This is a genomic window from Bradyrhizobium sp. USDA 4474, assembly GCF_054057515.1.
Genome location: NZ_JBSRZJ010000002.1, coordinates 1128674 through 1186344 on the forward strand (window position 1 = coordinate 1128674; position 57671 = coordinate 1186344).

Annotated in this window: 49 protein-coding genes (2 of these 49 running past the window's edge); 27 read left to right on the forward strand and 22 right to left on the reverse strand. The window is 63.2% G+C overall.

Annotated features, from left to right (window positions below; translation table 11 throughout):
- The 4 genes from ACVW16_RS07140 to ACVW16_RS07155 form a co-directional block, all read right to left on the reverse strand.
- Positions 1-187, reverse strand: partial view of a flavin-containing monooxygenase gene (locus ACVW16_RS07140; protein WP_456738717.1) — the 5' portion only. It extends 1274 nt beyond the left edge of the window; the window shows 187 of its 1461 coding nt (coding positions 1-187); the start codon lies at positions 185-187; the stop codon falls past the left edge of the window.
- A 158-nt stretch (positions 188-345) separates the two neighbouring features.
- Positions 346-1767 (reverse strand): adenosylhomocysteinase, encoded by a 1422-nt coding sequence (gene ahcY, locus ACVW16_RS07145; RefSeq protein ID WP_456738718.1) that lies wholly within the window; start codon positions 1765-1767, stop codon positions 346-348.
- Between the two features lie 149 nt (positions 1768-1916).
- The gene (metK, locus tag ACVW16_RS07150; protein ID WP_456735724.1) at positions 1917-3113 is read right to left on the reverse strand and encodes a methionine adenosyltransferase; all 1197 of its coding nucleotides are present in this window, start codon (positions 3111-3113) and stop codon (positions 1917-1919) included.
- 61 nt (positions 3114-3174) lie between these two features.
- Complete coding sequence (locus ACVW16_RS07155; protein WP_456704613.1) at positions 3175-4530, reverse strand: hypothetical protein; 1356 nt, start codon at positions 4528-4530, stop codon at positions 3175-3177.
- A gap of 164 nt (positions 4531-4694) precedes the next feature.
- On the opposite strand from ACVW16_RS07155, the gene ACVW16_RS07160 reads away from it, so the two are divergent.
- The 3 genes from ACVW16_RS07160 to ACVW16_RS07170 all read left to right on the forward strand — a co-directional run bounded on the left by ACVW16_RS07160 (position 4695) and on the right by ACVW16_RS07170 (position 8236).
- Positions 4695-6410 (forward strand): caspase family protein, encoded by a 1716-nt coding sequence (locus tag ACVW16_RS07160; protein ID WP_456802322.1) that lies wholly within the window; start codon positions 4695-4697, stop codon positions 6408-6410.
- Positions 6411-6575: 165 nt separating this feature from the next.
- The gene (locus tag ACVW16_RS07165) at positions 6576-6773 is read left to right on the forward strand and encodes a DUF3311 domain-containing protein (RefSeq protein WP_456704615.1); all 198 of its coding nucleotides are present in this window, start codon (positions 6576-6578) and stop codon (positions 6771-6773) included.
- Complete coding sequence (locus ACVW16_RS07170; RefSeq protein WP_456735726.1) at positions 6770-8236, forward strand: sodium:solute symporter family protein; 1467 nt, start codon at positions 6770-6772, stop codon at positions 8234-8236. Before ACVW16_RS07165 ends, ACVW16_RS07170 begins: the two co-directional genes overlap by 4 nt.
- Before the next feature lie 192 nt (positions 8237-8428).
- Here the strand turns inward: ACVW16_RS07170 and ACVW16_RS07175 are convergent, their stop codons facing one another.
- The 6 genes from ACVW16_RS07175 to ACVW16_RS07200 all read right to left on the reverse strand — a co-directional run bounded on the left by ACVW16_RS07175 (position 8429) and on the right by ACVW16_RS07200 (position 14280).
- On the reverse strand, positions 8429-9547 hold the full coding sequence (locus tag ACVW16_RS07175) for a cobalamin-independent methionine synthase II family protein (RefSeq protein WP_456704617.1): 1119 nt from the start codon (positions 9545-9547) through the stop codon (positions 8429-8431).
- Between the two features lie 22 nt (positions 9548-9569).
- Positions 9570-10286: an ABC transporter ATP-binding protein gene (locus ACVW16_RS07180; protein WP_456704618.1), complete on the reverse strand. Its 717-nt coding sequence runs from the start codon at positions 10284-10286 to the stop codon at positions 9570-9572.
- Positions 10279-11034, reverse strand: a complete 756-nt coding sequence (locus tag ACVW16_RS07185; protein ID WP_456735727.1) for an ABC transporter ATP-binding protein — start codon at positions 11032-11034, stop codon at positions 10279-10281. The genes ACVW16_RS07180 and ACVW16_RS07185 overlap by 8 nt, the downstream gene beginning before the upstream one ends.
- Positions 11031-12059, reverse strand: a complete 1029-nt coding sequence (locus tag ACVW16_RS07190) for a branched-chain amino acid ABC transporter permease (protein ID WP_456735728.1) — start codon at positions 12057-12059, stop codon at positions 11031-11033. The genes ACVW16_RS07185 and ACVW16_RS07190 overlap by 4 nt, the downstream gene beginning before the upstream one ends.
- Positions 12060-12067: 8 nt before the next feature.
- Positions 12068-12937 carry a branched-chain amino acid ABC transporter permease gene (locus ACVW16_RS07195; protein WP_456704621.1) on the reverse strand — a complete coding sequence of 290 codons (870 nt, stop codon included), beginning with the start codon at positions 12935-12937 and terminating at the stop codon, positions 12068-12070.
- A 164-nt stretch (positions 12938-13101) separates the two neighbouring features.
- Complete coding sequence (locus tag ACVW16_RS07200) at positions 13102-14280, reverse strand: ABC transporter substrate-binding protein (protein WP_456704622.1); 1179 nt, start codon at positions 14278-14280, stop codon at positions 13102-13104.
- Positions 14281-14899: 619 nt separating this feature from the next.
- Between ACVW16_RS07200 and ACVW16_RS07205 the strand changes: the two genes are divergently transcribed.
- Positions 14900-15193 carry a hypothetical protein gene (locus tag ACVW16_RS07205; protein ID WP_456704623.1) on the forward strand — a complete coding sequence of 98 codons (294 nt, stop codon included), beginning with the start codon at positions 14900-14902 and terminating at the stop codon, positions 15191-15193.
- 64 nt (positions 15194-15257) lie between these two features.
- Here the strand turns inward: ACVW16_RS07205 and purU are convergent, their stop codons facing one another.
- The gene (gene purU / locus ACVW16_RS07210) at positions 15258-16121 is read right to left on the reverse strand and encodes a formyltetrahydrofolate deformylase (protein ID WP_456704624.1); all 864 of its coding nucleotides are present in this window, start codon (positions 16119-16121) and stop codon (positions 15258-15260) included.
- 163 nt (positions 16122-16284) lie between these two features.
- Here purU and ACVW16_RS07215 point away from each other — a divergent pair, with 163 nt between their 5' ends.
- Entirely contained in the window at positions 16285-17121 is an 837-nt protein-coding gene (locus ACVW16_RS07215) for a uroporphyrinogen-III synthase (RefSeq protein WP_456704625.1), read from the forward strand.
- Positions 17122-17126: 5 nt separating this feature from the next.
- Here the strand turns inward: ACVW16_RS07215 and ACVW16_RS07220 are convergent, their stop codons facing one another.
- From ACVW16_RS07220 to ACVW16_RS07230, 3 genes are all read right to left on the reverse strand, one after another.
- Positions 17127-18572, reverse strand: a complete 1446-nt coding sequence (locus tag ACVW16_RS07220; protein WP_456735729.1) for a DUF5939 domain-containing protein — start codon at positions 18570-18572, stop codon at positions 17127-17129.
- Between the two features lie 114 nt (positions 18573-18686).
- Entirely contained in the window at positions 18687-19367 is a 681-nt protein-coding gene (locus tag ACVW16_RS07225; RefSeq protein WP_456704626.1) for a peroxiredoxin-like family protein, read from the reverse strand.
- Between the two features lie 21 nt (positions 19368-19388).
- Positions 19389-22706 (reverse strand): adenylate/guanylate cyclase domain-containing protein, encoded by a 3318-nt coding sequence (locus tag ACVW16_RS07230; protein WP_456735730.1) that lies wholly within the window; start codon positions 22704-22706, stop codon positions 19389-19391.
- A gap of 284 nt (positions 22707-22990) precedes the next feature.
- On the opposite strand from ACVW16_RS07230, the gene ACVW16_RS07235 reads away from it, so the two are divergent.
- Positions 22991-24247: an MFS transporter gene (locus ACVW16_RS07235; RefSeq protein WP_456704628.1), complete on the forward strand. Its 1257-nt coding sequence runs from the start codon at positions 22991-22993 to the stop codon at positions 24245-24247.
- Here ACVW16_RS07235 and ACVW16_RS07240 read toward each other — a convergent pair.
- Entirely contained in the window at positions 24244-24918 is a 675-nt protein-coding gene (locus ACVW16_RS07240) for a Crp/Fnr family transcriptional regulator (protein WP_456735731.1), read from the reverse strand. The genes ACVW16_RS07235 and ACVW16_RS07240 overlap by 4 nt on opposite strands.
- Positions 24919-25252: 334 nt before the next feature.
- Between ACVW16_RS07240 and ACVW16_RS07245 the strand changes: the two genes are divergently transcribed.
- The 6 genes from ACVW16_RS07245 (at position 25253) to ACVW16_RS07270 (ending at position 32462) form a co-directional block, all read left to right on the forward strand.
- A complete protein-coding gene (locus ACVW16_RS07245) occupies positions 25253-26074 on the forward strand; it encodes an ABC transporter ATP-binding protein (protein ID WP_456735732.1) in 822 nt (273 codons plus the stop codon).
- Complete coding sequence (locus ACVW16_RS07250; RefSeq protein WP_456735733.1) at positions 26071-28002, forward strand: AMP-binding protein; 1932 nt, start codon at positions 26071-26073, stop codon at positions 28000-28002. Before ACVW16_RS07245 ends, ACVW16_RS07250 begins: the two co-directional genes overlap by 4 nt.
- A gap of 178 nt (positions 28003-28180) precedes the next feature.
- Positions 28181-29074, forward strand: coding sequence for a branched-chain amino acid ABC transporter permease (locus ACVW16_RS07255; RefSeq protein ID WP_456704632.1), 894 nt, complete (start codon positions 28181-28183; stop codon positions 29072-29074).
- A gap of 3 nt (positions 29075-29077) precedes the next feature.
- Positions 29078-30151, forward strand: a complete 1074-nt coding sequence (locus tag ACVW16_RS07260; protein WP_456704633.1) for a branched-chain amino acid ABC transporter permease — start codon at positions 29078-29080, stop codon at positions 30149-30151.
- A gap of 45 nt (positions 30152-30196) precedes the next feature.
- Complete coding sequence (locus ACVW16_RS07265; RefSeq protein ID WP_456704634.1) at positions 30197-31480, forward strand: ABC transporter substrate-binding protein; 1284 nt, start codon at positions 30197-30199, stop codon at positions 31478-31480.
- Between the two features lie 142 nt (positions 31481-31622).
- A complete protein-coding gene (locus ACVW16_RS07270) occupies positions 31623-32462 on the forward strand; it encodes an ABC transporter ATP-binding protein (protein WP_456704635.1) in 840 nt (279 codons plus the stop codon).
- A gap of 65 nt (positions 32463-32527) precedes the next feature.
- Here the strand turns inward: ACVW16_RS07270 and ACVW16_RS07275 are convergent, their stop codons facing one another.
- Positions 32528-33679 (reverse strand): AGE family epimerase/isomerase, encoded by a 1152-nt coding sequence (locus tag ACVW16_RS07275; RefSeq protein WP_456704636.1) that lies wholly within the window; start codon positions 33677-33679, stop codon positions 32528-32530.
- Positions 33680-33765: 86 nt separating this feature from the next.
- Here ACVW16_RS07275 and ACVW16_RS07280 point away from each other — a divergent pair, with 86 nt between their 5' ends.
- The gene (locus ACVW16_RS07280) at positions 33766-34989 is read left to right on the forward strand and encodes a phenylacetate--CoA ligase family protein (protein ID WP_456738719.1); all 1224 of its coding nucleotides are present in this window, start codon (positions 33766-33768) and stop codon (positions 34987-34989) included.
- Between the two features lie 2 nt (positions 34990-34991).
- On the opposite strand, the gene ACVW16_RS07285 is transcribed toward ACVW16_RS07280, so the two are convergent.
- Positions 34992-36629: a carbamoyltransferase family protein gene (locus ACVW16_RS07285; protein ID WP_456738720.1), complete on the reverse strand. Its 1638-nt coding sequence runs from the start codon at positions 36627-36629 to the stop codon at positions 34992-34994.
- Complete coding sequence (locus ACVW16_RS07290; RefSeq protein ID WP_456738721.1) at positions 36620-37093, reverse strand: hypothetical protein; 474 nt, start codon at positions 37091-37093, stop codon at positions 36620-36622. The genes ACVW16_RS07285 and ACVW16_RS07290 overlap by 10 nt, the downstream gene beginning before the upstream one ends.
- A 170-nt stretch (positions 37094-37263) precedes the next feature.
- Here ACVW16_RS07290 and ACVW16_RS07295 point away from each other — a divergent pair, with 170 nt between their 5' ends.
- The 11 genes from ACVW16_RS07295 to ACVW16_RS07345 all read left to right on the forward strand — a co-directional run bounded on the left by ACVW16_RS07295 (position 37264) and on the right by ACVW16_RS07345 (position 50102).
- A complete protein-coding gene (locus ACVW16_RS07295; protein ID WP_456802323.1) occupies positions 37264-38583 on the forward strand; it encodes an MBOAT family O-acyltransferase in 1320 nt (439 codons plus the stop codon).
- 3 nt (positions 38584-38586) lie between these two features.
- Positions 38587-39561: a hypothetical protein gene (locus tag ACVW16_RS07300; protein ID WP_456770128.1), complete on the forward strand. Its 975-nt coding sequence runs from the start codon at positions 38587-38589 to the stop codon at positions 39559-39561.
- A 141-nt stretch (positions 39562-39702) separates the two neighbouring features.
- Positions 39703-41085 carry a GHMP family kinase ATP-binding protein gene (locus ACVW16_RS07305; protein WP_456738725.1) on the forward strand — a complete coding sequence of 461 codons (1383 nt, stop codon included), beginning with the start codon at positions 39703-39705 and terminating at the stop codon, positions 41083-41085.
- Between the two features lie 13 nt (positions 41086-41098).
- A complete protein-coding gene (locus ACVW16_RS07310) occupies positions 41099-43018 on the forward strand; it encodes an N-acetylneuraminate synthase family protein (RefSeq protein WP_456738726.1) in 1920 nt (639 codons plus the stop codon).
- Complete coding sequence (locus ACVW16_RS07315) at positions 43018-43707, forward strand: acylneuraminate cytidylyltransferase family protein (RefSeq protein ID WP_456738727.1); 690 nt, start codon at positions 43018-43020, stop codon at positions 43705-43707. The genes ACVW16_RS07310 and ACVW16_RS07315 overlap by 1 nt, the downstream gene beginning before the upstream one ends.
- Entirely contained in the window at positions 43700-44464 is a 765-nt protein-coding gene (locus ACVW16_RS07320; protein WP_456738728.1) for an SDR family oxidoreductase, read from the forward strand. Before ACVW16_RS07315 ends, ACVW16_RS07320 begins: the two co-directional genes overlap by 8 nt.
- Positions 44461-45309: a sugar phosphate isomerase/epimerase family protein gene (locus ACVW16_RS07325; protein ID WP_456738729.1), complete on the forward strand. Its 849-nt coding sequence runs from the start codon at positions 44461-44463 to the stop codon at positions 45307-45309. Before ACVW16_RS07320 ends, ACVW16_RS07325 begins: the two co-directional genes overlap by 4 nt.
- Positions 45306-46067, forward strand: a complete 762-nt coding sequence (locus ACVW16_RS07330) for an SDR family NAD(P)-dependent oxidoreductase (protein WP_456770129.1) — start codon at positions 45306-45308, stop codon at positions 46065-46067. Before ACVW16_RS07325 ends, ACVW16_RS07330 begins: the two co-directional genes overlap by 4 nt.
- 13 nt (positions 46068-46080) lie before the next feature.
- Entirely contained in the window at positions 46081-46920 is an 840-nt protein-coding gene (locus tag ACVW16_RS07335; protein ID WP_456738731.1) for an SDR family oxidoreductase, read from the forward strand.
- A complete protein-coding gene (locus ACVW16_RS07340) occupies positions 46914-48647 on the forward strand; it encodes a hypothetical protein (RefSeq protein ID WP_456802324.1) in 1734 nt (577 codons plus the stop codon). Before ACVW16_RS07335 ends, ACVW16_RS07340 begins: the two co-directional genes overlap by 7 nt.
- Positions 48648-48767: 120 nt before the next feature.
- On the forward strand, positions 48768-50102 hold the full coding sequence (locus ACVW16_RS07345) for a hypothetical protein (protein WP_456802325.1): 1335 nt from the start codon (positions 48768-48770) through the stop codon (positions 50100-50102).
- Between the two features lie 105 nt (positions 50103-50207).
- Here the strand turns inward: ACVW16_RS07345 and ACVW16_RS07350 are convergent, their stop codons facing one another.
- The 4 genes from ACVW16_RS07350 to rfbF are packed head-to-tail and all read right to left on the reverse strand — an operon-like array spanning position 50208 to position 54249.
- Complete coding sequence (locus ACVW16_RS07350) at positions 50208-51140, reverse strand: hypothetical protein (protein WP_456738734.1); 933 nt, start codon at positions 51138-51140, stop codon at positions 50208-50210.
- Positions 51133-52374 carry a class I SAM-dependent methyltransferase gene (locus ACVW16_RS07355; RefSeq protein ID WP_456738735.1) on the reverse strand — a complete coding sequence of 414 codons (1242 nt, stop codon included), beginning with the start codon at positions 52372-52374 and terminating at the stop codon, positions 51133-51135. The genes ACVW16_RS07350 and ACVW16_RS07355 overlap by 8 nt, the downstream gene beginning before the upstream one ends.
- Positions 52375-52420: 46 nt before the next feature.
- The gene (gene rfbG, locus ACVW16_RS07360; protein WP_456738736.1) at positions 52421-53482 is read right to left on the reverse strand and encodes a CDP-glucose 4,6-dehydratase; all 1062 of its coding nucleotides are present in this window, start codon (positions 53480-53482) and stop codon (positions 52421-52423) included.
- Positions 53479-54249 (reverse strand): glucose-1-phosphate cytidylyltransferase, encoded by a 771-nt coding sequence (rfbF, locus tag ACVW16_RS07365; protein ID WP_456738737.1) that lies wholly within the window; start codon positions 54247-54249, stop codon positions 53479-53481. The genes rfbG and rfbF overlap by 4 nt, the downstream gene beginning before the upstream one ends.
- 227 nt (positions 54250-54476) lie before the next feature.
- On the opposite strand from rfbF, the gene ACVW16_RS07370 reads away from it, so the two are divergent.
- From ACVW16_RS07370 to ACVW16_RS07380, 3 genes are all read left to right on the forward strand, one after another.
- A complete protein-coding gene (locus ACVW16_RS07370; protein WP_456738738.1) occupies positions 54477-55418 on the forward strand; it encodes a glycosyltransferase family 2 protein in 942 nt (313 codons plus the stop codon).
- 78 nt (positions 55419-55496) lie between these two features.
- Positions 55497-57194: a hypothetical protein gene (locus ACVW16_RS07375; protein ID WP_456738739.1), complete on the forward strand. Its 1698-nt coding sequence runs from the start codon at positions 55497-55499 to the stop codon at positions 57192-57194.
- 275 nt (positions 57195-57469) lie between these two features.
- Positions 57470-57671 carry the beginning of a hypothetical protein gene (locus ACVW16_RS07380; protein WP_456802326.1) on the forward strand. The gene runs 1067 nt beyond the window's last position, so 202 of the gene's 1269 nt are visible here — the first part of the coding sequence; its start codon is at positions 57470-57472; its stop codon lies beyond the right edge, outside the window.

The following is a 57671-nucleotide window of genomic DNA, read 5'->3' on the forward strand; positions in this document are numbered from 1 at the left end:
GCGTGAACATGTCGCTGTCGGAGCGGATGCCGGGATAGCGAAACAGGTCCCACGTGCCGCCGATGCAGTCGCGCCCCTCCAGGATGACGTAGCTCTTGCCCGGGCACCTGGTCTGGAGATGATAGCCCGCGCCGATGCCTGATAGCCCGGCACCGACGATGAGCACGTCGAAATGTTCTTGCTGCATGGTTACCTCCGCCGGACGTGGATTGTCAGACCATCGCTGACGCCCGTCAATCGGCAATCGGCCGCCGGCACCACCGGGGGCAGCGCCCGTCGTCTCCAGCCCACAAACAGAAAAGCCCCGGATCGCTCCGGGGCTTCTGATGTCTTGAGGCGATCGGCTCAGTAGCGATAGTGATCGCTCTTGTACGGCCCTTCCTGCTTGACGCCGATGTAGTCCGCCTGGTCCTTGCGCAGCTCGGTCAGCTTGACGCCGATCTTGGCGAGATGCAGGCGCGCGACCTTCTCGTCGAGCGTCTTCGGCAGCACATAGACTTCCTTCTTGTACTTGCCGTCCTTGTTGTTGGCGAACAGCTCGATCTGCGCCAGCGTCTGGTTGGTGAAGGAGGCCGACATCACGAAGGACGGATGGCCCATCGCATTGCCGAGGTTCACCAGACGCCCCTCCGACAGCAGGATGATGCGGTGCTTGTCGGGGAATTCGATCTCGTCGACCTGAGGCTTGATGTTGGTCCACTTCAGATTGCGCAGGGACGCGATCTGGATCTCGTTGTCGAAGTGACCGATGTTGCAGACGATGGCGCGATCCTTCATCGCGCGCATGTGCTCGATGGTGATGATGTCCTTGTTGCCGGTCGCGGTGACGAAGATGTCGGCGCGGGGCGCGGCATCTTCCATGGTCGTGACCTCATAGCCCTCCATCGAAGCCTGCAGCGCGCAGATCGGATCGACTTCTGACACCATGACGCGACAGCCGGCCTGGCGCAGCGAAGCCGCCGAGCCCTTGCCGACGTCGCCGAAGCCCGCGACCATCGCGATCTTGCCCGACATCATCACGTCGGTGCCGCGGCGGATGCCGTCGACCAGCGATTCACGGCAGCCATAGAGATTGTCGAACTTCGACTTGGTCACGCTGTCGTTGACGTTGATCGCCGGCCACAGCAGCGTGCCGGCTTTCTGCATGTCATAAAGCCGATGCACGCCCGTGGTGGTCTCTTCGGAAACGCCCTTGATGCTCTCGGCGATACCCGCGAAGTAGCCCTTCGGCTTTTCCTTGAGCTGCTTCTTCAGCAGCGCGAAGAAGACTTCCTCTTCTTCCGAGCCCGGCTTGTCCAGGAACGCCGTGTCGCCCTTCTCGGCGCGCAGACCGAGATGGACGTACATGGTGGCGTCGCCGCCGTCGTCGAGGATCATGTTCGGGTGACCGCCGCCGTGCCAGTCGAACAGCTTGGCGGTGTAGTCCCAGTAATCCTTCAGCGTCTCACCCTTGACGGCGAACACCGGAATGCCGGCGGCCGCGATCGCGGCAGCAGCGTGGTCCTGTGTCGAATAGATGTTGCATGAGACCCAGCGGATGTCGGCGCCGAGCGCTGCCAGCGTCTCGATCAGCACGCCGGTCTGAATGGTCATGTGCAGGGAGCCTGCGATGCGCGCCCCCTTCAGCGGCTGCTTCGGGCCGTACTCCTCGCGGGTGGCCATCAGGCCGGGCATCTCGGTCTCGGCGAGCGAGAGTTCCTTGCGGCCGAAATCGGCGAGCGAAATGTCCTTGACGATGTAATCGGTAAAGCCGGGCTTCGCGTTCATTGCGAGTGTCCTGTTGTTGTATTGGTCATTCCGGGCGCCTCGACGAGGCGAACTACGGTGCGCAGTTGCGCACCTGAGATTCTCGATTTGATGATGGGAATCCCGGGTTCGTTTGCCTGTCGCGAGCGAACCCGGGAGGACGCACAAAATCAGACAGCGCGCTTGAGCGCTTCGACGAGATCGGTCTTCTCCCAGGAGAAGCCGCCCTCGTTGTCGGGCGTGCGGCCGAAATGGCCATAAGCCGACGTGCGCGCGTAGATCGGGCGGTTGAGATCGAGATGGCTGCGGATGCCGCGCGGGGTGAGGTCCATCGCCTTCGCGGCGGCCTTCTCGAGCTGATCCTCGGACACTTTACCGGTGCCGTGGGTGTCGATGTAGATCGACAGGGGACGCGCCACGCCGATGGCATAAGCCAGCTGCAGCGTGCAGCGGTCGGCGAGACCAGCCGCGACGATGTTCTTGGCGACGTAACGCGCAGCATAGGCCGCCGAACGGTCGACCTTGGTCGGATCCTTGCCGGAGAACGCGCCGCCGCCGTGCGGAGCCGCGCCACCGTAAGTGTCGACGATGATCTTGCGGCCGGTCAGACCGGAGTCGCCGTCGGGGCCGCCGATGAAGAACTTGCCGGTCGGGTTGATGTGCCAGATGGTCTTCGGCGTGATCCAGTCCTTCGGCAGCGCCTCCCGCACATAGGGCTCGACGATGTCGCGGATCTGCTTGGACGAGATGTCCTCGACCAGATGCTGGTGCGACACCACGATCTCGCGCACGCCGACGGGCTTGCCGTTCTCGTACTGCACGGTGACCTGGCTCTTGGAATCAGGACCGAGCACCTTCTCCTTGCCGGAGTGACGGGCTTCCGAGATGAGGCGGAGGATCTTGTGGGCGTAGAAGATCGGCGCCGGCATCAGGTCGGGCGTCTCATTGGTGGCGTAACCGAACATGATGCCCTGGTCGCCAGCGCCCTCCTCCTTGACTTCGCCCGGCTGGAGCGCGTCGACGCCCTGGGCAATGTCGGCTGACTGCGGATGCAGCAGGATCTCGATGTCGGCCTTTTCCCAGTGGAAGCCGTCCTGCTCGTAGCCGATGTCCTTGATGGCGTCGCGCACGACGCTCTCGATCTGCTCATTGCTGACCGACTTCGGGCCACGGGTCTCGCCCGCGATCACGACCTTGTTGGTGGTCGCGAGCGTCTCGCAGGCGGCGCGGATCTGCCACGGGTCAATGCCGGCTTTCGGCCCTTCGCGGTAGAACAGGTCGACGATTTCGTCGGAAATCCGGTCGCAGACCTTGTCCGGATGGCCTTCGGACACGGACTCGCTGGTGAAGAGATAGGACGCGCGCATCAGTAACCCCTTGTCCCGCCGCTCTCGGCGGTTCGTTTGCGATGTTTACCGTTGGATTATGTCAATCACGCCGGCGCGAGATGACGTAGGATTCGTCGAGAAACCAGAGCCCGTTGTACTTTCGCAGCACATCCCTGGCGGCATCCAGAGTGCGGCCGTTTTGAGTCATATCTGTCAACCGGTCGTCCTCAATCTGAGCGACATACACCGCCGCATTCCACGCTGCAAAGGCTGTCGAGGTTCCGATAGTACCCGTTACCTCGTTGGGCAGCGCTTCCATATCATACCTGAAGATCGAACGGTTATCCGCGTAGGCATTAAAATTTAAGTCACGGCCCAACGACCCAAGCTCATACTTAACGGCGCGCAATAGCTCGTGGCGGCTTACCGAGAAAGGATTTTCTCCGGGCCAGATCGCCTGGATCATTTCCATTCCTGGATCGTGACCATGGGAGTGAATACCGATCAGGCGGCCACCCGGCCGCAAGGCCTTGGCCAGTGGTGCAATGATCCGCTTGGCCCGGAAATTGACTGATGAAAGAGCCCGGTATGGCTGCGATGCGATCACCAGGTCGAAATTGGCCTCGGTCTGGCCCGGCCGCGGAATCGTCGAATCGAGCAAAAATCTGTGGTCGTCGCGGTAGAGCACGAGCACGACCGGCCGCTCATAGAGCGGCATGGCCGTGCGCGGGCTGATGGCTGCGCGCCAGTTCTGCTCCAGGAATGGCCTGAGCTCGGCGATCTGCTGCTCGAATTCGCCTGACGACGCGCCGCGCAGCGGGACCTCGTGCCAGACGGTGGCAGCTGCTGCTGCCGGCGACGCCGGCGTCAGCCACGGCGCCTCCGAGTAGAACATGTTTGTGAAGACGAAAACCGATGCCGGATGCTCGAAAATGCGGTCCGGGACCTTCTCCAGCGTCAGGCGCAGATCCTCGAGACTGAGCTCCTTGCCGGCGACATAGAACGGCATGTGCGGGTAACGCTGATGCGTGGCGCGCAGCACCCGCGCCAGCACCGTGCCGTCTCCGACGCCCGCGTCGAAAATGCGCAGCGCCGGCGGGCGCGGGTGGATGGTGGATAGCTCGAGTGCCACCCGGTCTGCGATCACCCGCTTCTCGCTGCAGGTGTGGACGAACAGCAGGTATTTCTGCCGGTTCTCGAAGAAGCGGAAATTGCCGCGTGGATCGCGCTTTTCCGGGGGTACCTGCAGTCCCCGCGGCGGCGGCATGCCGCCGGTCATGGAGGCCGCCATATAGGCCTGGATCCGCTCCAGCGTATCGATCGTGATGCGCTTGCCCTCGCGCAGCCGGTGCACGAGCTTCCCATCGTTCACCGCACGCCGGCCAAACGTCGATTCCGCCATGTCCGCCTTGCGGCAGAACTCGGTGATTTGGCTCAGGATTTCGTCGTTTTTCATGGATGGGACAAGAGTGGGCAGAAAAGTTGGGACCCGCTTCCTAGCAGCTTCTGCCCACTCAGGGAATACCGTTGGCTGCTTCACCCCAGGTCCTACGACGCGGGCGTGAACCCCAGTGGGTCACCGGGCAACAAACATGCACTTCTCCTCGGGAATCACCGCCCATGCGCCGCCAGCTCATCGCGCTCGCCTTGCTCGCCGCACCCCTTTGGTCCGCACCTGCATCAGCTCAGTCGCGCGGCCAGTTGGGCCCGCTCTGCACCACCGAGACCACGCCAGCCGACCAGATGGTCGACGCCTGCAGCAAGATCATCGCGCTGAAGGTTTTCAAGGGCGCGCAGCTCGCGACCGTCTATTTCTGGCGCGCCGTAGCCTGGAACAAGAAAGGCGACTACGCCAAGGTCATTGCCGACACCACGGAAGCGATCCGGCTTCAGCCGGGCCAGGCGGTCTACAATCTCAGGGGCTCGGCCTATTACGACAAGGGCGACTACGACATCGCGATCGCGGATTTCGACGATGCGCTGAAGATCGGGCCGCCAAGCGGCATCATCTTCCACAACCGCGGTAATGCCTGGCGCGGCAAAGGCGACTACGCCAAGGCGATCGCCGATTACGATATGTCGATCAAATCAGATCCGAGATCGGCGTTCTCGTTCCAGAACCGTGGCATTGCAAAGGAGGCGCTCGGCGACCTGGACGGAGCGCTCACCGACATCAACCAGGCGATCCGGCTCGATCCGACGCTGCCGCAGCCGCTGATCAACCGTACCGCGATCTGGCGCGCCAGAGGCGATCTCGATCGCGCCATTGCCGACGGCAGCGCTGCGATCCGGCTCGCCAAGGACAAGCCGCCGGTCAACGTCTTGACGCCGCCGAACAGCGTGCTGATCTCCGCCTATACAAATCGCGCCCTGGCCTACGAAGCCAAGGGCGACTACGCGCACGCAAAAGACGACTACAACGCCACGCTTGCGATCGTGGCCTCCGATGCCGGCAGCAAGGCCAACCAGGCCACCGCAAGAGTGAGGCTGTCGCTGGTGACGGACGCCGCCGCGCCGATCCCGCAGGAGGCGCCCTCGCCGACGGCGGCTCCTCCTCCACAGCAGACGGAGGCAAAGCCTCCACTCTCGCCTGCGTCCTCGCCTTCACCTGCCGCTCGCGGCATCCGCATGGCACTTGTCATCGGCAACGGCGCCTACGCCCATGTGAAGGCGTTGCCCAATCCGCCCAACGACGCACGCGCCGTTGCGAAAAGCCTGCGCGACGTCGGCTTCACCGTCTCGGAGGGCATCGACCTCGACCGCGCAGCGATGCAGAAGATGACGCGCGATTTCTTGCGTGAGGCGTCGCGGGCAAAAGTAGCCCTGGTCTATTATGCCGGCCACGGCGTGCAGGTCGATGCCCGCAACTATCTCATTCCCGTCGACGTCGAGCTGAAGCCCGGCACGAGCATGACGGATGCGATGATCGACATGGACACGATCCTGGCCGGCCTCGACGACCAGGTCCGCACCAACATCCTGATCTTCGATGCCTGCCGTAACAATCCAATGGCGCAGCAGACGGCAAGCGGCAACAGCCGCGGCCTCGAAGCCGCACCTGGCCTTGCCGCGCCGTCGAGCCTCGGCTCCGGCGCGACGTTAGGGGCCGGCACGCTGATCGCATTCGCAACGGCGCCAGGTCAGGTGGCGCTCGACGGCGAAGGCGCGAATTCACCGTTCTCCGCGGCGCTCTCCCGCCATCTCGGCACGCCCGGCCTCGAAGTCCAGCAGATGCTGACGCGGGTGCGGGCGGAGGTGGTGTCGACCACGAAGAGCAAGCAGGTGCCGTGGTCGAATTCGTCGCTGCTGGGAGAGGTCTATCTGGCGGAGAAGTGAGCGAGCACCTCGCGTCCAATTGCCGAGTCAGGGCAAGCAAGGAGGCACCAGCAATTCGGCGCGAGACCGGTCGAGAGCCGCCTGAACGCTTTCTTAGCCATTGGTAGCGGGCAGGAACTTTCACAAAAGGCATCTGTTCTCACCGGGAACAAGAGTCTTTTGTCCATGCGCAACATCCGCTGGATTGCCATTATCCCGTTCCTCGCGCTGATTGTCGGCCCGTTCTTCGTCAACCGGGTGGATCCGCTGATCCTCGGCCTGCCGTTCCTGCTGGCCTGGATCGTGCTGTGGATCCTGATCACGTCAGTCATCATGGCCGTGATCTACGCCGCTGATCCGGCCAACCGGGGGGATGAGACGTGAACGGTGCGCTACCCTTCATCGCGGCCGCCGCGCTGTTGGCGCTCGCGCTGGGCTTTCTCGCCCGTCGCGGCAAGAACATGAACCTGGAAGAGTGGACCGTTGGCGGGCGCGGCTTCGGCGCGATTTTCGTGTTCCTGCTGCTCGCCGGAGAGATCTACACCACCTTCACCTTCCTCGGGGGCAGCGGCTACGCCTATGGCAAGGGTGCGCCAGCCTATTACATTCTCGCTTATGGCACGCTGGCCTACGTGCTGTCCTATTTCATGCTGCCGCCGATCTGGCGCTATGCCAAGGAGCACCGGCTCTACTCCCAGTCGGACTTCTTCGTGCGCAAATATGATAGCCCGACTCTGGGTGTCATCGTCGCAATCGTCGATATCGTGGCGCTGATCCCCTACCTTGTTCTTCAGTTCAAGGGGCTCGGTATCATCGTCGAGGTCGCCGGCTATGGGGCGATCTCCTCCACCGTCGCGATCTGGACCGGCGCAATAGTCGTGGCAGCCTATGTGATGGTCTCGGGCGTGCACGGATCGGCCTGGACTGCCGTCGCCAAAGATCTCTTGATCCTCGTCGTCGTCATCTTCCTCGGGATTTACCTGCCCCATCACTACTACGGCGGGCTCGCGTCGATGTTCTCGGCGATCGAGCAGGCGAAGCCCGGATTCGCCGTGCTGCCGCCGCACGGTGAAAGCCTGTGGTGGTTCTCCTCGACCGTGCTGCTCACGGCGCTTGGGTTCTACATGTGGCCGCACAGCTTCGGCTCGATCTATACGGCGAGGAGCGCCAGGGTCATTCGCAAGAACGCGATCGTGCTGCCGCTATATCAGCTCATCCTGTTGTTCGTGTTCTTCGTCGGCTTCGCAGCGATCCTTCAGGTTCCGGGGCTCACTGGCCCGAACATCGATTTGGCGCTGTTCAAACTCTCGGTGAAGACATTCGACCCCTGGTTTGTCGGGGTGATCGGTGCGACCGGTGTGCTCACTGCGCTGGTACCTGGATCGATGATCCTGATGACTGCAGCGACCTTGATCGCCAACAATCTTTACCGCGCCCTCGACCCGTCGGCTGACGATCGAAGAGTGTCTCTGCTCGCAAAACTGCTGGTGCCGGTGGTGGCGCTGGTTGCGGTGTTCTTCACATTGAAGGGCGGAGAGACCATCGTGGCGTTGCTGCTGATGGGGTACAGCCTGGTCACCCAGCTGTTTCCATCGCTGGTGCTCAGCCTCGCGCAACGCAACGCCGCGACGCGCGAAGGCGCGATGGCGGGCATTATCGCCGGCGTTGCCACGGTCGCCGTCGTCAGCTTGACCGGCGTGAACTTCCACAAGCTGCCGTGGCTGCCGCCGGAGATCCAGGACCTCAACATCGGCATTGTCGCGCTGATCGTGAATTTCATCGTGCTGATCGCGGTGAGCGCCCTGACCCGACATGCCGCCGAGCCCGCTCGCGCTGCCGCGGAATAACACGACGCCGCGGCCTACCGACTAATCGTGGAGACTAATGGTGGAGAATGACAGCCGTTAGCGGTCGCGCCAAATTGTGCTGCCGCACGGCAATAGAGAGCAAAGCGGGCGTCGTTCACGTCACGCCGCCCGTATGGGTACACGTCGGTCACGCCCCGGATTTCGCGGGGCATGACGGCAGCACGAGGCAGCTTAATTGCCCCAAACTTCCTTCGCTATCTCGACCGCGAGGCTTAGCTTGGCCCACTGCTCTTCCTCGGAGAGGATATTGCCCTCTTCCGTGGAGGCAAAGCCGCACTGTGGCGACAGCGCGAGCTGCTCCAGCGGCGCGAACTTGGAAGCCTCTTCGAGACGACGCTTGATGTCGTCCTTCTTCTCGAGCTCGCCGAACTTCGAGGTGATGACGCCGACCACGACGACCTTGTTGCCCCTGGGCAGGAAGCGCAGCGGCTCGAAGCCGCCGGCGCGGTCGCTGTCGTATTCGAGGAAGTAGCCGTCGTAATTGGTGCCCGCGAGCATGGTCTCTGCCACCGGCTCATAGCCGCCCGAGGAAATCCAGGTCGAACGGAAATTGCCGCGGCAGACATGCGTGGTCACCACCATGTCGGCAGGTTTCTCGGCCAGCGCGTAGTTGATGATACGGGCGTAGATCTGCTGGAGACCGTCCGGATTGTCGCCGCGCTCGCGGGCCTTCTGCAACTCGTCGGGCGAGCAGAGATATGCCCATACGGTGTCGTCGAACTGCAGATAGCGGCAGCCGGCGTCGTAGAACGCCTTGACCGCCTTGCGGTAGGTCTTGCCGAGGTCTTCATAAAAGGCGTCGAGATCCGGATAGACATCCTTGGAGATCGACTTGCGGCCGCCACGGAAGTGCAGCACCGCCGGCGACGGGATCGTCATCTTGGCGGTGACGTGGGCCTGGTCGGCGACCTTCTTCAAGAAGCGGAAGTGGTCGAGCATCGGGTGATCGTCGGGGAAATCGAGCTTGTCGATCACCCGCACCGCGTCGTGACGGGTCTGCACGCCCGCGAACTGGATGCCCGTGTCGGGGTGGAATAGCTCGCAGCCGGTGAGCTTGGCCAGGAAGTCGAAATGCCACCAGGAGCGGCGGAATTCGCCGTCGGTCGCGAGCTTCAGGCCCACCGAGGCCTGCTTGTGCACGACCTTCTCGATCTCCATGTCCTCGATCTTGCGCAGATCCTCGGCCGAGATCTCGCCCTTCTCAAGCCGACTGCGGGCTTCCTTGATCTTGGCGGGACGCAGGAGGCTGCCGACTTCGTCGGCGCGGAAGGGGGCTTTGGTTCGCAGCATTTCTTAACTCCCAAGATGCTTCTTAATGGGCCGCCGCTCCTGCAACGCCGAGATGGCGCTCCAGGACCGACGGGTCGGTTTTCAGCGCGGCGCTCGGGCCGTCGTGGACGATCGTTCCGCGCTCCAATATCACAACACGGTCGGCGAGCCCCAGAATCTTTTGCGCGTTCTGCTCGACGATGATCGAGCAAATGCCGCCCGCGCGGGTGATGGCCCCGATTGCCTTCAGAAGCTCCTCGACGATGATGGGGGCGAGGCCCTCGGTCGGCTCGTCCAGCAGCAGGACCTTCGGATTGAGGGTGAGCGCGCGGCCGATCGCCAGCATCTGCTGCTCGCCGCCGGAGAGCTGGTTGCCGAAATTGCTGCGGCGTTCCTTCAGCCGAGGGAACATCTCATAGACCTTTTCGACGGTCCAGGGACCGGGCTGCGCCACCGCGGTCATGTTCTCTTCCACCGTCAGCGACCGGAAAATGTTGCGCTCCTGCGGCACCCAGCCGATTCCGGCACGCGCCCGCTGGTCGGGCCGCAAGCTCGTGACGTCAGTGCCGGCGAGCGTGACCGAGCCGGAGAAACGGCGGGTGACGCCGACGACGGAGTTGATCAGCGTGGTCTTGCCGGTGCCGTTGCGTCCCAGCAGCGCCAGTACCTGTCCTTCGGCAAGGCGCAAGGACATGTTGGGCAGCACCACGGCCTCTCCGTAGCCGGCACGCAGGGACTCGATCGCGAGCAAGTCAGACATTGACCGCCTCCTCGCCGAGATAGACCGCCTTCACTTGCGGATCACGCGCGACCTGGTCGGGCGGCCCCTCCGTCAGCAGGGCGCCGGAGACCAGTACCGAAATGCGGTCGGCAAACGAGAACACGAGATCCATGTCGTGCTCGATCAGCAACACGGTGACGTCGCGCGGCAGGCTGCCCACCACCGCGAGAATGTCGTGCCGCTCGCTCTCGGGTACGCCGGCGGCGGGCTCGTCCAGCAGCAGCACGCGCGGCTTGGCGGCAATGGCGACCGCGATCTCGAGCAGGCGCTGCTTGCCGTAGGGCAACGTCACGGTCTGCTCGTTCATGACGTCGAGCAGGTGGAAGCGCGTCAGGAGGTCGGCGATCTCGCCGTTGACGTCGCTGCGCGTCCCCATCCGCCGCCACCAGTCGCCGCCGTGGCCGAGGCGTTCGGAAACGGCGAGGCCGATGGTCTCGAGCGGGGTCAAATCAGCATAGAGCTGATTGATCTGGAAGGTGCGGGACAGACCGCGCAGCACGCGCCTGTGCACAGGCAGATCGGTGATGTCCTGGCCTTCGAGCAGGATGCGGCCGGAATTCGGCTTGAGCACGCCGGTGAGCTGGTTGATGACGGTGGTCTTGCCGGCGCCGTTCGGTCCGATCAGTGCATGGCGGGCGCCCTGCTCGATCCTGAGCGACAAGTCCCGGGTGACGCGCAGGCCGCCAAAGGTCTTTTCAAGATTTCGGGTTTCCAGCGCAATCGTCATGCGTCGCTCTCCGGCACGGTCACGATCGCCTTGCGGCCCCCAATCTGCTTGATCAGGAGGTTAGGAAGGTACAACGCGCCATAATGCAGGCGCTGGCGACCGACCAGCACGATCACGACCAGCACGACGCCGATCCAGAATTGCCAATATTGCGGAGTGATGGTGGAGAACACTTCCTGAAGGATGCGGAAGATCACCGCGCCGATCAGCCCGCCGTAGAGATAGCCGGTGCCGCCGATGACGAGCACCAGCATCAGATCGGCCGAGCGCTCGAAGGCGAACACGTCGAGCGAGGCGATGGCCGTGGTCTGGGTGAAGAGCGCGCCCGCGATGCCGGCATAGAACGCGGCCAGCGTATAGATCGCGATCAGGCGGCGGTTGACGGGGATGCCGATGGCGGCGGCACGCAGTGGATTGTTCTTGATCGCGCGCAGCGACAGGCCGAACGGCGAGTGCACAATGCGGCGGGCGAGCAGGAACAGCACGAACAGCACAGCCAGCGAATAGAAGAAGCCGGCCTTGCCGAACATGTCGAACGGGATCTGGCCGAGGATCGGCTGCATGTCGATGCCCTGCAGACCATCGGTGCCGCCGGTGATGTTCGAGAACCGTTCAGCGAGCGCCTCCAGCAGCAGCGCGATGCCGAGCGTCACCATCAGGCGGGTCAGGTCGACGCCGCGGATCACCAGGAAGCTGGCCGCGAATCCGAGCACCGTTGCGGCGAGGCCCGCCGCGATCAGCGCCAGCACAGGCTCATTGATGATGCCGTGCAACGCCAGCAATCCCGCCGCATAGGCGCCGACGCCGAAGAAGGCGGCGTGGCCGAGCGAAACGATGCCGGCATAGCCGAGGATGAGATCGAGCGACATCGCAAACAGCGCCAGCCGCAGGATGTCGGTCATGATCAGATAGCGCGAGGGAAACAGAAAGCCGCAGGCGAGCACGACAAGCCAGAAGGCCGCCTCGCCATAGTGCCAGCGCGCCTGCCGCTGGGTGTGGAAAGCGACGTCGGACGAAGCGCTCATCGGCGGACTCAACGCGCGGCCGCGCGGCCGAACAGGCCGTTCGGGCGCCAGATCAGGATCACGATCATCATGGTGTAGATCACGAAGGGCCCCATCTTGGGAACGTAATATTTGCCGGCGACGTCGCCGATGCCGAGCAGGAGCGAGGCCAAAAATGGTCCAGTGATCGAGGAAGAGCCGCCGACCGTGACCACGATCAGGAAGTAGATCATGAACTTCAGCGGGAAATACGGATCGAGGCCGAGGATTTCGGCGCTGAGCGCGCCGCCGAGGCCTGCAAGGCCGCAGCCGAAAGCAAAGGTGAAGGCGAACACCTGCGGCACGTTGATGCCGAGGCCGCTCGCGGCACGGGGATCATCGACCGCGGCGCGAAGGCGACTGCCGAAGCGGGTCTTGGCCAGCACCATCTGGAGGCCGACGGTGAGCAGGCCGCAGATCACGATGATCATCAGCCTGTAGCGGCCGATGCCGACGCCGAACACGTCGAACTGCCCCTGCAGCGCGGCCGGCAGGTTGATGAAGACGCGCGATGAACCCTGGATGTAGTCCACGGCCGCGACCGACATGAACGTCAAGCCGATGGTGAACAGCACCTGGTCGAGATGGCTGCGCGCATAGAGGTGCCGGTAGAGCGTGCGCTCGAGCACGATGCCGATCGCCGCGGCCGAGACGAAGGCAAGCGGCAAGGCCGCGAAGAAGGGCCAGCCGTGCTGATTCACCAGCAGCATGCAGACATACCCCCCGGCCATGGCGAAGGCGCCGTGGGCGAGATTGACGAAGTTCATCAGGCCGAGCGTGACCGCAAGCCCGCAAGCGAGCACGAACAGCAGCATGCCGTAGGCAACGCCATCGAACAGGTTGGTGAGGATCGAGGTCATCGGTCGTCGAATATCATCTCAAGTGTGGCCTGTTGCCGTCCTGCACCCCCTCCCCGCTGGCCGCGCAGAGGGCGCTTCAACAACGAAGACTCCCAGAGGAGGAAGCCCTCACCCGGCGCTTCGCGCCGACCTCTCCCGCAAGCGGGAGAGGTCGGAAGAGCGCGTCACTTCTTGGTCTTGCCGAGATCCTTGACGGCTTCGAAGGTCTGGAACTCGACATTGTAGAGTTCGCCGTCGACCTTCTCGACCTTGCGGATGTAGACGTTCTGGATGATGTCGCGCGTCTCCGGATCGATCGAGATCGGACCGCGCGGGCTCTCCCACTTCTGACCCTTCATGGCTTCGACAAGCTTGGTGCCATCCGTGTCGCCATTGGTCTTTTTCAGCGCCGCGTAGATCAGGTGAATGCCGTCATAGCCGCTCACCGCCATGAAGCCCGGACGGCTGCCGAACGCCTTCTTGTAGGCGGCGACGAAGTCCTTGTTCAGCTGCGAGGGATGCGCGGCCGAGTAGATATGCGCGGTCACGGTGCCGAGCACGGCATCGCCCATGTTGTTGAGCAGGTCGTCGTCGGTGACGTCGCCGGGGCCAATCACCTTGATGCCGGCCTTGTCGAGGCCGCGCTCGGCATATTGCTTCATGAAGTTGCCGCCCTGGCCCGCCGGGACGAACACGAAGATCGCGTCAGGCTTGGCATCCTTCATGCGCTGCAGGAACGGCGCGAAGTCGGGGTTGGCAAGCGGCGTCTTGACCTCTTCGACCACTTCGCCGCCACCGGCGGTGAAATGCTCCTTGAAGAAGTTGAGCGCGTCGTTGCCCGGCGCGTAGTCCGAGGTCAGCGTCGCCACCTTCTTGATGCCGTTCTTCACCGCCCAGTCGCCGATGATGGTCGAGGACTGCGCCAGCGTGAAGCTCGTGCGAACGATATAGGGGGAGCGCTCGGTGATGATGGAGGTACCGGCCGCCATTACGACTTCCGGAATCTTGGCCTGCGTCGCGAGGGGCGCGGCGGCGAGCGCCGCCGGCGTCACGCCGAAACCGCCGATGAAATTGACCTTGTCGTTGACGATCAGTTCCTGCGCCGCGGTCTTGGTCTTGTCCGGGATCGCCGCGTCGTCCTTGACGATGATCTCGATCTTCTTGCCGGCGACGGTGTCGCCGTTCTGCTGCATGTAGAGCTTGATCGCGTTCTCGATCTGCTTGCCGGTCGAGGCCTGACCCCCGGTCATCGGCAGGATCATGCCGACCTTGACAGTGTCTTCCGCCTTGGCCGGCGCGACGGCCGCCAGGCTCGCGATGGCGGCCGCTGCTGCGGTCCGTGAGAAAATCCTGCGTTCGAACATCAGATGTCCCTCCCCTTTTTCTTTCGCCTTGAACCGAGTGCCCGGCTCTTGCCTCACCCTAGCTCACAACCAAGCCATGTAGCGCGGCCACATGGCGTCCTCTGCAACCCCGCTGTCAATCGGACGTTCGGCGACCATTCGGCGCAAGCGCGTGACTGGACCGACGACAGCAGAGGGGGAGATGATCTGCGGTATTGAATTACCGAATCTTATTCTCTCTCAGAGGTTTGTACGCTTGTACAAATAAAATGGACCTGTCAACGAAAAACCAACTAGATGCGCGCCCCAGCCGATCGCGACCCTATTGGCATCCTAAGAATCCCCATCGCGATGTGGATGGAGTTTCCAGCCTCTCACTTGCAGAATTTGAACACGCGAGACGCTTGGCCGCTCCGGCGTCCGAGATACCCACGCCTCCAATCTCCGAGGCTGAATACGCAATGTATACTAGAATCGATTCAATCGCCGTCTCAAGGACAAAAATGTCCTATTATAATACCTCGGTTGTATACACCTGAATCGCTCCTCGAAATTGGCCCATTTTACCACTTGAAGGGAGTCCCGCCGCGGGGCTCTGTCCCGCGTCTCATCACCTGCGCCCGACCGCGCACTCTAGAAAATGCTCATGCGCTTCCGTCTGTTTTCGATAGCTGCCGCAGTCGTCCTGCTGGCCCTGAGCCTTGCGGGCTGCGGCACCGTCAACGAGAAGCTCTCGGCCGGCATGGGCGACTACGTCCCGCAATGGGCCGGCGGCCTGCCGGCGGACGCCCCGCCGCGCCCGGGCACGCCGCAATACGATGCCTACATGAAGGAACGCGAGCGCAAGCGGCTGATGCCTGCGGCGGATCGCGAGAAGGAAGAGCAGGCGCAGAAGGGCGCGACGGGCACCACTTCGAGCGATGCGGTACGCTGAGCGGGGCGAATGGCGATAGGCATTGGCGAGCATGCCCCGTTTTCAGTTCGCCACTCACAATTCGCTAGTCCACGAACACCACAGTCTTGCGGCCGTTGAGGATGACGCGGTCATCGAGGTGATATCGGATCGCACGCGCCAGCACTCGGCGCTCGATGTCGCGACCCTTGCGGACGAGGTCTTCCGGCGTATCGCGGTGGCTGATGCGCTCGACGTCCTGGTCGATGATCGGGCCCTCGTCGAGATCGCGGGTCACGTAATGGGCTGTCGCGCCGATCAGCTTCACGCCGCGCTCATGAGCCTGGTGATAGGGCTTTGCGCCCTTGAAGCCCGGCAGGAACGAGTGATGGATGTTGATGCAACGGCCGGACAGATTGGCCGACAGATCATCCGACAGGATCTGCATGTAGCGAGCGAGCACGACGAGATCGGTCCCGGTACTGGTGACGAGATCGAGGATCTGCGCCTCCTGCTCGCGCTTGGTCTCCTTGGTGACAGGCAGATAATGGAACGGGATACCGCCGAAATCGAGCCCTTCATAGACCTCGCGCGGGTGGTTGGAGACGATCGCGGCCAAGGTCATCGGCAATTCGCCGGTGCGCCAGCGATAGAGGATGTCGACCAGGCAGTGGTCGGACTTCGACACCAGCAGCATCACCTTGCGATGCGCGGCACGGTCACGCATCTGCCACTCCATGCCGAAGCGTTCGGCGATCGCAGCGAAGCCGGTCTGCAGCGCGGACAGTTCCACTGCGAGATCGGCCGCGGTGAACACCACGCGCATGAAGAACTTCCCGGTCTCGATGTCGTCGAACTGCTGGGCATCGAGAATGTTCTGTCCGGAATTCGCCAGGAAGGTCGACACCGCCGAGACGATGCCGGGACGATCCGGACAGGACAGGGTCAGAACGTATTGATGATCGGTCATGACTTCTGAAGAAACCGCTCGTGATGACGATTTGGGCAGGCTTCGCGGAACGACCCGCGATTTGCGCCCTGCTCTAGCACCAGGGCGACCCTTGCGCCAATCCCGACGACGGAGTCAGGATGAATCGACGATTGCAATTTGTTTGACTGACCGGAGCACGCCCATGGCCGACCGTTTGAGCGGCACCCGCATCCTGATCCTGGAAAGCCGCGAGGAGGCGCAGTTCTCAAAGCTCCTGGCCGAGCAAGGCGCCGAGGTCGTGCAATGTCCGATGTTCACCATCCAGGATGCGCCGGACCCGGCTCCGGTCGACGCCTGGATTCGCCGCGCCATCGATAAGCCATTCGACGACCTCGTGCTGATGACCGGCGAAGGCCTGCGGCGGATCATGAAGCTCGCCCGCGCGCGCGCCCTCGACCAGGCCCTGATCGCGGCGCTCGCCAAGTCGCGGAAATTCACCCGCGGCCCGAAACCGGGCAAGGCGCTGCGCGAAATCGGTCTCGATGCGCAGCAGACCACGGAGAAGCCGACCACCGAAGGCGTGATCGAGATGCTGGGCAAGCTCGATCTAAACGCGCATCGCCTCGGCCTGCAGCTTTATCCCGACAAGGACCACAGCGCGCTGACCGGCGCGCTGGCCGCGCAAGGTGCAGAGGTCGATACCGTGTTGCCTTATGCCTATGACGCCCAGGCTGCGGACGCCAACATCATCACGGCCATCGACGAGATGGCGGAAGGGCGGATCGATTGCATCGCTCTGACCAATCTCGGCCAGGTCCGCCGCCTGATCGATGCCGCGAAGGCGGGTGGCAGGGAGGCGAAGTTGCGCACGGGCTTGGAGCGGACGCTGATCGCGTCGGTGGGACCCGCAGTTTCGGGCGAACTCGCCGCGCACGGCCTGCGCACGGACGTCTCGCCGGTGGAAGACCACTATTTCATGCGCCCGTTGATCTCGGCGATAGCGGCAGCGCTCGCGAAGAAGCAGGTCGAGGGGACCTAAGTGCCCTACCCGCGCGTGACGCGATACACGCTGGCGTTTCCTTCAACGCCGCGGAGAGGCGCATCAAACACCGCGATTGCGTGCCCGGAAAGGAGATCGCTCACTCCCGGCGCGGAAAACAGCGCTTCCGAGATACAAATCTCGCCGGCATCCGCCAGCGACTGCACACGCGCAGCAACATTCACGGTCTGACCGAAATAATCGAGATTGTCGTTCAGGGTAACGGCGATGGAAGGGCCGCAATGGGCGCCAATCTTCAGAATGATGCTGGGATCGCCATGCTCTGCGTTGTGGCGTTCGATTTCGCCCAACATGTGGAGCGCCGCCGCAACCGCGTCCGTTGGACGAGAGAAAACCGCCATGACCGCGTCCCCGATCGTCTTGACGACGGCCCCGCAATGCTCCTGGATGGTCGCGCCGAGCAAGGCAAAATGTTCCCGGACCAGCGCATAGGCGTTGAGATCGCCGAACCGCTCGTACATGGCGGTCGAACCCTTGAGATCGGTGAACAGCAACGTCACCTGCCGGATACCCAGTCCCTCTCTTTCGTCCACGCGTTCTGATCTGAACAGCCGGCGAAACGTCTGCCTGGCAAGCAACATCCCGCCGGACATGTAGGGATCGAAATCAAGCGGCGGCTTGGTCGCTTGAGCCAGAACCTCAGGCGGCCAATTGATCAGCAGCAAGGAGCCTCGCATCGCTCCGGAGTTCTCGGTCTCGACAATGACGAGTCCCGGCGGGACCGCGGCCAGCGAAGACGAAAAGCGCTGCCCATCGTATCCAATTCGCAGGATTGTCGGCGTGGGTGCCGGCTCGCCAGCCACCGCAACGACGAACGCAGCCTGGGTTTGGATATTGACCCCCGCCAGAGCACCGGGACCGAGCTCGCAGCGAATGGTCGTGGTTGAGTCCGGCGGCAAGAATGAAAGGCCACGAACGAAAGCATGCAAATGGTCGAGAAAGCGGATTTGCTGGCCCGGTATCCGCGCGTCCTTCAGAAATCGAAGCTTCCAATGGAAATCCTCGACCGAAAGGGATTCGGGCTCATGGAACGGAAGCCGCCGCAGTTGCGGCGACACCGTAAACGTGACCTCGATGAAGTCGTCGAGATCGGTTTCGCCTGTGACGTCGCACAAGCCACAGACATAGTGGGTCTTGAGCGTCCGCAAGGCACCGAAGCTATCGAGCACCATGCCGGATTGGGGACAAACAACGTCCCACCTCATCTCGAACAGCCCGCTTCTCGTTGCGTAGAGAAACAGGTCGATGCTTTCCGGCTCCGCTACGGCGCGGTCGCGCGCGAATGCCAGAGGATTGACGCGGTAGAGCGATAAATCGTCACCGCTCCGGATCAGCGTTTCGAATTTGGAGATCACGCGGGGGCTCCAGGGCCGGGCCTGCTCGATCTCGGTCATCTTGCTTTCGAGGAGCCGTTCCTGAATCTGGGTCATTGCACGCCCGGGTCTTTGCCTTCGTCACGCAAACGCCTGGTCGCGGCTGCACCTCGAGCGCGAAGGCTCATGCCCTCTGCGGCCAAGGGCAGCGCGCCAAGCAGCCGTCGACACCTAGCCCGCGACCTGCGCGGCAGCCGACATCAACTCCTGCGGGTTCGGCATCCCGAACATGCGCTGGCCGCCTTCGGGCACTTCAGTAAAGCTCCAGCGTACGACCCCTTCCCGATCGAGCAGGAATTGGCCGAACAACTGGCCGTGGCCGGCAGCCAGCATGCGCTGATCAGCCTCCGTTATTTCGTAGCCGTCCTTGTTGTTGAGGATGTCAGACGCCGCAACCGGATTCATCGGCTCCGGCAATTCGCCCGGCAGATCCATCCGCATGCCCATCACGACGTTCATGCCCACCTTGTGCGGCCATTCAGTCTCGCTCTCGGTAAACTCGAGATTGGGCAGTCCGAACGCGCGGTGCGAGACCCGCTCGGGATCGGACGCAGCGAGCAGATTGGGCAATGGATGATATCTGAAGTAGAGCCGCGCGCGCTCGATCGGCGTGTTGACGACAGTGAGACTTTCAACGCCCTTGTCGCGCAGGGCCGTGTCGAGCTGCGCCTGTGCCGCGATATGGCGGCGGCAGAACGGGCAATGCAGGCCTCGAAACAGGCCGACCAATATCGGACTTTGCCCGCGGAAATCGTCAAGCGCGATTTTTCCTTCGCGCGTAATTGCGTCCAGCACGATGTTGGGTGCGCGATCGCCTGGTTGAAGCGGTCCATCGAAACGACGTTCTGACATGGCTGAACTCCCTCACATGACCTAGTCAAGAAATGGCAGTACAATCAGTCCGGCGGGATCGAGCCCGTGCCTGGTGCAGACATCATCGGCCAGCGCGAAATAGCGCTCGGCTTCGGGCATGTCGCCGCGATCAAGATTCAGTGTCGCAAGACCATCATAGCATGGAAAGAGCTGCTGCGGCTCGCTGGTTTCGCTCGCGACCTCGATCGCCTCATTGTAGCACCGGGCAGCCTGATCGGGCCGGAAGTGGCACTGATGGATTTGCCCGAGTACGATCAGAGGTACGGGGAGATGCTCGCGCTGATCGAGCGCCCGGTCGATCTCGATCGCCTTTTCGGCGGCGGGCACGCCTTCGTCGGTGCATCTATCCGTGAAGGTGCAACAAGCGACGGCAAAATTGGCAAGAAGGCGCGCCTGGAACCCGAGATCGCCAATGCGATGCGCGACATCGAGCCCACGTCGACAAACCTTGATGGCCTGGGCCGGGTCGACAATCGTGTAGAGCACCGCGAGATTGGTGTAGCCGCGGCAGGCCACGTTGAGAAGGCCGGCGGCCTCGGCTGCTGCGACACTTTGCTCCACCTCGCGCACCGCATCCTGGTGTCGTCCAAGCCGCGCCAGCGCAACCGCCTTGGTGTTGAGGGCCTCGGCAACGGCGCGGGCCGCCTCGAGTGCGCCCTGTTCGTCCGCGGCCGCTGGCGCGGATCGGGCGTAGCCAAGTGCCTCGTCCGCCCATCTCGCGGCGGCCACATGATCGCCCATCCGAAAGGCGAGACGGCCGCGCTCCTGGGAGAGGTGTGCCCATTCGATGGGCGCTTCTGTTCCGCCAAGGCGTTCAGCCGCCGCGGCGTAATGCGACTCTGCCTTGATCCGCTTGCCGGCGTCCCACAACAGTCGGCCAAGCTTGCGAAGAATGCGCGCTTCGCCGACGCGATCCGCTGCAGCGCGGTTCCCTTCCAGCGCTCTCTGATAGTGCTCCTCGGCCGTGCTGCGACGACCGGTCGCGCCACAGAGATCCGCGATCCGCTCGTACAGGACAACCCGCTCCGGATCGCATTCGCCGTTGGTCAACAGCACTGACAAGGCCTGTTGATAGAGACGGATGGCATCGTCATTGGCGTAGGTTGCACGTGCTCGATCGCCGGCGGCGCGCAGATAACGCGCGCCCTTTGGCTTGCGCGCGCTGAGGCTGAAGTGATGTCCGAGCAGAATGAGGTCCTCGAGCCGCTCGGGCTCGTCGCCGTAGAGCTGCTCCAGCGCGGCACCAATGCGTCCATGAAGCTCGATCCGCCGCTGCAACAACAGGTTTTGATAGATCACGTCCTGAAGCATCGTCTGCGTGAAACGGTAGCACCGCAGCGAAATCGAATTGGCGCCCGCGACTTCCTCGACAATCTCGGCGTCGCACAGAAGCTCTACTCCCATTTCGACCTTCGCCTGCCCTGTCGCTACTGCCTCGAGCAGGGTCGCATCGAAGCGCGGGCCGATCACCGCAGCCTCCTGCGCCAGCCGCCGCACCTCATGCGGCAGCCGATCGAGCCGCGCCAACAACAGTGCCTGGATGCTCGCCGGGATATCGGCGGCGGCTTCATCCGACTTGATCCGCCACTGCGAACCGTCGCGTTCCAGCGCGCCGGCTTCGATGAGACCGCGGATGATCTCCTCGAGGAAAAGCGGATTGCCGCTCGCGCGCTCCAGGATGCGACCAAACAGATTTCCCGGCGGCTCCCGCCAACCGTGACTGAAAAAAGCCGCGAGCAGCTTTTGTCCGTCGGCATCACCGAGCGGAGGCAATCGGATGGTTGTGTGGCTGATCCGGCCCGAACTGAACTGATCCAGCTCCAGCATTGGCCGATGCGTAAACAACAGCATCAGCCGCGTACGCTCCAACCGGTCCATCAGGAACCGGAGCGCTTCGAGCGACACGGCATCGGCCCAGTGCAGATCCTCGACAATGATCAGAAGCGGCGACAAGGCCAGACGCCGTTCGAAGACGGTCCGGATCGCAAAGAATATCTGCCGCCGGAGCTGTTCGGGCTCGACATGCTGCAATACGACGTCCGCACCGCCGAGACCGAGAACATGGACATAGAGCGGCATCAATCGCTCTGCTTCCGCAGGCGCAAGGCCAAGCTCGGACAGAGCTTCGGCGAGCCGCGCCTCAGCCTCGGCGGCACTGGCCTTCTGCGCGATGCCGTAGGCGCTGCGGAGCACGGCTGCGAGGGTACCGTAGGATTGCTCGCCGAGCGGCGAGCAGACGGCCTGCCGGATCGCCACAGCCTCGAAGCGCTGTTCGTCGCGAATACGAGCGACGAACTCGTTCACGAGGCGCGTTTTGCCGATGCCCGCTTCGCCGACCAGCCGCACCAGTTGCGCCGCCCCGCCGCAGGCGCGATCGAGGCTGCCGATCACGCGGGCAAGCTCGGCATCGCGGCCGATCAAGGGCGCACTGAGACCCAGCGTGTCCAGGCCTCGTGCCGCGCGCGGCATCTCGAGCAGCCCCTTGAGACGATGGACGAGGACGCTGCCCATCTTGCCCTTGAGCGAGACCTCGCCGAGCGATTCATACGCAAATGCATGCCGGGTCAGACGATAGGTCAACGGCCCGACCAGCACCTGGTCCGGCGGCGCCATCGACTGTAATCGCTGAGCGGTATTCACGGTGTCCCCGGTCACCGAGTAGGATTTGGCAACGCCCACACCCAATCCACCCGCAACCACATGCCCGGTATTGATACCGACATGGAGCAGCAGCTGTGAACCGGCGAACGCCCTCACCCGTTCGCTGAGCCGCTCCGTCCGTTTGATCATGTCGATGGCAGCCCGGACCGCCCGCTCCGGATCGTCCTCGTGCGCGGCCGGCGCACCGAACAGCGCCAACAGCGCATCGCCGATGAACTTGTCCACAAAGCCGCCGAAGTCTTGCACGGCCGCCGTCAGTTCCGCGAACAATTCGTTCTGAAGCGTCTGCATGACCTCGGGGTCGAGGCGTTCGCTCATCGCAGTGAAGCCGCTAAGGTCGGCAAACAGCACGGTGATGGTGCGGCGATTGGCTTCGCTGTCGATCCTGTCCGGCTGCGTTCGAAAGTGCTGTTCAGGGTCCGTTGTCGGTGCCAGCGGCGGTGAGGACGCCCTGATCGGCGCCATCGGCCGGTTCGCCCCCGCCTGGCCCCCCGATTGAAGGGCCTCGCTGACGACGGCGCCACATTTCGGGCAATACGCGAAATCCGGTGCGCAGTCATAGCCGCAGCCGGGGCATGCTTTCGGCTGCTTCGTGCCGCACTTCGGGCAGAAGGCAAAGCCGCTCTGAACCTCAGAACCGCAACCCGCGCACGCCATGCCCAAGACCTTTCGTGGCCCGAGACCGGACCAGCATGGGCTTGACGCGCCAGAAGAGCAAGCGCGCGTCCGGTGTAACCCCTCCCCGGCCCGGGCTCAGCGGGCAGCAATGCTGCGGCTGCACTGGCAACTGATGGATCGCCGCGGCGCGCCAACCCGCACGCAAGCCGCCGCATATCGGCATGCGACAGCGTCAATTGACACGAGCACCATCACCGCTACGTTGCCGAACAGAAGAACAAATAACAAGGGCCGGGAATCGTCGTGAAACCCGTCAACGCATCTTGAGCATACCCCCGAGACCTTCCGCGCTCGCGCCGTTCCGCATCCGCAACTACCGTTTCCAATGGCCCTCGGACCTGCTCACCTCCTGGGCGTTCGAGATCGAGACTCTGGTGCTCGGCTGGTACATCCTGGTCCAGACAGGCTCGGTGCTGCTGCTCACCATTCTCGCGTCGCTGCAATATATCGGGACGCTGATCGCTCCGGTGCTCGGGATGGTCGGCGATCGCATGGGTCACCGCGATCTTCTCGTGGTGCTGCGCCTCGCCTATACCGTGCTCGCCTCGACCATCATGGTGCTGGCGCTGACCGGTCACCTGGCGCCGCTCAAGGTGATGATCATCGTGACGATCATGGGCCTGATCCGCTCCTCGGATCTCGGCCTTCGCAGCGCGCTTCTCGCCGACATCATGCCGGCCGAGCTGCTGGTGGGTGCGATCAGCCTGTCACGCACGACCCAGGACAGCGCGCGCATCGCCGGGGCGCTCACGGGAGCCGGACTGTTCGCGACTTTCGGCATCGGCAAGGTCTATATGGTGATCGCCTGCCTTTATTTTGTGGCCGCTGGTCTGATGCTGTGCCTGGCCCGACCGGCGAAGTCCGCCGAGCATCGTGCGGTCGAGGCTCATTCGGGCTCGCGGCTGCTGCGCGATCTCAAGGAAGGCATCGTGTATTCCTGGAACGGGCCGGCCATGCTGGCCGCGCTTTGCGTCGCGTTCCTTGTCAATCTCACCGCGTTCCCGCTGACGAACGGCTTGCTGCCCTACATCGCACGCGACATCTTTCATACCGACCAGACCGGTCTCGGCTATCTCTCGGCGAGCTTCGCCTTGGGTTCGCTGATTGGCTCCGTCACGCTCAGTCTGGTCAGCGGCCTGCGCATCGCCCGGCTCCTGATCGGCGCCACGCTGGCCTGGTACACGCTGCTGCTGGTGTTCGTCGAAATCAGGGCCATGCCGGTCGCGATGGCTTGCCTCGTGCTGGCGGGCGTCGCCCAGAGCATATCGATGATTTCTGCCGCCGTGATTCTGATGCGGACGGCCAGCGCGCATCTGCGCGGTCGTGTGATGGGGGTGCGGATGATGGTGATCTACGGCTTGCCGATCGGATTGCTCGCGGCCGGCAGCCTGATCGACATCATCGGCTATTCCGCGACGGGATCGCTCTACGCCGCCGCCGGCTTCATCGCAATGCTGGCCATCGCCGTCCGCTGGCGCGCCGACCTCTGGCCGGTGCACGCCCCCGCCAATGCACGCTAGTCGCCATATCCGCGCAGCCGCTCGACGTTGAGGATGGTGACGCCGCCGTACTCCAGCCGCAGCAGCCCCTCCTTCTCCAGCCGGTTCAGCGCGCGGTTGGCGTTCTGCCTGGACATGCCGGAGAGCGCCCCGATCTCCTCCTGGGTGATCTCCAGATGTGCGGTCGATTCCGGATAGAGGATCGGATTGAACAGCGAGGCGATGCTCCGGGCAAGCCGGGAGGTCGCATCGAGCGTGCGGTTGACCTCGAGCATGCCGATGAACTGGCCGAGCCGCTCGTTGAGCTGGCGCACCAGGAAGCGGTTGAAGCCGACGCTGTTCTCGAACAGCCACATGAACGCCGGGCGCTCCATCAACGCGACACGGCTGACGCGCAGCGCGACCACGTCGTAGCGGCGCGGCTCGTTCTTGAGCACGCTCCCCTCGCCGAACCAGGCGCCCGCGGTCAGCCCCGCGAGGCTGGTCTCCTTGCCGTCGCGTGAAACGCCGCCCATGCGGGCCAAGCCGCTTACCATACCGGCCCAATACTCGAATTTATCCCCGCGCATGAACACGGTCTCGCCGGTGCCGTAGGATCGCTCCGTAATGCCGGCGCGGGCCACCTCGATCTCCGCCGGCGTCAGTTCGCGCGACCAGGCGGCGACCCGCTTCAGTTGACCCTCTGAAATCATGATCGAGAGGCCAGCCGCACCGTTTCGTCACTCCATCCATTATTGCATTGCAGCATGATCGCCCCGGCCCACCATCGGACGAAAGATGGGCCGCGGCCGCCCAGAAAAACTTTGTCGCAGAATTGTCAGGCCCGAGACATTTCAAAATAGCGCTTTCCCCTATTGAGAGCCACTTCGGGTGATGCGGCTTTTGATCCCAACGGGGACGAAAGTGGCGCGGCTCCGGCCGGGACCATGTGCTGCATGGCCTCGCCGGCACGGCCGTACTAGGATCGCCCGGGAGGAACGGACGAAGAGCGCCCCTGAATGCGCCATCACCGGAGGGATTTGCTTGGTGGCTACCAGTCTCGAAGTGCGCGGCGTGTCCTTGCGATTCGGCGGCGTTCGCGCGCTGACCGACATCAGCTTCGCCATCAACGAGGGCGAGCTGTTCTCGATCATCGGCCCCAACGGTGCCGGCAAGACCTCGATCGTCAACTGTATTTCCGGCCGCTACAAGCCGACCGAAGGTCAGCTGTTCTATCAGGGCCGGGACATCACGGGCCTGACGCCGAATGCGCGTCCCAAGCTCGGCATCGGCCGCACCTTCCAGAACCTGGCGCTGTTCCACCACATGAGCGTGCTCGACAACATCATGGTCGGCCGCCATCACCTGCTGAACAACAACTTCCTCACGGGCTCGCTGTACTGGCTCACCGGCGCACGCAAGGAAGAACTCGTGCACCGCCGCAAGGTCGAGGAAATCATCGACTTCCTCGATCTCCAGTCGGTGCGCAAAGCGCAAGCCGGCACCCTCTCCTACGGCCTGCGCAAGCGCGTCGAACTCGCCCGCGCCATGGCGCTGGAGCCGCGCCTCATCCTGCTCGACGAGCCGATGGCCGGCATGAATTTCGAAGAGAAGGAGGACATGGCCCGCTACATCGTCGACCTCAACGAGGAGTTCGGCATGACCGTCGTCATGATCGAGCACGACATGGGCGTGGTGATGGACATCTCCCACCGCGTCATGGTGCTGGATTTTGGACGCAAGATCGCCGATGGCGATCCCGCCGCCGTGCTCGCCGATCCCCACGTCCGACGCGCTTATCTCGGCGAAGAGGACGAGGCGCTGGTCGATCCTGACGACGCCCCGCCGGCGCAGGAGACCGCGGCATGATGGATTATGCAGGGCGCATCGCGAAGGCCGACACCTATCCGAAGATGCTCCGGCTCAACGCAAGGGAGCACGGCAACGAGATCGCGTTGCGCGAAAAGGATCTCGGCCTCTGGCGTCCCTTCACCTGGAACGAATACCAGACCCGTGTGCGCGAGTTCGCGCTCGGCCTGATCGAGCTCGGCCTTGGCCGCGGCGACGTCGTCGGCATCATCGGCGACAACAGGCCGGACTGGGTTGCTGCGGAAATCGCGACCCACGCGATTGGTGGATTGAGCCTCGGGCTCTACCGCGACGTGCTGGACGAAGAGGCCTCCTATCTTCTCAATTACGGCGAAGCCCAGCTCGTCTTCGCCGAGGACGAGGAGCAGGTCGACAAGCTGCTGGCGCTGGCCGAGCGCGTGCCCGATCTGAAGCACATCATCTATTCCGATCCGCGCGGCATGCGGAAATACGACGACCCCAGGCTGATGCCGGCGGAGACCCTCGCCGAGCTCGGCCGCGCCCGCGCCGCCCGCGAGCCGGAGCTCTACGACCGCCTCGTCGACGCAACCAAGGGCGAGGACGTGGCGATCCTCTGCACCACGTCGGGCACCACCTCGCATCCGAAGCTTGCGATGCTCGCCGCCGGCCGCGTGCTCGGCCATTGCGCGACCTACCTCGCTTTCGACCCCAAAGGCCCTGATGACGAGTACGTCTCGGTGCTGCCGCTGCCGTGGATCATGGAGCAGGTCTACGTCCTCGGCAAAGGCCTGCTCTGCCGGATGAAGATCAACTTCGTCGAAGAGCCCGATACGATGATGAACGATCTGCGCGAAATCGCGCCGACCTTCGTGCTCTTTGCCCCACGCGTCTGGGAGTCGATCGCCGCCGATGTCCGCGCCAAGGTGATGGACGCAACGCCGTTCAAGCAGCGCCTGTTCGACATCGGCATGAAGTCGGGGCTTGCTGCGCTCGACCAAGCCAGGCGCTCCGGCTTTGCCGATGCGGTCCTGTTCCGCGCGCTGCGCGACCGTCTCGGCTTCACCCGCCTGCGCTCGGCCGCCACCGGCGGTGCCGCGCTCGGGCCTGACACCTTCAAGTTCTTTCAGGCCATGGGCGTGCCGTTGCGCACGCTCTACGGCCAGACCGAGCTGCTGGGCGCCTACACGCTGCATCCCGAGGGCAAGGTCGATCCTGATACGACAGGCGTGCCGATGGCCGACAGCGTCGAGATCCGCATCGACAATGCCGACGTCCACGGCGTCGGCGAGATCGTGGTGCGGCATCCCAACATGTTCCTCGGCTATTACAAGAACCCGGAGGCGAGCGTCGCCGATATCAGGGACGGCTGGATGCTGTCGGGCGACGCCGGCTATTTCAACGTCAACCGCCAGCTCGTCGTCATCGACCGCATCAAGGATCTCGCCGAGACCTCGCGCGGCGAGCGCTTCTCGCCGCAGTTCATCGAGAACAAGCTGAAATTCTCGCCCTATATCGCCGAAGCCGTGGTTCTCGGCGCGGGCCGCGACGCGCTCGCGGCGATGATCTGCATCCGCTACTCCATCATCTCGAAATGGGCGGAGAAGAACCGGCTCTCGTTCACGACCTACAGCGACCTCGCCTCGCGACCCGAGGTCTACAAGCTGCTCCAGAAAGAGGTCGAGACCGTCAACGCCACGCTGCCGCCGGCCCAACGCATCTCGCGCTTCCTGCTGCTCTACAAGGAGTTGGATGCCGACGACGGCGAGCTCACCCGCACACGAAAAGTGCGCCGCGGCGTCATCAACGAGAAGTACGAAGCCATCATCGACGCGATCTACCGCGGCGCCTCCGACATCCCCGTCGACACCGTGATCCGCTTCCAGGACGGCACCACACAGCGGGTACGAACCACGCTGCGCGTGGTGGATCTTGGCGGGGGCGGGCACATGGCGGAGGCGGCGGAGTGATGATGCTTTCATCCGAGAATGCTGCTGCCCTTCGCCTCTCCCCGCCTGCGGCAGCCGTATCTCATATGCACTCCGTCATGACGAGCGAAGCGAAGCAATCCAGACCGTCTCCGCGGAAAGATGCTGGATTGCTTCGCTCCGCTCGCAATGACGCTGTGGGTGCGTCAGGAAACCATACATGAACACCGCCTTCCTCGTTCAGCTCCTGGTCAACGGTCTCGTCGTCGGCACGCTCTATGGCGTGGTCGCGATGTCGTTCGTGTTGATCTACAAGGCGACGCAGGTCGTCAATTTCGCGCAAGGGGAATTGCTGCTGGTCGGCGCCTGGGTGTGCTGGGCGCTGCTGGCGAAGTACCAGGTGCCGTTCTGGATCGGCATGCCGATGACGCTGGTGTTCATGTTCGTGTTCGGCATCGCGATCCAGGTCCTGATCCTCAGGCCGATGATCGGCGAGCCCATCATTTCCGTCATCATGGTGACGATCGGCCTCTCCACCGTGCTGCAGGCGACGCTGAAATGGATGTTCGGCGTCAACCCGCAGCCCTTCCCGCGGGTGTTCGAGAGCCAATCGGTCGGCCTGTTCGGGCTGCAGATCCAGACCGTTTACGTCATGAGCCTGGTCGTGTCGGTCGCAATGATGATCGGCATGGCCTGGTTCTTCCGAGCCTCGAAATACGGCCTCGCGATGCGCGCGACCGCGTTCAACCAGCAGGTGGCGCAGTCGCTCGGCATTTCCGTCAAAAGCGTGTTCGCGATGGCCTGGGCGATCTCGGCGACAGTGTCAGCGGTCGCAGGCGTCGTCGTCGCAGTGGTCAACGGCGTATCCTCGGGCCTTGCCGCCTACGGCATCAAGGTGTTTCCCGCGGCAATTCTCGGCGGACTCGATTCGGTCGGCGGCGCCGTGCTCGGCGGCATCATCATCGGCCTGCTCGAGAACGTCGCGCAATATGTCGACAGCGAATATCTGCACTGGGGCAATCTCTACGAGATCGCGCCGTTCTACGTCCTCATCATCGTGCTGATGATCAAGCCCTACGGCCTGTTCGGCACCCACGACATCGAGCGGATCTGATCCATGGCCGGCCCTGCCCTCATTCCCGCTGGTGATTTCCGCACCTCCTACGCGGCCGACACCACGATCTTCCCGACCAGGACCAGCCGCAACTTTGCGATTCTGGGCGTGCTGCTGCTCTGCCTCGTGCCGCAATTCCTCGGCGGATACTGGCTCAGCATGCTGATCCAGATCGGCATCTTCTCGATCGCAGCGCTGGGGCTGAACATCCTGGTCGGATTCACCGGGCAGATCTCGATCGGCCACGCCGCCTTCTTCCTGCTCGGCGCGTTCACGTCCGCCTACATATCCAACAATGCGCCGATCCCGGTGTTCTTCGCGATCCCACTCGCCGGCGTGGTCACCGCGCTGGTGGGACTGATCTTCGGCATTCCCGCGGCGCGGCTGAAGGGCCTCTATCTCGTCATCGCGACGCTTGCGGCGCAATACATCCTGCTCGACTTCTTCTCTCGCGCCGAGTGGTTTTCGGGCGGCTCGGTGCCGGCAAGCGCCGAGCCGTTCTCGATCTTCGGCTACACATTGCGCGGCGACCGGCAATATTTCTACGTCGTGCTGGCCTATGTGCTGGCAAGCTACATCCTCGTCACCAATCTGATGCGAACGCGCGACGGCCGCGCGCTGGTGGCGATACGCGACCATTATCTCTCCGCCGAGATCATGGGCATCAACCTGACCAAGTACCGTACGCTGTCGTTCGGCCTCGCCGCTTTTTTCGCCGGCATCGCCGGCGCGCTCTATGCGCACTACCAGCTCGTGGTGTCGCAGGAGGGTTTCGGCATCGAGCGCTCGATCCTGTTCCTGGCCATGATCATCATCGGAGGCACCGGATCGATCATGGGCACGCTGATGGGCACCACCTTCGTGGTGCTTCTGCCTGAGACGATGGAGTTGATCAGCCTTTATCTGAAGGGCGGAGCGATCGACAAGGCGCTGTCACTCAACAACAACATCACCTTCCTGCGCGAGATCGCGATCGGTGTGATCATCATCGTGTTCCTGATGTTCGAGCCTGACGGCCTCGCGCATCGCTGGCGGCAGATCAAGGCATACTGGAAACTCTACCCGTTCTCGCATTGAGCTCGGGCAACGCTCTAACCAACGAATAACAGGAGGAGGCAACCAATGAAGACGAAATCCCTTTTGAGCACCGCATCGCTCGCCCTGGTGATCGCGGCTTTTTCGGCCAGCGCGCAGGCGCAGATCGCGATCGGCCATCTCGCCGATTATTCCGGCGGCACCTCCGACGTCGGTACGCCCTATGGCCAGGCGGTCGCCGACACCTTTGCCTGGGTCAACAAGAACGGCGGCGTCGGCGGCAAGCAGCTCACCGTCGACACCAACGATTACGGCTACCAGGTGCCGAAGGCGATCGCGCTCTACAAGAAGTGGTCGGCACCGGACAGCAAGGTCGCCGCGATCATGGGCTGGGGCACCGCGGACACCGAAGCGCTGACCGGCTTCCTCGCCCAGGACAAGATTCCAGACCTCTCCGGCTCCTACGCCGCCGCTCTCACCGATCCCGAAGGCACCAGCGGCAAGGCCAAGCCCGCTCCTTACAATTTCTTCTACGGCCCGAGCTATTCGGATTCGCTCCGCGCGATGCTGATCTGGGCGGCCGAGGACTGGAAGGCCAAGGGCAAATCAGGCAAGCCGAAATTCGTGCACATGGGCGCCAATCACCCCTACCCGAACGCGCCGAAGGCCGCCGGAGAAGCCATGGCGCAGGAGCTCGGCTTCGAGGTGCTGCCGCCGCTGGTGTTCGCGCTGGCGCCGGGTGACTACAGCGCACAGTGCCTGAGCTTGAAATCCTCGGGCGCCAACTACGCCTATCTCGGCAACACTGCGGCCTCCAACATCTCGGTGATGAAGGCCTGCAAGACCGCCGGCGTCGAGATCCAGTTCCTCGGCAATGTCTGGGGCATGGACGAGAACGCCGCCAAGACTGCCGGAGATGCCGCCAATGGCGTGATCTTCCCGCTGCGCACCGCGGTGAGCTGGGGCGGCGATGCGCCCGGCATGAAGACGGTGATGGAGATCTCCAAGATGTCCGACCCGTCAGGCAAGGTTTATCGTCCTGTCCATTACATCGCCGCCGTCTGCTCGGCGCTGTACATGAAAGAGGCGCTCGACTGGGCTGCCAAGAACGGCGGCGCCACCGGCGAGAACGTCGCGAAGGGCTTTTACCAGAAGAAGGACTGGGTCCCGGCAGGCATGGAAGGCGTCTGCAATCCCTCGACCTGGACCGACAAGGACCATCGCGGCACGCTGAAGGTCGATCTCTATCGCACCAGCATCACAGGCGCGACCGACGGCGATCTCAACGACCTCATGGCCAAGGGCACGATCAAGCTCGAGAAGGTCAAGACCGTCGAGCTGCCGCGCAAGGCAGAGCTGCTGGGCTGGTGAGCGCAGCTTTCACCACACCCACAACTGTGATCCCCCGCGAAGGCGGGGGATCCAGTACGCCGCGGCCCTCGGGGAACGTCAGGCGTCTCTGGAATACCGGGTCGCCCGGTCAAGCCGGGCGACGACAGCGGAGTAATTAAGCATGACCGAAACCGCAGAAGCCGCTCGTCCCTCCCCAAGTGTCGTCCCGGCGCCGCCCCTCCTTGCCGTGCGCAACATCGAGGTCGTCTATGACGACGTCATCCTGGTGCTGCGCGGTCTCAGCCTCGACGTGCCCAAGGGCGCGATCGTGGCGCTGCTGGGCGCCAACGGTGCCGGCAAGTCGACGACGCTGAAGGCGATCTCGGGGCTCCTCAAGACCGAGGACGGCGAGGTCACGCGCGGCGAGATCCTGTTCGAGGGCGAGCCGATCGCCGGAATCGATCCCGACAAGATCGTCCGCCGCGGCATCTTCCAGGTGATGGAGGGTCGGCGCATCGTCGCCGACATGACGTCGCTGGAAAACCTCAAGCTCGGCGCTTTCACCCGCAGCGATCGCGCGATCGACGCCGATCTCGACATGGTCTTCAACTATTTCCCACGCCTGAAGGAGCGCACGGGCCTCGCCGGCTATCTCTCGGGTGGCGAACAACAAATGCTCGCGATCGGTCGCGCACTGATGGCGCGTCCGAAGATGATCCTGATGGACGAGCCGTCGATGGGCCTGTCGCCGCTGCTGGTGAAAGAGGTGTTCGCGATCATCCAGAAGATCAACCGCGAGCTCGGCGTCACCATCCTGCTGGTCGAGCAGAACGCGCGCGCCGCGCTGTCGGTGGCGAGCCACGGCTACATCATGGAGCAGGGCAAGGTCGTGCTCGACGGCACCGCCGACGAGCTGCGCGACAACGAGGACGTCAAGGAATTCTATCTCGGCGGCGCCGGCGACCAGCGCAAGAGTTTCAAGAACCTCAAGAGTTTCAAGCGGCGCAAAAGGTGGCTTTAACAAAGCGTTTTCAAGCGAAGCGGGAACCGGTTCGCGTGAAGAAAACGCGTCAAAACACAAGCGTCTTATTCAAGCACCTGCTCCGCTTCCGCGACCGCGCAGAGAACATGATAGAACGACGACGCAGGAATGGTGTCGATCAGCGATGTGCCGTCGCTGTCGAACTGGTCGTACCAGCCGCCTCGCACGGGATGGCTGAGGTAATGCCGTTCGAGCCGCACCAGCGCCGCACGCGCTTCCTCAGCCGCACCCGCCTCGCCGGACTCGGCCTGCGCCATCCAGGCCTTCGCGATCTCGGTCTGCGGCCACAGCCGGCGCGTCGAGCGGCGGATGTTGCCGGCGTCGTCGCCCTCGTCGACGAGACAGCCGGTGGCCGCGTCGCGATAGCGCTGCGCGGTCGCGAGCAGCTCGGCGCGGCGCTGGGCGGTGGGACAGCCCGTGATGCGTTCAAATCCCTTCAGCAGCCAGACCCATTCCGCCTGATGGCCGGCCTCGACGCTGACAGGCTCGATTTTGGACCAGTCCTCCTCGAAATATTCCCCGAGCGCACATGTCCGCTTGTCGTAGAGATTGGCGAGGAACAGCGCGAAAAACTCGCCGGCTCTGTTCTGGAACGACAAATCGTGGGTCGCGTCGAAACACGCGATCATCGCCTCGAACAAATGCATCTGCGGGTTCTGCCGGCGCGGCAGCGACAGCGGCAGGCCTTCATGGACGCCCCCATGGGGCGAGCGCAGATGGCCGTCGAGAAAGGCGAGCAGCGCATCGATCTCGGCGCGAATTTGCGCGTCCTGGTCGAGCGAGTAGACCGTGGCGAGCGCAAACAGGATGAACGCATGGTCGTACGCATCGCGCCGAGCATCCAGCACCGAGCCATCAGGCGTCAGCCGGTGCACATAGCCGGGCTTGCCGTCCGGCGCTTTCGCTTTGGCCAGCATGTGCTCGAGCCCCTTCAGCGCAATGGCGCGACCTTGCGGATACCAGCCCATCTGCGCCGCCTTGGCGTAGCAATAGATTTGCCGCGCCTGCACGAACACGCGCCGGGGCGCAGCCACGTCGGCCGTACCGTCGCGGTGCAGCCGGTCGATGAAGCCGCCTGTCGCCTGGTCCCAGCCGACGGTCGACCACAGCGGGATCGCATCCTCGATCATGCGGCGCTTCAGGCGCGCGACGACGCCCGCCGTCTCGTCCGCTGGAATGATGCTTTCGTCCGCCATCGCGTCCTCTCCACGCCCTGCCAAAGGCCGTCTGATACCCATGCAGGGGGCGGCGCGCAACGGATGCCAACCCGGAAAGACCCGCCATGACCGCTTATTACGACGCCCTCGAGACGCGCGATCATGCGGCGCGCGAGGCCGACCTGTTCGCCCGCCTGCCGGACGTGCTGCGCGGCGCCATGGCCGCGCCGGCCCATGCCGAGCGGCTCAAGGGCATCGATCCCGCCTCGGTGACCTCGAGGGCCGCGCTGGCGGCCCTGCCGGTGCTGCACAAGTCGGAACTGCCCGCCCTGCACAGGGCCTCCCAGCCCTTCGGCGGCTTGGTGGCGGCGGCGCCGGGGTCGTTCGCCCGGCTATTCACTTCGCCGGGGCCGATCTTCGAGCCGGAGGGACGGCAGGCCGATGCCTGGCGCGGCGCACGGGCGCTGTTCGCGGCCGGGTTCCGCACCGAGGACATCGTGCTCAACACCTTCAGCTACCACCTGACGCCCGGCGGGTTCATTTTTGACTCGTCGGCACGCGCGCTCGGCTGCGCCGTGATCCCTGCCGGTCCGGGCAATACCGAGCAGCAATTCGAGCTGATCGAGGCCTATCGTCCGGTCGGCTACAGCGGCACGCCCGACTTCCTGAAGATCCTGCTCGACGCCGCGACGACCGCGGGCCGCGACGTTTCCTCGATCAAGCGGGCACTGGTCTCGGGCGCGGCGTTCCCGCCCTCGCTCCAGGCCGAGATCAAGGCGCGGGGCATCGACGCCTACCAGGCCTTCGGCACCGCCGATCTCGGCCTTATCGCGTTTGAGACCGCGGCGCGCGACGGCATGGTCGTGAACGAGGACCTGATCATGGAGATCGTCAAGCCCGGCACCGGTGATCCCGTGACGCCGGGCGACGTCGGCGAGATCGTGGTGACCTCGCTCGATCCGCACCATCCCTGGATCCGCCTGGCGCTAGGCGACCTCACCGCAGAGCTAGCGGGCCCAAGCAAATGCGGCCGGACCAATATGCGCATCAAGGGCTGGATGGGCCGCGCCGACCAGACCACCAAGGTCAAGGGCATGTTCATCCGCCCCGAGCAAGTGGCCGAGATTGGCAAGCGCCATCCCGCGCTCGGGCGGCTGCGGCTCGTCGTCGTCCGCCAGGGCGAGGCCGACGCGATGACGCTGAAGGCCGAATGCGCCGAGGCAAGCGATGCTCTGCGGGAGGAAATTGCCGCCACCTTGCGCGCGGTGACGAAGCTCGGCGGCGGCGTCGAGCTGGTCAGCCCGGGCGCGCTGCCGAACGACGGCAAGGTGATCGCAGACGAGCGCTGACCTCAGGCCGCTTTCGAGAGCCGGTAATTGCCGAGATAGAGCACGTCCAGCCCCGAGCAGAAATAGGTGTGGAGCGCCTCCAGCGGTGCGTTCACGGTCGGCTGCTCGTTGATGTTGAGGCTGGTGTTGATCAGGACCGGCAGCGAGGTCGCCTTCGCGAACTCGCCGATGAGGCGGCTGTAAAGCGGATTGCTGTCCGCATGGACGCTCTGGATGCGCGCGGTGTTGTCGACATGGACGACCGCCGGCATCGTGTCGGCCACCTTTTCGTTGACCGGGAACGTCACCACCATGAAGGGCGCATCGAACGTATCCTCGAAATACTCGGCCTGGCGCTCGTACAGCACCGACGGACAGAACGGGCGGAATTCCTCGCGATATTTGATCGTGAGGTTGATCCGGTCCTTCATGCTGGCCTGACGCGGATCGGCCAGGATCGAGCGGTTGCCGAGCGCGCGCGGTCCGTACTCCATCCGCCCCTGGAACCAGCCCACCGTCTTCTGTTCGGCGAGATCGGTGACGCAGCGCGCCACGGGATCGTCGAGCAGCTCGAAGCGCGCACCGATCTTGTCGAGCGTCTCGCGGATCGTGTCGTTGGAGTATTCCGGTCCCCAATAGGCGTGGGACAGCGGCGAGATCGCGTGGCCTGCCTCCGCGCATTTCATCATCGCGGCTCCCAGCGCCACGCCGGCATCGTGCGGCACGGGCGGAACGTAGAGGCGCTTCACGGACGGCTCCGCCGCGATCTCCATGTTCATCTTGCAGTTCAGCCCGACGCCACCGGCGATGCAGACATCGCCGCAACCGGTTTCGGCGATCGCGGAACGGATCACTTCGGTAGCGACGATCTCGAGCTGCTTCTGGCCGCTCGCCGCGATGTTGGTCATGCGCTGGTCGAGCGGCGCTCCGCGCAGGCGACGCGGCCCCAGGACCTCCTCCATCTTCTCGGTGAAGATGCGTTCCTGCCGCGTCGAGAAATCGCTCGTGAAAATCTCCGCGTCCCGCCGGCGCTTGTCGAGCTCGGGATCGAGCTCGTAATTGATGCCGGCCGGGCGCAACAGCCTGGCGAACTTGTCGAGATATTCGGGGCTGCCATACGAGGACAGGCCCATGACCTTGTACTCGTCATTGGTCATCTGATAGCCGAGATACTGGGTCAGCATCCCGTAATAGAGTCCGAGGCTGTTATTGCGGCCGAAACGCGTCAATACGCGAAAGTCGTTGCCGCGCGCATGGGCGACGAGGCCCGAGCTGGAATCGCCGGAGAAGTCGAAGCAGGCAACGGTCGCCTCGGAAAAACCGGAGCCGTAGAACGAGCTCGCGGCGTGACAGAGGTGATGATCGTAGAGTTCGATCCTGGGGCTGTGGCCAAACTGGTATCTAAAATATTCGGTGAGGCGCTGCGCGTAATTCGTGTAGGTCTTCAGCGGCGAGCAGATCCAGTCGACCTCGCGCATGGTGATGCCGGCCTGCTTCAGGCAGAATCCGATCGCGCCGCGCGGCAGTTCGCCGCGCGCATGCTTGGCCAGCGTGAAGCGCTCCTCCTCGGCCGCAGCGATCAGCTCACCGTCGCGCAACAGGATGGCCGCGCCGTCGTGGTGGCCGTGCTTGATGCCAGAGCTGATCCCGATCACATACATTCGTGCATACCTCCGGGGAGGCCTTCTAAAGGAACTGAGGGCAATGTAAATCGTGCAATCAAACGGGATTCCGCCTGCGGACCGGCATTCCGGCCGGCCAATCGAGGCGATTTCGCGACGCGGCGTTCCCGCGCGCCGGGCGTCTCCCGTCCCAACATGCGCATCGAGGGCTGCAGGGTCGCGCCGACCAGACTACCAAGGTCAATGGCATGTTCGTACGCCCCGGGCAGATCGCCGAGATCGGCAAGCGCCATGCCGCGCTCGGGCGCCTGCGCCTCGTCATCCCCCGCGAACACGAGATGGTTGCGATGACGTTGATCGCCAACGGCGGGATTGGACGCGGCGTTCCGCGAGGAGATCGCCGCCACGTTGCGCGCGGTGATGAAGCTTGGTGGCAATGTCGAGCTGGTGAGCCCGGGCGCGCTGCCGAACGACGGCAGATGATAGCCGACGAATGCTAACACAGCGCTTGTTTTGCTTCAATGCTACGGGAGGTTGATCTTCCGTCTCGCCTCCCGTATTTTGTGGCCGACACGGGCAATTGCTGATGCTGTTCAATTCTTCGAATTTTCTTTTCGCCTTTTTCCCCATCGTCTTCCTGGTCTTCTTCGCACTTGGCAGGATCGGCCGCGGAATGGCATCGGCCTTTCTGTTCGTCGCTTCCCTGGTGTTTTACGGCTGGGACGATCCTGCTTTCCTGATCCCGCTCATCTCGGCATCGATCGTCTTCAACTACGTCATGGGCCGGACGATTACAGCGATGCACAACCGATCGATCCTCGCACTCGGTATCGCGATCGACCTCGGCCTGCTGGCCTACTTCAAATATGCCAATTTCATTGCCGAGAATTTCGCGTTTCTGGGTGCTCTCTCGCTCCACGTTACACTTCCGATCGGCATCTCTTTCTTCACTTTCACGCAGATCGCGTTCTTGGTGGACTGCTATCGCGACGAAGCCGAAGAATATAATCCGATCCACTACGGGCTGTTCGTCTCGTACTTTCCGCATTTGATCGCAGGCCCGATCCTGCATCACAAGGAGATGATGCCGCAATTCGCGAGGGCGCAAACTTACGCGCTCAATACCACCACGCTGCTGACCGGCCTGTGCTGGTTCGCGGCCGGCCTGTTCAAGAAAGTCGTCCTCGCCGACGGTATCGAGCCTCATGCCAGCGCCGTATTCGGCGCCGTCGACCAGGGGCAGACGCTCGCCTTCGGACAAGCATGGCTCGGCGCGCTCCCCTACACGCTGCAACTTTATTTCGACTTCTCCGGCTATTCCGACATGGCGATCGGCCTCGCCCTGACGCTCGGCGTCGTCTTCCCGCCGAATTTCATGAGCCCCTACAAGGCGCGATCGCTGATAGATTTCTGGCGGCGCTGGCACATGACCCTCTCGCGTTTCCTGCGCGATTATCTCTACATCGCGCTGGGCGGAAACCGGCATGGCCCCCTTCGCCGCTATCTCAACCTCTTTGTCACAATGCTGCTCGGCGGTCTTTGGCACGGCGCAGCCTGGACCTTCGTCGCATGGGGCGCGCTTCATGGCCTCGGCCTGCTGGTCAATCACGCCTGGCGCTCGACACGAATTCAGCTTCCCGCTCTGCTTTCTTGGGCGCTGACGCTGATGTTCGTCATTCTCGCCTGGGTGCCGTTTCGCGCCTCGAACCTCGCCTCAGCGACCGCCCTCTGGAAAGCGATGCTCGGTCTTGGCGGCGGTGAGACGGCCGCAAGCCCGCTCGGCTGGGCCTGGGTCATGGCACTTGCGGCGATCGCGCTCCTGCTTCCCAACACGATCGAGATTTTCACGCCCAAGGGCTATCTCGTTGCCGACGAGCAGCAGCTTTGGAAGCCATCACTGCGCTGGTCCGCGCTCGGCGGCGTCGCCTTCGGTGCGAGCCTCGCCGCCATTCTCGGCGGCCAGCCGACCGCCTTCTTGTATTTCCGCTTCTGACCCGTGCGCAATCTCGTCCTCATCACGGTTTTTGTCGCGACCGCCGCAATCTCCACCGCGATTTTTCCGCTCGTCTATTGGTTTCCCAAAGCACTTTCGTGCAGGACCAACGCCGATCCCTCAGCCTTCCTCACCTACTGCAACAGCAACGACTACGGCGACTACGAACACGGCGCGTTCTATTGGAATCTCGAACCCGAGGCGACGAAGTCGCTCCGCAATGCCAAAATCCTGTTCCTCGGCAACAGCCGTTTGCAGTTCGGCTTCTCGACCGGAGCCACCCGACGCTATTTCGAGCAGAAGCGCCTGCCGTACTACCTCGCAGGCTTCACTTATTACGAGAACATGGTGTTCATCCAACGGCTGATGGAGGAGTACGACCTGAATCCGGACATCGTCGTCATCAATTCCGACGCAACATTCTTCAGCGAGAAATTGCTGTCGACACCGGCCGAGATGTTCGGCTCCAAGAGAAAATCACTGTACTGGACAACGCTGTACGCGTATCTGCTCAAGGCTACCTTCACCCGCGTGGTGAGACCTATCTGTGCGACACTTGCCTTCGCATGCACCCAGAAGCTCCAGACGCTGTGGCGCCGGCGCGACACGGGCGACTGGCTTTGGCAGGGCACGTTTGCCGAGTTGAACAAGTCTATTCCAATAGACCCCGCCACCCGTCCGCCCGCCCCCGACGAGGCAGCACTGCTGGAATTCGAAAAGGCTGCGGACATCTTCCTGCGCGGGCTTCGGTTGCCGCGTCACTGCATCATTCTCACCGCCGTTCCCAACAGCATATTGACGGATGAGCCCATCGCCGATCGCATCGGCAAACAGTTCCAGCTGCCGGTGATCGTGCCACATCTCGATCACCTTGCGACCCTCGACGAGAGCCATCTGAACGCGGCGAGCGCCGAACGATGGTCCGAGGCCTTTCTGCGCGACGCCACGCCCGCATTCGATCGTTGCCTCCGGAAGTGACCTGGGATCGCCGCAGACCGGCCGAATGACCGGGTCCGGTGGGACCTGGAACCTTGCATCGCACCGACTGCTACCGTATTAGCTGGGGCCTGCGCCATTGATCGCGGCCCATGCAATCAGCCTTCTTCCGGACCCAAAAGCGTGCTTGAGCGAACAATCGTCACCATCGCCGAGACCGAGACGATTGAGGAAGCCTTCCGGCGCCTCAATGCCAATATGCTCGGCATCCTCTTTGCGCAGGATGCCGGCGGGCGGATCGTCGGCGCGGTGACAGATGGCGACATCCGTAGGCGGATGTTGACCGGCATCACCATCCACGACAGCGTCGCAGCGTGCGTCAATCGCAAGTTCGTGTGGGCGCGCGCCGGCGGACCGCGCGAGCAAATTCTCAAACTGCTCGATCAGCGTGTTCACGTCGTGCCCATCCTCGACGGCGAGGGACGGCTGGTCGACGTTTTCAGCCGCGAGCTGTTCAACCTCTCGGAAGAGAGCGAGGTGTTTGCGCGCGCCCGCTCTCCGGTGCGGATCAGCTTCTCCGGCGGCGGCACCGACCTGACGCATTACTTCGTGGAGAACGACGGCGGCGCAGTCATCAACGCCACGATCAAGATGTACGCCCATGCAACGCTCAGGCGACGCAGCGACCCCCGGATCCGAATCTACTCGCACGACTTCCGCTGCACGGTCGAGGCAAGCAGTCTCGCAGAGCTCGCCGCGGGCGGCGATCTCGCCTTGATCAGATCGGTGATCCGCCTGATCAAGCCCATTTACGGATTCGAGCTCGAGGTCTCCGCCGACTTCCCGGTCGGCTCCGGGCTCGGCGGCTCGGCCGTGGTGTCCTCGGCCATCATCGGTTGCTTCAACGAATTCCGCGGCGATCAGTGGGACCGCCACGAGATCGCGGAGATGGCATTCCAGGCCGAGCGGCTGATGCTCAATATCCCCGGCGGCTGGCAGGATCAATATGCCACCGTGTTCGGCGGCTTCAATCACATGGAGTTCTCGTCAGACCAGAACACCATCGTGCCGCTGCGCCTCGACCCCAACATCATCGCCGAGCTCGAGGAGAGCCTGGTGCTCTGCTATACCGGCTCGGGTCATGACTCCGGCGCGATCCACCGCGACCAGAAGGCACAACACGAAACCTCAGATGCAGTCGCCGCCGCCGCCAAGCAGAAGGAGGTGACACGCGAGATTCGCAAGCACCTTCTGCGCGGCCGGCTGCTCGAATGCGGCCGACTGATCGACGAGGCCTGGCACGCCAAGCGCAAGCTGAGCTCCAAGATCTCCTCGAGCGAGCTCGACCATATCTATGACTTCGCCAAGTCGCACGGCGCGGTCGGCGGAAAACTGCTGGGCGCCGGCGGCGGCGGCTATTTTCTGTTTTTCGTGCGGCCGTTCGAGCGCTACCCGCTGATCTCCGCGCTGGAGCAGAAGGGCCTGCGCTGTGCCCGCATCATGTTCGAGGAGAACGGCCTCAGGACCTGGAAATCGCGCTTCCCGGCCCAGCCGGCCGACGAGTGAGAAGAGATTATCGATGACTTCGTCCCATAAGACCGCCCCGATCCGCATCGGCAACCGCCTTCTGGGGGACGGCCAGCCCTGCTACGTGATCGCCGAGGTCGGCAACAACCACAATGGCGACTTCGATCGCGCGATCGCGCTGGTCGATGCAGCGATCGCGGCCGGCGCGGATTGCGCCAAATTCCAGATGCGCAAGCTCGACGAGGTCTACCGCGCCTCCTCGCTCTCCGGAAAGGACGACGACCTTGCCGTCGAGTACACGCTCGACCTGCTGCGCCGTTTCGAGCTTACGACCGAGCAGCAGAAAAGGATCGCCGATTATTGCGCCTCGAAGGGCATCGAATATCTCTGCACGCCCTGGGACGCCAAAAGCGTCGCGGTGCTCGAGGGTTTTGGCGTGACCGCCTACAAGGTCGCCTCCGCCGACCTCACCAACCTTCCTCTGCTCGCCAAGCTCGCCGCGACGGGCAAGACATTGATCGTCTCGACCGGCATGAGCACGACCGAGGAAATCAAGACCGCTGCGAAATTCCTCGACGAGCGCAACGGCAACTACGTGCTCCTGCATTGCCAGAGCACCTATCCGGCCGCGCTCCACAACATCCACCTGCGTTTCATGGAAACGCTTCGGGAGATCCACCCGCTCGTCGGCTATTCCGGCCATGAGCGCGGCACCGCGGTGTCGACGGCGGCCGTCGCCCTCGGCGCCGCCGTGATCGAGCGCCACATCACGCTCGACCGCGAGATGGAAGGCCCCGATCATGCCGCGAGCCTGGAGCCGGAGGAATTCAAGGCGCTCGTCACCGGCATCCGCGAGGTCGAGGCGGCGCGCGGCGAGAAGCTTGCCGAGCGCGCGCTCAGCCAGGGCGAGCTCATCAATCGCGAGAACCTGGCCAAGAGCCTGGTCGCCGCACGCGACATCGAAGCCGGCACGGTCATTTCCGACGACGACATTGCGGTCAAGAGTCCGGGCCAGGGCCTCTCGCCGCTGAAAATGCCGGCGCTGATCGGCAGAACCCTCAAGCGCAGGATGGCGGTCGACGACTACTTCTTCCAGAGCGACCTCGACGCGGGTGCCGCCAAGGCCCGGCGCTATCGCTTCGACCGCCCCTGGGGCGTGCCGGTGCGCTATCACGACGCCGAGCGCTTCCTGGAAATCTGCGAGCCTGACATCGTCGAGTTCCATCTCAGCTACAGCGACATGGAGCGCGATCCCGGCGCCTATCTCTCCGGCACCTACGATCTCGGCTTCGTCGTGCACGCGCCGGAACTGTTCGCCGGCTCCAAGCTGATGGACCTTGCAACGCCGGACGAGGCGCTGCGCCGCTATTCGTTGGAGCAGACCCAGGCCGTGATCGACATCACCCGGGGCCTGAAGAAATTCTTCCCCAAGACAAAGCGTCCGCCGATCGTCGCCAATATCGGCGGCTTCACCATGGACGAGCCGTTGCCGCCGGACGAGAAGGCCGAACGCTATCGCATTTTCGCGCAAAGCCTGAAGGAACTCGACATGGACGGTGTCGAGCTGACGCCGCAGACCATGGCACCGTTCCCCTGGCATTTCGGCGGTCAGCGCCACCAGAACATCTTCATTTTCCCTGAGGAATCCGCAGCCTTCTGCGCCAGCCATGATTTGCGGATGTGCGTCGACATCTCGCACACGAAACTTGCGGCCAACCATTTCGGCTTCGATTTCGCGCAAGGCCTTGCCCAGCTCGGCCCCCACACCGCGCATCTGCACTTCGGCGACGCCAAGGGACTGGACGGCGAAGGCCTCCAGGTCGGCGAAGGCGAGATCGACTTCGACGAGATCGGACAGGTGCTGCGCAAGCACGCCCCCACAGCATCCTTCATTCCCGAGATCTGGCAGGGCCACAAGAACATGGGCGAGGGCTTCTGGACTGCGCTCGAACGTCTCGAGGGACACATCTGATGGCGCGCAAGACGCTGGCCGTGATCGCCGCACGCGGCGGCTCCAAGGGCATCCCGCACAAGAACCTGCTCGATCTCTGCGGCAAGCCGCTGATCGCCTGGACCGTCGAACAGGCGCGCGCGGCGCGTGGCGTCGACGTGGTGGCGGTGTCCTCCGACAGCGACAGGATTCTGCAAGCGGCCGAAGCTGCCGGCGCAGTCGGCGTGCGGCGTCCGGACGACATTTCGGGAGACCTCGCCTCCTCCGAATCCGCCTGGCTGAACGCGCTCGATGCCATCGACGGGAAGATGGGCCGGTTCGAACGCATCGTCGCGCTGCAGGCGACCTCGCCGATCCGCGAGCCAAGTGACATCGAACAGGCGCTCGACACGTTCGATCGCGATCATCTCGACAGCCTGCTCTCCGTTTGCGAGGTGGAGGACTATTTCAACTGGCGCATCGGCCAAAGCGGTCCGGAGCCAATCAACTACGACTATCGCAACCGCCGCATGCGGCAGCAGATCGAGAAGCGCTACCTCGAGAACGGCTCGTTCTACGTCCTCGTCCCTTCACTCCTGCGCGAGCAGAGCAATCGCCTCGGCGGCAAGATCGGCTTTCACCTGATGGAGCGTCACAAGATGTTCCAGATCGACCGCCCCGAGGACGTCAAGCTCTGTGCCGCCATCATGCGCAGTTACGGCTATGCCTGATCTCGGCGCCTTCTCTCTCGCGGATAAGATCGCCGTCGTGACCGGCGCCTCGCGCGGCATTGGCGCTGCGATCGCTGACGGCCTGAAGAATGCCGGCGCGACCGTGTTCGGCCTCAGCCGCTCGGGAACCGCGCCGCATGGCGTAAGGGCCATCGCCTGCGATCTCTCCGACGATGCCGCAATCACGCGTGCATTCGCCGTGATCGCCGGAGAAGCCGGGCGAATCGACGCGCTGGTCAACGCAGCCGGCGTCAGCCTCCCGGCCCAAAGCGCCGACGGCGAGCTCGCGCGCTTCCGCGCCACGATCTCGACCGACCTCACCGGCGTCTACGCCACCATCCTCGCCGCCTATCCGCTGCTGAAGAACGCGAGCGCGGCTGCCATCATCAACGTCACCAGCATCAACTCGACCCGCGGCTTTCCCGGCAATCCCGGGTACGTCGCAGCGAAGGCGGGCCTCGCGGGCCTGACGCGCGCGCTCGCCGGCGACTACGCGCCCGACGGCATCCGCGTCAACGCGCTGGCGCCGGGCTATGTCGCGACCGAGATGACCGCGAAAAGTTTTGCCGATCCCGTCATGCACGAGGAGCGGCGCCGACACACCATGCTCGGCCGCTGGGGACAGCCGGCCGACATGGTCGGAGCCGCCATCTTCCTGGCGTCGGAGGCCTCTGCCTATGTGACCGGCCAGGAGATCTTCGTCGATGGCGGCTGGACGACCAAGGGCCTCGCCATCAGCTCGGATAGCAAATCGTGACCTCAACGCTGCAACGCATCGGCTTCATGCAGGGACGCCTGTCGGCTCTCGTCGACGGCAGGATTCAGGCCTTCCCCTGGACCGAATGGCGCGAGGAATTCCCCCGCGCGAAAGCGCTCGGCCTGACACGGATGGAATGGACCATCGATCAGGACCGGCTGCGGGAGAATCCGCTCGCGACTGAAGCCGGCCAGAGCGAGATCGCAATCCTGGCGCGCGAGAACGGCCTGCGCATTCCAAGCCTGACTGGCGATTGCTTCATGCAGGCGCCGTTCTGGAAGGTCGAGGGCGCCGTGCGCGACGCGCTGGTCGACGATCTCGATCTCCTGGTCGCGGCCTGCAGCCGGATCGGCATCGAATTCGTCGTGATCCCGCTGGTCGACAACGGCAAGATCGAACGCGAGAGCGAGAGCGATACGCTCAAGCAAGTGCTGATCGCGCGCCGCGACCAGCTGGCAAAGCGGAACGTCAAGATCGTGTTTGAATCCGACCTGCCGCCGCGCGAACTTGCCCGCTTCATGGAGGCCTTTCCGGCCGAAGTATTCGGCATCAATTACGACAGCGGCAACAGCGCTTCGCTCGGCTATGACAGCGCCGAGGAGATCGCGGCCTACGCGCCGCGGATCCTCAACGTGCACATCAAGGATCGTATTCGCGGCGGCACCACGGTGCCGCTCGGCACCGGCAATGCGGATCTCGCCAAGACGATCCGGCTGATCGAGCAGTCCGGCTACAAGGGGCAGTACATCCTGCAAACCGCGCGCGCCGCGGACGGTGACCATTCCGGCGCGCTGGCCAAATACCGCGACATGACGGCGGGCTGGATCGAGGACGCCGCGCGATGAAGCTCGAGCTCGACGACCGCGTGGCCCTCGTCACCGGCGCGAGCCGCGGCATTGGTCTTGCCATTGCCGCTGGCCTCGCCGCGGAGGGCGCCAGGGTCGCGCTCGCGGCACGCGGCGCCGACGCCCTGAACGCGGCGGGTGCCGCGGTCGGCGCGCACAATTCGGTTCACGTCGCCGACGTCACCGATCCGACCGCCGCCGCCGCGCTGGTGCAGGACGTCCAAAAGCAGTGGGGACGCCTCGATATTCTCGTTTGCAATGTCGGCAGCGGTGCATCCGTGCCGCCCGGCAAGGAGACCGCGCCGGAATGGTCGCGGGTCATGGACCTGAACTTCTTCGCCACCACCAACATGATCGAGGCCGCACGACCGCTGATGGCGCGCGGTAGCGGCGACCGCGCCATCGTCTGCATCTCCTCGATTGCGGGCATGGCCGCACTCGGTGCGCCGGTGACCTATTATGCCGCGAAGGCTGCCCTGAACGCGACGGTCCGCGGGCTGGCACGGCCGCTGGCCCAGGAGGGGATCCGTATCAATGCCGTAGCCCCAGGGAATATCCTGAGTTCCGACGGCACCTGGGCGCGCAAGATCGCAGAAAACAAGCAGGCGGTCGACGACATGCTTCAGCGCGAGGTGGCGCTACGGCGGCTCGGCAAGCCGGAAGAGATCGCCGACCTCGTTGCTTTCCTCGTTTCGCCGCGCGCAGCCTTCATCACCGGCAGCGTGATGGTGGCAGATGGCGGACAGCTCAGAAGTTGAACAGGAGCTTTGGATGCCAAACCCCTCTTCCCGCTATGACCTGACCGGACGCACCGCGCTTGTGACCGGAGCAGGCGGCCTGTTGGGCAAGCAGCATGTTGCGGCTCTCGCCGAAGCCGGCGCGCGCGTGGTCGTGACCGATGTCGGCCTGGCACAATCAGAGTCGGCCGTGGCGGCGCTGAAGCAATCCACGCCTGCGGCAGACCTGATTGCACTCGAGATCAACGTCACCTCGCCCGACTCCGTGCGCGCGGCGAGCGAGCAGCTTGCCGCCCGCGGCATCACAATCGACATCCTCGTCAACAATGCCGCCATCGATCCGAAAGTGACGTCCGCGCCAGGCGTGATGCACTCCTCGCGTTTCGAGGCCTTTCCGGTGCCGCAATGGCAGACCGAGATCGCCGTCGGCCTCACCGGTGCGATGCTGTGCGCCCAGGTGTTCGGCGGCGCAATGGCGGCACGGCGCCACGGCGTGATTCTCAACATCGCATCCGACCTCGGCGTGATCGCACCGGATCAGCGCATCTACCGGCAACCGAATGTCGCGCGCGAGGAGGAGCAGCCGGTGAAGCCGGTGACCTATTCAGTAATCAAACACGGCCTGATCGGATTAACGAAATATCTGGCGACCTACTGGGCCGACCATGGCGTGCGCGTCAACGCGATCTCGCCGGGCGGCGTCTTCAACAACCAGGATCCAGCCTTCGTCGAGCGGCTGACGCGCTTGATCCCGATGGGACGCATGGCCGACGTCGAGGAATATCGTGCCGCCGTCCAGTTCCTGTGCTCGGATGCATCGAGCTATATGACGGGACAGAACCTGGTCATGGATGGCGGCAGGAGCGTGTGGTAGAAGCCGCCGCGTCCGACTACCCGCGAGCGCCGAAAGCCAGCGTGACTGACCCCATGAGCATGAAAGCTGCAGATTATGACGTCAAATACCAGGCTTTGCTGGTCCTTGCCGTCCTTGCCGCCTGGGGACCGATCATCCTGATCAACCAGGCGCTCTGGGATGATTGGGTCCTGCTGGCGTATTCCGAACTCGGCTCGTTCTGGGAGTTCTTCAAGCAGATGGGGCGCCGGGAGCAGTTTGTGTTGGCTGCCCCCTTTGCGGACCTGGCACAACCGCGCGTCTGGATCATCGCAGCGATGGTACTGTGGTGCGCCATGCCGCCATTGATATACAACATCATCAGACGGGTCACCCAATGGTCGGCAGCAAGTGCATTCTGGGCTGCGCTATTGACCGCCCTCGCGCCGCTCAACCAGGCCCGCTTCATTCTGTCGACCATCCCATACACGTTCTCGAGCCTCTTCTTCGCGCTGGGACTCTTACTTTTGCTGCGCGATCTGAACCGCTCCTCGATCCCGCAACGAGTCGGGACCGTCATTCTTCTGACGATGGCCTTTTCGACCAACTCGTTTCTTGTGCTGGCATGGGTTGCCCCTGCGATCGTCGCACTCGCCGCCTGGCGGGAAACGAAGCATTCCTCTCCTCTTGATCAGCGCATCAGCGCGATGTTGTGGGGCGTGGCCAACAGGGGCGAACTCCTCTTGCTGCCCCTTGTCTATTGGCCGGCAAAGCAGCTGCTCGAGCCGACGAGCGGTCTCTACGCGAACTACAACAAGTTCAGGATGAGCATTCCGGCCGCGCTCAAGCAAACAGCCGTCGCCTTCATCGACCAGTTCAGGGATGCCGGCACGCTTCTGCCCACGCGGGGCGACCTGCCGGAGCTTGTCGTCGCGGCTGCAATGGCAATCACGGCCTTCGCCGCATTGGCGTGGCTCTGGCGGCTCCCCCTGGCGACAAAGGGCGATCATCTGGACAGGCCGCGCTGGCTCGTCACGGCCGTGACGCTCGCCGCCGCAGGAGCGCTCATCATCGGCGCGCTATTCCCCTACGTGATGGTCGGTCAGCCGCCTCGCTTTACCGGATTGTGGGAAACGCGCCACCAGACGACGCTGTTGATGGTGAGCGGATTCGTCATCGTTGCAGTATTGCGGTTGATCGTGCCCCCGCGGTACTTGTGGCGGGCAGCCGCGGCAATCGCGGCGGTGTTTCTGCTGCTCGACTTGTCCTTCACGCAGCGGCTGCTCGCGGACGCGCGCGAGACCCACATGCTGCTCGAAGAGTTCGCGCAGAATCCCTCGCCCCCGGGGACGATGATGCTGGTCATGGAGGCGGACAGGAAGTACCGCGCGTTCGGCCGCTTCTTCCCGTTCTACGAACTTTCCTTCCTGGTCAACGGAGGAAAGAGCGGCCCGAACCTTGCGATCTCGAACCGGGAAGTTCTTGATCCCGCGACGAACGACTATGCCAAATCCGCCGTTCCACCCGTGATCACCGCCCTCGCCGCACTTTGCGAGAGCCACCGCGCCGATCCGCAATACGGGTTCGGCGGCTTCACCTCAAACGGCCAGATCGAAACGGCAAGACTGGTTGCCGTCGGAGAGCCGCCGGGCTTTTTTCGGAGCATCGGCCAGTGGCTTGGCGCATCGGGCAACGGTGCCATTCGAGTGGAGCGAGAGACTGCGCCGATCGGGGGTGTCTGTCGGGCGCCATGCTGCAGCAATCAATGATGGCGGCGTCGCCGCAGCCGAAAACAAATCGACCGCACCGATCACCTTTGGTAATGCAGTGGCGCCCCCCGCTGCCGATGCCGCATCCCGAGGATACCTCCATGCCCTTAGGTCGAAACAATGAGTGAAAAGACCGTGGATGAGAGGATCGAGCTGCAAGGCTGGACTGGGCGGATCGAACCTCGCGCAGCCCTGCTCACGGTCATGGCGATCGGAACCGTCTTGCTCGCCGGGTTGCTCTTTTACGTCATGCTCAAGCAGCCCTTCGAGCCGAACGACGATCTCATTTGGTTCACCAAGCTGCGAAAGCAGAGTTTTTGGGAACTCCCGCTTTCGCCCGCCTGGATCCTGCAGAGTCCCTTCTACCGGCCGGTGGCGGAAATCTGTCTGAAGAGTCTGTACCTTCTGTTCGGCATGGACCTCGCACCCTATCGTTGGGTGCAATTCGCCGCGTTTCTCTTGCTGATGTGGCTCGGCTTTGTCGTTGTTCGGCAACTTCGCCTGCCCTGGGAATCTTCCCTCCTGCTGGTAACCTTTACGCTTGGATCTCCCTTCCTGCCCGGCTCCCTCATTTGGATCAGCGAGCTGCCGCACGTCATCATCTTGATCTGCTTTGCGGCCGCCCTGACCACGATTTTGTCCGAGCAGTCCATCAACACCAAGCTCGTGCTCTGCGGGCTGGCCTTTGCGGTTGCAGTGCTATCGAAAGAGAACGGTCTCGCACTCGCGATCTTCTATCTCTATTTCCTGCGCACCGCGCCGATCAGGGCGGCGCTTGTGTTTGGCGGCATCACGGCGGGCTATCTGCTCTTGCGCGCCCTCGTGCTCGGCCCATCCATCGGGGCCGGCGGGGTCAACGAGTCGGTCGGATACTTCTTCGACTATCTGACTCACGAGCAGCGAATGAGCCTGTTTCCCGGGCATGCCATCTACAGGCTCTACGTCTATAATGTGATTGCGCAGCTCGCGGCGCTGCTGTTTCGCGCAACCCAATGGGGCATCATCATCTCGCATGTGACCTATCACGTGCTGTTGCATGCCGCATCAACTGTCCTGATCGCCATCGGACTGGCTATGCGGATCAAAAGACGGGATGTTCCGGTGTGGCTGGTGATCTTGGTGCTTACGATTGTCGGCGGTACGTTGTTTTCATACTCTTACGCGCGTGACCGTCACCTTGCGCTTCCCGCGTTGGCTTACGGTATCCTCCTGGTCGTTTCTTGTTGCGAACTCGGGCAGTCGATGCGGTCACGCCTGGCGACGACATCCATCATTTTCGGGCTGTGGCTGGCGTGGTCGTATGAGGCCTACAGGTCCGCCATCCTGCTTCCCGCCTCTTCGCTCGAGGTCGTGGAGAAAAGCTATCGACCTTATCCCGAGGTCCAGAATCCAAGGGTGGACGGCGACATCTGGATGGCCGCGCGCCGGCAGGCGCTGGAGCTGGCACCTCAATAGCCCAGAAACCTGAAGCGCGATGAAATTGGGATCGTCATCCCGCTTTAGGTCTTTGTTCGAGCATGATTTTTCGGAAAACCGCTTCACACTTTTCCGGATCATGCTCTAGCGGCGCCGCGACTGCTCCTCCACACGCGTCCAGAGCCGAACAATGGCGCGCTGACGCTGCGTGTAGCCGCCGTCCGCCTCATCCAGTGATCGGCATAGCCGGTTCAGCACTTCGACGCGCGGGTCGCGGACGTGCACGGTCGTTTGCTGCACCGAGGAGAATGGATCGGCCTGCTCTGCGATGATCCTGTCGCCGTCAGCACTCTGTCGCGCGTTGATCCTGAAGCGCGTTTCCCCCGCGCGGGTGTCGATCTTCAGCAAGAAGGGGCTCACAGCCTGTCCGGTGAAAGTCGCTTCCCAGGCAACCGTCTCGGCGTCCGAGGGGCCGGACAGTGCTGACTCCGCTACCTCATCGTACCCACACTCGGCCAAGAGCGCGATCAGGTGGATGCCGTAGAAGCGAAGTGCGCCGCCACCGCTGGCGTCGAACCGCTTCCAATTGTCGAGATTGGCCCGGTAATGGTGCGCAAGGAACATCCAGTCGAGAGAAATGCCGTCGACACCTGAAGCGAGGGCTACGCGGAGCCGCTCTGCCCAGGGCAGGAACCGGAAAGTGTAACCGACACGGTAGCGCTTCCCGGCCTTCTCCAACTCGTCGAGCAGGGAGGCGGCGTGCTGTGGCGTGGGCGCGACCGGCTTTTCCAGGATCAGGTCGCGGATATCAGTCATACGGGCGAGCCGCGGAATCCAGTCGGCCTGGTCGGCCGGGCGGAGCGCAACCACTGCGCCGTTGGCTTGCGCCAGCGCCTGCTCCGTGGTTGCGCACCACGCGACCTGCGACATGTACTGAACCAGCTCCGGCCGCCCACCGACGGTAGATTGATAGCGCTCAGGCAACGCCACCCTCATCCCGCACTCGATGAGCGCGGGCAAATATCCATACATCCCGAAACCCGATCCGAGGATCGTGAATACGGGCGCCTCAGCCATGGAAGTCGTCGGAGCTGAGAACGTCGATCACCGGACCCTTGTATCCGTTGTCGGAGAGATATTGCCGGATCTCGCGCGAGATGTGCCAGGCGAGATTGAGCAGCGGCTTGCCCTGGTCGCCACGCGCGAACAACTCGTCGTCCGACACGATCGGAATGCGGGTGCCCGGTACATAGTGGCCGATCTTGATCGAGCCGGGCTTTTCGTGGACCGCGACGATCTCCTTTTCGGTCAGGCCGAGCAGCTTCACCAGAATGGCCGCTCTGCCCGGAAAGGCTTTTGCGCGGATCGGACCATGCGCTGCAAAGATCTTCTTCAGCTCCTCGCCCTTGTGCGCCTTCCAGAGCTCGACGTCGCGCGCGAGCCGAGCGAACTCGGTCTGGAAGCTGTTTTCGCGTGCCACCACGTCGGCCGCGGCCGTATCGCTCTTCGCAGCGCGGCCCAGGATGACGCGGATGTTGCCGCCATAGCGCGCCGGAAATTCGACATTGTCGATCTCGAGGCCGAGAGACTTCGCGATGAAGCTGAACGATTTGTAGGAATAGGTGCGCGGATGCTCGTGATAGAAAGTGTCGAACTGATGCCGGTCCAGCACCGCGCCCAGATAGTGGTTCTCGATCACGATGACCGTGTTGGGTCCCAGCAGCGCCTTCAGCGCTCCCAGCACGCCCTTCAGGTCCTCGATATGCGCGAACACGTTGGTGAAGGTGATGATGTCGGGCGTGCCGACGCCGCGAAGGATCTCGGCTGCGGTCTCGGTGCTGAGATAGTTCTGCACCACGAAATGGCCCTTGGCCGCGGCATCCTGGGCCGCGCCGGTCGGCTCGATGCCGGCCGTCTTCGCGCCGGCCTCTCGGAAGAAGTCGAGCAGGCTGCCGTCATTGCAGCCGATGTCCAGCACAACCTTGCCCGCCAGTGAGCCCATCTGCTCGGCACATGTCGCGACGAGACTCTTCATGCCGGAGAGCACGTCGGCGGTGAAGCGCGAGCGGTAGTGATAATCCCTGGGGAAGAGATCTTCCTTCGGAACCTGGAAGCGCTGGTGCCCAGTGGCGCAGGTCGGACAGAAATCGATCAAAATCGGATATTCCTGACACTGGCGCGAATCACCGACCTTCACCAGATCGTCGCACAGCGGGTGCAGGCCGAGGTCGAGCACCGGCACGAGCTTGTCGTTGCCACAGACTTCGCAGCCCTTGATCTCAGTGATCGGTCTCGTCGACGTGGTCGCCATTGTATTTGATCCGGTTTGAGGCCCGCCAGGGCCGGAGAAAATTGAGCTAGCCGCGTGTTGTGTTCATGAAAGCGTCGATCTGGTCAACCATCACCGGTCTGACCTCGGCGCCCTGCTCGAATGCCTTGTACCATTCCACGACGGCGGATGCGGCACGGTCGAGGCCCCAGCGCGGCCTCCAGCCGAGCTGGGCCCGCGCCTTGGAACTGTCGAGCGACAATAGCCGCGCCTCATGTGGGTGCTCGCCCGGCTGCGGCATCTGCTGCGGCGGAACACCCCACAGGACGGCCAGGTGGTCGACCAGCCAGCGCACGGTGCGCACACTGTCGGCGTCGGGGCCGAAATTCCATTCGCTCGAGAAAGCGGCCGGGTCGCTCCACAGATGCTCGGCAAGGAGAATATAGCCCGACAGCGGCTCAAGCACGTGCTGCCAGGGCCGCACCGCCTCGGGATTCCGAACCGGCACCGGTTGGCTATTGCGGATCGCCGCAATCACATCGGGGATCAGACGGTCCTGCGCCCAGTCGCCGCCGCCGATCACGTTTCCGGCGCGGGCGCTGGCAAACCCGATCCGGTTAGCCCCGCTGAAGAACGACGAGCGATAGGCCGACGTCACCAGTTCCGCGCAGGCCTTGCTGTTGGAATAGGGATCCTTGCCTCCGAGCGGATCGACCTCGCGATATCCCCACACCCATTCCTTGTTGTCGTAGCATTTGTCGCTCGTGATGTTGACGAGCACGCGCACGCCTGAAGTCCGCACCGCCTCGAATACATGGACGGTGCCCATGACGTTGGTCGCGTAGGTACCAACCGGGTCCTCATAGGAGGCGCGCACGATGGCCTGCGCCGCCATGTGGAACACGATCTCGGGTTGGAACCGCTCGAACGCGGACTTGACCGCAGCGGGATCGCGGATGTCGGCGAAGACCGATACGACGTCCTGCCCGACCTGCGCCAGGTCGTACAAATTGGGGGTCGTCGACGGCGCCAGCGCAAGGCCTGCGACCTCGGCGCCGAGATGACGAAGCCACGTGACCAGCCAACCGCCCTTGAACCCGGTGTGGCCGGTGACGAGAACGCGCTTGCCTGTCCAGAAACCGGCATTCATGGCCAACGCTTCCAGGGCGCCCGCCCGCTGTCCCAGAGCTGCTCCAGATGCAGCTTGTCCCGCAGCGTGTCCATCGCCTCCCAGAAGCCGGCGTGGCGGTAGGCTGCGAGCTGTCCATTCTGTGACAAGCGCTTGAGCGGCTCCTGCTCCCAGATCGTGGCGTCGTCGCCGAGATAGTCGAAGATCGCAGGCTCGAGCACGAAGAAGCCGCCGTTGATCCAGCGGCCGTCGCCGCGCGGCTTCTCCTCGAAATGCTGGACGACATCGTCATCGATATCGAGCGCGCCGAAACGGGCCGGCGGCTGGATCGCCGTGACCGTCGCGTGGCGCCCGTGGGCGCGATGGAAATCCCGCAGTGCGCCAATGTCGACGTCCGCGAGGCCGTCGCCATAGGTCATGCAGAAGGTCCCGTTGCCGACGTAATCCCTCACACGCTTGAGCCGCCCGCCGGTCATGGTGTTGAGGCCGGTGTCGACCAGCGTCACCTTCCAGTGCTCGGCGAATTTGTTGTGCACTTCCATCGAATTGTTGGCGAGGTCGAACGTCACGTCAGCCATATGCAGGAAGTAATTCGCAAAGTATTCCTTGATGACGTACGATTTGTAGCCGCAGCAGATGACGAACTCGTCGATGCCATGCGACGAGAAGATCTTCATGATGTGCCACAGGATCGGCTTGCCGCCGATCTCGATCATGGGTTTCGGCTTGACGTGGCTTTCTTCGGTGATGCGGGTGCCGAACCCACCCGCCAAAATCACGGCCTTCATGCTCACACCCATCCAGCAGGAATATCACATCAGAACGATCAGCCCAGTCTTGTCAACGAGATCAGGCATTTATTACCCGCTTTGGGAGCGGTTGAAGTTGTCCGCTTACCTGCTAAAGAAAGGATTGAAAGATGGCAACCCCACCACCAGCGCATCAACCGCCCCGGGCCGGCTGCCATCCGCCTGATACCGACCGCGGGTGACTGAATGGACGCCCTGGAGGATTGATGCCGAAGAAGATCAGCCTTGTGACCCCCTGCTACAACGAGGAAGCGGGAATCCGTGAATGCTACGCAGCGGTCAAGGACATCTTCGATCGGGAGCTACCGGGCTATGAGCGCGAGCACATCTTCTGCGACAACGCCTCGACCGACCGGACCGTGGAGATCCTGAAGGAGATCGCGGCGCAGGATCCTTCGGTCAAGGTCATCGTCAACGCCCGGAATTTCGGCGTGCTGAGGAACACCTACAACGGCGTGCTGGCCTCGACCGGCGACGCCACGGTGCTGTTCATGCCCGCCGATTTGCAGGATCCGCCGGCGCTGATCCCGACCTTCGTCAAGCATTGGGAGCAAGGTTATGAGATCGTGTTCGGCATCCGGGCGCGGCGCGAGGAGCCGTTCCTGAGCCGCACGGCGCGACATCTCTACTACAAGATGATCAGCCGCATGTCCTATGTCGACTATCCCGCCGACGTCGGCGACTACCAGCTGGTCGACCGCAAGGTGCTCGACGCCATGGAGCAATTCGAGGACGTGCAGCCCTTCATGCGCATGATGCCGTTCGAATGCGGTTTCCGCTCCATCGGAGTGCCCTATACGTGGCTCGCGCGAAAGCACGGCATATCGCGCAACCGGCTGTCGAGCCTGATCGACCAGGGGCTGCTCGGCGCCATCAGCTTCTCGACGGTGCCGCTGCGCTCGGCGTTCTTCTTCGGACTGATCATTTCATCGCTGAGCTTCGCCTATGCGTTCGTCGTACTGCTGCTCAAGATCGCGGGCTTCGACATTGGCCCGCGCGGCATTCCCACGATCGTCATCGGCCTGTTCTTCTTCGGCGGCGTGCAGCTCTTCTTCCTTGGTGTACTCGGCGAATACATCGTTGCGATCTTCAATCAGGTGCGGCGGCGGCCGATTGTGGTGGAACGCGAACGAATCAATTTTGACTGAGCTGTTCTCCGGCGGTCGGGCGCTGTGTCGACCTGACAACAAACTGGGGCCGTGCCGGCACAATCGTCTAGGGGCAACATGTTGACGCCGAATCCGTCCCGCGCCGACGCACACAGCGACCTGCCGCGCGCCGCCTTGCTGGACCGAACGAGCTGCCTTCTGGTCGGCTTCCTGCTGATCGTGCACGTCCCCCTGGCCTTCGACAATGGACTGTTCGGCGACGATTGGCTGATGTTCGAGGTCAAGCCAGGATACCAAACACTGATTTCCTTCCTGCTTCACGGCGCTGGGCATCCGATCACCTACCTCTACTGCGCGATGGCCAACCTGACCGGCTATCCCATGCTCTTCATGAACGGGCTCGCGCTGGCGGGGATCGCGATCGGCGCCCTGAGCCTGCGATCTTTTCTGATTCACCTGCGGATTCTGTCCGAATTCGAGACGTCCTGCGTTGTCTTCCTCGTGTGGACCTACGCTGGCTTCCGTGACTGGGCGACCAAGATCACCGCCCCATACATCTTCAGCTTCGCTCTGCTCTGCCTTGGGCTCAATCTCTTTGCCGGCATCGCAAATTCACGCCGTCCAAGCGTCGGTTTACGGCTCGTGAGCCTCGTTGCAATCTTCTGCAGCTTCGCGATCAACTCGATGATCGTCGTCTACTTCGTAGGCTTGCTGGCCGGCATTTGGCTGATCAAATCCGACGAAGGCCGCAAGCAGCCGATAGCGAACCGCCTCGCTCAATCGGCAAAGCGCTTTGCAGACTACCTTGCGGTTCCCTTCGTTTACTGGGTCTCGACCAACTATTTCTTTCCCAAGATCGGTCCCTACCGTGACTACTATTTGATCCGGGTCCCCGCGCTCGACGACACGCTTGTTCAGCTGCGGCAATTCGTGCGATGGGGCACCTACGAACCCTTCCTCAACGCGATCGAACTCGCCGCGCAATCCCGCTTGCCCGCCATCCTGTCGCTCGTTGCCGGCGTCGCGTTTGTGTCCCTGGCTTTGTGGCAGAGCAGGATTGCCGCAAGCCGTTCGCGGACGTCGCCACGCGACCTGATCTGGCCAGCGGTCGCGGGGATCATGCTCTTCGTCGTCTGCGCGCTGCCCTATATCAGCGTCGGCATATCCCCAACCGGTCATTTTTACGAATCAAGGCACTTGATCCTTTTTGGTATTCCTCTCGGCTTCATTCTCGTCTCGATCCTTCGTGTCGTGCAGCATGCTTCCAGTAAATTCGTCAGTTACGCCGTCTGCGCACTGGTTCTCTCGGCCAATCTTTGCTCGCTCTGGAACAGCTATTTCTTTCAACAGGCCAGATGGATTCGGCAGTCAGCTATGATCGAACAGCTGCAGCGCAGCTATCGCGAGCCGCCTGCGGCGGTGTTCAATCTGGTCGATGGCTTCCTCGACTATCCCGGCAATACCTATTACGGGATCAGCGAGATAACTGGCGCCTTGCACGTCGCCTGGGACAACCGCCCCCTGTTCGGCTTCACCGGGAGAAACGAGCGACCGACGGTTCTTCAGGAAATAGACCAGGCCATGCGGATGGACGGGTCAGCGTTTCGCAACATGGATTTGCGCGGTCCGCAGGCGACGATCGAGTTTGTTCCAAAGGCGCCGGTCCTGAACAACTATGAATTATCCACCCGCTATTATGGCTGCCTGATCCGCTTTTGCGACCGGCAGGAATTCCTCGACGCAGAGGCAAGCACCTCGGTCCGTATCGGCCCGATCCCTGACATCGTTCCGCTCGACGGAAAGGCGGCCCCTTGAAGAAAGCGTTCCGGGCATGAACTCGCTGCAGGCCGGCACCGAAGCGGATCGATCAGCTGCAATGCCCGTTGGTACAAAAGGCCCCCCCGCAATTTCAATCGTCACACGGTTCGGATACGTCCTGCTGTGGTTCATCTCCCCTGTGGTATCTTCTGCCCTTCGCCTCAGCCGCGCTCTACAGCAGCCCCTCGACCGATGATTTCTGCCTGGCTTCGAGCACCCTCGGGCAGGCAGTTGGGGCTGTCCACCAATATTACGTGTCGGTGACTGGACGATTGCCCGCGCTGGCGATCATCACCATGCCTTCCCTGCTGGCAAGCGCCACCGGCCTCGATCTTTTTGCCGTCTATCCGGTCTTCAACGTCGTCGTCATTGTCTTGTTCGCCGGCGCCATGATGGTTTCGGCAACATGGCTGTTGCGGACGGACGATTATCTCCTCGGTGGCCTACTTGGCTTGCTGTCGAGCACTCTGATTT

What these genes read in the sequence shown, in the direction of transcription:
- ACVW16_RS07350 (WP_456738734.1), bottom strand. Translation starts at nt 51,140, where the DNA reads ATGGCTGAGGCGCCCGTATTCACGATCCTCGGATCGGGTTTCGGGATG.
- metK (WP_456735724.1), bottom strand. Translation starts at nt 3,113, where the DNA reads ATGCGCGCGTCCTATCTCTTCACCAGCGAGTCCGTGTCCGAAGGCCAT.
- ahcY (WP_456738718.1), bottom strand. Translation starts at nt 1,767, where the DNA reads ATGAACGCGAAGCCCGGCTTTACCGATTACATCGTCAAGGACATTTCG.
- ACVW16_RS07345 (WP_456802325.1), top strand. Translation starts at nt 48,768, where the DNA reads ATGAGTGAAAAGACCGTGGATGAGAGGATCGAGCTGCAAGGCTGGACT.
- ACVW16_RS07220 (WP_456735729.1), bottom strand. Translation starts at nt 18,572, where the DNA reads ATGACCCAGATTCAGGAACGGCTCCTCGAAAGCAAGATGACCGAGATC.
- ACVW16_RS07375 (WP_456738739.1), top strand. Translation starts at nt 55,497, where the DNA reads ATGTTGACGCCGAATCCGTCCCGCGCCGACGCACACAGCGACCTGCCG.
- ACVW16_RS07280 (WP_456738719.1), top strand. Translation starts at nt 33,766, where the DNA reads ATGACCGCTTATTACGACGCCCTCGAGACGCGCGATCATGCGGCGCGC.
- purU (WP_456704624.1), bottom strand. Translation starts at nt 16,121, where the DNA reads ATGACCGATCATCAATACGTTCTGACCCTGTCCTGTCCGGATCGTCCC.
- ACVW16_RS07200 (WP_456704622.1), bottom strand. Translation starts at nt 14,280, where the DNA reads ATGTTCGAACGCAGGATTTTCTCACGGACCGCAGCAGCGGCCGCCATC.
- ACVW16_RS07160 (WP_456802322.1), top strand. Translation starts at nt 4,695, where the DNA reads ATGCGCCGCCAGCTCATCGCGCTCGCCTTGCTCGCCGCACCCCTTTGG.
- ACVW16_RS07370 (WP_456738738.1), top strand. Translation starts at nt 54,477, where the DNA reads ATGCCGAAGAAGATCAGCCTTGTGACCCCCTGCTACAACGAGGAAGCG.
- rfbG (WP_456738736.1), bottom strand. Translation starts at nt 53,482, where the DNA reads ATGAATGCCGGTTTCTGGACAGGCAAGCGCGTTCTCGTCACCGGCCAC.
- ACVW16_RS07335 (WP_456738731.1), top strand. Translation starts at nt 46,081, where the DNA reads ATGCCAAACCCCTCTTCCCGCTATGACCTGACCGGACGCACCGCGCTT.
- ACVW16_RS07255 (WP_456704632.1), top strand. Translation starts at nt 28,181, where the DNA reads ATGAACACCGCCTTCCTCGTTCAGCTCCTGGTCAACGGTCTCGTCGTC.
- ACVW16_RS07310 (WP_456738726.1), top strand. Translation starts at nt 41,099, where the DNA reads ATGACTTCGTCCCATAAGACCGCCCCGATCCGCATCGGCAACCGCCTT.
- ACVW16_RS07195 (WP_456704621.1), bottom strand. Translation starts at nt 12,937, where the DNA reads ATGACCTCGATCCTCACCAACCTGTTCGATGGCGTTGCCTACGGCATG.
- ACVW16_RS07205 (WP_456704623.1), top strand. Translation starts at nt 14,900, where the DNA reads ATGCTCATGCGCTTCCGTCTGTTTTCGATAGCTGCCGCAGTCGTCCTG.
- ACVW16_RS07165 (WP_456704615.1), top strand. Translation starts at nt 6,576, where the DNA reads ATGCGCAACATCCGCTGGATTGCCATTATCCCGTTCCTCGCGCTGATT.
- ACVW16_RS07185 (WP_456735727.1), bottom strand. Translation starts at nt 11,034, where the DNA reads ATGACGATTGCGCTGGAAACCCGAAATCTTGAAAAGACCTTTGGCGGC.
- rfbF (WP_456738737.1), bottom strand. Translation starts at nt 54,249, where the DNA reads ATGAAGGCCGTGATTTTGGCGGGTGGGTTCGGCACCCGCATCACCGAA.
- ACVW16_RS07270 (WP_456704635.1), top strand. Translation starts at nt 31,623, where the DNA reads ATGACCGAAACCGCAGAAGCCGCTCGTCCCTCCCCAAGTGTCGTCCCG.
- ACVW16_RS07190 (WP_456735728.1), bottom strand. Translation starts at nt 12,059, where the DNA reads ATGAGCGCTTCGTCCGACGTCGCTTTCCACACCCAGCGGCAGGCGCGC.
- ACVW16_RS07180 (WP_456704618.1), bottom strand. Translation starts at nt 10,286, where the DNA reads ATGTCTGACTTGCTCGCGATCGAGTCCCTGCGTGCCGGCTACGGAGAG.
- ACVW16_RS07230 (WP_456735730.1), bottom strand. Translation starts at nt 22,706, where the DNA reads ATGGCGTGCGCGGGTTGCGGTTCTGAGGTTCAGAGCGGCTTTGCCTTC.
- ACVW16_RS07265 (WP_456704634.1), top strand. Translation starts at nt 30,197, where the DNA reads ATGAAGACGAAATCCCTTTTGAGCACCGCATCGCTCGCCCTGGTGATC.
- ACVW16_RS07250 (WP_456735733.1), top strand. Translation starts at nt 26,071, where the DNA reads ATGATGGATTATGCAGGGCGCATCGCGAAGGCCGACACCTATCCGAAG.
- ACVW16_RS07225 (WP_456704626.1), bottom strand. Translation starts at nt 19,367, where the DNA reads ATGTCAGAACGTCGTTTCGATGGACCGCTTCAACCAGGCGATCGCGCA.
- ACVW16_RS07285 (WP_456738720.1), bottom strand. Translation starts at nt 36,629, where the DNA reads ATGTATGTGATCGGGATCAGCTCTGGCATCAAGCACGGCCACCACGAC.
- ACVW16_RS07315 (WP_456738727.1), top strand. Translation starts at nt 43,018, where the DNA reads ATGGCGCGCAAGACGCTGGCCGTGATCGCCGCACGCGGCGGCTCCAAG.
- ACVW16_RS07260 (WP_456704633.1), top strand. Translation starts at nt 29,078, where the DNA reads ATGGCCGGCCCTGCCCTCATTCCCGCTGGTGATTTCCGCACCTCCTAC.
- ACVW16_RS07275 (WP_456704636.1), bottom strand. Translation starts at nt 33,679, where the DNA reads ATGGCGGACGAAAGCATCATTCCAGCGGACGAGACGGCGGGCGTCGTC.
- ACVW16_RS07355 (WP_456738735.1), bottom strand. Translation starts at nt 52,374, where the DNA reads ATGGCGACCACGTCGACGAGACCGATCACTGAGATCAAGGGCTGCGAA.
- ACVW16_RS07215 (WP_456704625.1), top strand. Translation starts at nt 16,285, where the DNA reads ATGGCCGACCGTTTGAGCGGCACCCGCATCCTGATCCTGGAAAGCCGC.
- ACVW16_RS07320 (WP_456738728.1), top strand. Translation starts at nt 43,700, where the DNA reads ATGCCTGATCTCGGCGCCTTCTCTCTCGCGGATAAGATCGCCGTCGTG.
- ACVW16_RS07240 (WP_456735731.1), bottom strand. Translation starts at nt 24,918, where the DNA reads ATGATTTCAGAGGGTCAACTGAAGCGGGTCGCCGCCTGGTCGCGCGAA.
- ACVW16_RS07175 (WP_456704617.1), bottom strand. Translation starts at nt 9,547, where the DNA reads ATGCTGCGAACCAAAGCCCCCTTCCGCGCCGACGAAGTCGGCAGCCTC.
- ACVW16_RS07155 (WP_456704613.1), bottom strand. Translation starts at nt 4,530, where the DNA reads ATGAAAAACGACGAAATCCTGAGCCAAATCACCGAGTTCTGCCGCAAG.
- ACVW16_RS07330 (WP_456770129.1), top strand. Translation starts at nt 45,306, where the DNA reads ATGAAGCTCGAGCTCGACGACCGCGTGGCCCTCGTCACCGGCGCGAGC.
- ACVW16_RS07295 (WP_456802323.1), top strand. Translation starts at nt 37,264, where the DNA reads ATGGCATCGGCCTTTCTGTTCGTCGCTTCCCTGGTGTTTTACGGCTGG.